Below are 57,671 nucleotides of genomic sequence, written 5' to 3'. Positions count from 1 at the left end.
GAAGACGATGTGTGTAAACCTGAAGTTGCCGGCAATACTGCCACCAAACTGGTATCCGACGGCGCAGATGTTGTCATGGGCCACATTTGCAGTGGTGCCACCAAATCAGCCCTTGGTATTTACAAAGACTCCGGCATTATTGCCATGTCCCCCTCTGCCACAGGCCCTGGACTCACCCTGAGCGGCGAATACCCCAATTTTTTCAGAACCATTGCCCATGATGCGGCCCAGGCCCAGCTTCAGACAAAATATGCCATGAACGTCCTTAAAGTTAAAAAAATTGCCGTACTCCATGACAAAGGCGATTATGGTAAAGGACAGGCAGAGCTGGCCCAGAAATATTTCACAGAAGCCGGTGCAGATGTGGTTTTATTTGAAGGTGTCACCCCCGGCGCCGTGGACTACTCTGCCATCGTTACCAAAGTCAGAAGCAAAAGACCCGACCTGGTGGTCTGGGGCGGTTATCACCCCGAAGCATCCAAGATTGTCACCCTCATGCGCAAAAAAAGGATGAAAACCCTTTTCATGGGCGGCGACGGTGTAAAAGATGACACTTTCATTAAAGTGGCCGGCAAATACTGCGAAGGCGTTTATGCCACAGGCCCCATGGATATCTCCAAAAATCCCCTGGCTGTTGCTGCAAAAAAAGAACATCAGGACACCTATGGCTCTGATCCCGGTGCTTTTTTTGACAATGCCTATGCCGCAACTCTGGCACTTCTCAACGCCATTGAAAAAGCAGGTTCCACAGATTATGATGCCATCGTAAAAGCCCTTCACACAGAGTATGTGGACACCCCACTTGGTAAAATTAAATTTGATGCCAACGGTGATGCCACTGGTATTGGTTTTTCCGTATACCAGGTGAAAGACGGCACATTTGTGGAACAAAAATAAAAAACCCACAGGGGTGTCCCAAAATTTCCCCATCCATACACACCTGGATTTCAACTTTACAGGTGTTTTTATATGAAATACGCCACAAATCAGGGGGGTATTTCAAGCTTTGTTGTGGGCAAAGCCGAATCAGAATACGGTCTGCCCGTGGCAGTTATATGAAATACTCCGCAGGTCTGTGGAGAATCTCTATCGTTGTTGTGGGCCGGCCGAGGTCAGAATGCAGCCCACCCGTGGCGGTTATTTATTGAATCATCCAGGGGGGACGGATTATTTTTTTGTCCGTCCCCTCTTCTCTTGTCCAGAGAGCCCATCTATTCCGGGACAAGTCAGGCAGAAAAGCAGGATTGATATGGACTTTGAATATTTTGCACAACTCTTTTTAGGCGGCCTCACCCGGGGAAGTATCTATGCCCTCATTGCCCTTGGGTATACCATGGTGTACGGCATCATTGAGCTGATTAACTTTGCCCACGGTGAAATTTACATGATCGGGGCCTTCACCGGCCTTATCATCGCAAGTGTTTTCACCATGCTGGGCTTTCCCACCCTGGCCGTGGTGGTCCTGGCCGGCATGGCAGCCATTGTGTACTCCTGTGCCTACGGGTTCACCATGGAAAAAATTGCCTACAAGCCATTGAGAAACGCCCCCCGGCTCTCGGCTCTGATCTCCGCCATTGGCATGTCTCTGTTTTTACAGAACTATGTCCTCCTGGCCCAGACATCGGACTTTCTTCCCTTTCCCAGCCTGATCCCTGATTTTGAATTCTGGGAGCCCTATGCACATATCCTCACCTCCCCGGAACTGGTTATTATCATCACCACAGTGGTTGTGATGATCCTGCTCACCTTTCTGATCAAATTCACCCAGATCGGCAAAGCCATGCGGGCCACCTCCCAGGACAAAATGATGGCGGCGCTCCTTGGCATCAATGTGGACCGGGTTATCTCCGTCACCTTTATCGTGGGCTCAGCCACTGCTGCCATCGGCGGCATTCTCATTGCATCCCACATTGGGCAGATTAACTTTTACATGGGATTCATTGCCGGTATCAAAGCATTTGTTGCCGCCGTACTGGGTGGCATCGGGAGTATTCCGGGTGCCGTGTTGGGCGCTCTGGTGTTAGGGTGGACGGAAAGTTTTTTCACAGGGTATATCTCCAGCGACTATGAAGACGTATTTGCCTTTTTGTTTCTTGTGGTGATTCTGATTTTCAGGCCCTCGGGAATCCTGGGCAGGGCAGAAACCAAGAAGGTATAACAATATACGGATTGTAACTATGACAGCAAAAGATGAAATCAAAAAATCGTTTCTGGCCTCCATATGGTTCATGTTTCTCACCTTTCCCCTCATGGTGATCAAGGTAAATACGGTCACCGACACTGTGGAGTGGCGATGGCATAACATGGTCCTGGTGGGCATTGGGGCATTTTTCCTCTCCATGCTCTGGCGGTACCTTCTAAAACGCCAGGCCGACGGCAGTAAGAAAGAAAAAAAAGAAGGCCCGGGCATCATACAGAGACTGCTGCAGAAAAAAGAACTCACCCTGCCGGGCATCATTATCATTGGATGTTTTACCCTGCTTTTTCCCCATATATTTTCCATGTACCAGACCAATATCATGATATCGGCCCTGATCTATGTCATGCTGGGACTGGGGTTGAACATCGTCATCGGCCTTGCCGGACTTCTGGATCTTGGATATGTGGCATTTTTTGCCGTGGGTGCTTACTCCTATGCCCTTTTGAACCTCCATTACGGTGTGGTGTTCTGGATTGCCCTGCCCCTGGGGGGGCTTCTGGCAGCCCTTTTTGGTATCATTCTGGGCTACCCTGTGCTGCGACTCCGGGGGGATTATCTGGCCATTGTGACATTGGGTTTTGGTGAAATCATCCGCCTGGTACTGGAAAACTGGAACGAATTTTCCTTTGGACCCAGCGGCATTGCCAATATTCCCAAACCGGGACTTCCCGGCACGGATCTTTCCCTGCAAGGCTCCACCATTTTTATTTTTTACATCATCGTGGCTTTGGTTATTTTCACCATTTTTGTCATCAATCGCCTGGAAAACTCCAGAATAGGCAGGGCATGGATCGCCTTGAAAGACGATGAAATTGCCTGCCAGTCCATGGGCATCAACAAGGCAAAAACCAAACTTAGGGCCTTTGCCCTGGGGGCTACATGGGCGGGCATGGGCGGGGTGGTATTTGCCGCCAAGACCACTTTCATCAACCCGGCCAGCTTTACCATCTGGGAATCGGTGATCATCCTTTGCACTGTGGTGCTGGGGGGAATGGGCTCCATTGCCGGTGTTATATCCGGTGCCCTGCTTCTTATTCTTTTGCCCGAGTACCTCAGGGATTTCGGACAATTTCGCATGATAACCTTTGGTGCTGTGCTGGTACTCATGATGGTATTTCGTCCCGGCGGTATGATTGAAAACGTGAGAAAAACCTATAAGTTTGAGAAAAACTAACCTTATCCCCCAACAGACTCTTTATGAAACCAATTCTTGAAGTAAAAAATATGACCATGGATTTTGGCGGGCTTCGGGCCATTGATAGCCTGGATCTTTACATCAATAAAGGGGAAATTGTTGCCCTCATCGGCCCCAACGGTGCCGGAAAGACCACATTTTTCAACTGTATCACCGGCATATACACCCCCACATCCGGAGATGTCCTCATCAATCCCCAGGGAAAACAAGAGCGCATCAACGGACTAAAAACCAATATTGTTACCCGGAAAGGCCTGGCCAGAACCTTTCAGAATATCCGGCTTTTTACCTCCATGACCGTGCTGGAAAATGTCATGGTGGGGTGCCATGCCGTGACCCACACCGGGGTAATGGGAGCCATTTTCCGGGGCAAATCCACCTTGGCTGAAGAGAAATTCATTGTGGAAAAAAGCTATGAAATTCTTAAAAAAATCGGCCTGGAAAAATATGTGGATGAATTGGCCGTCAACCTGCCCTACGGGGCCCAACGCCTGCTTGAAATTGCCCGGGCCATGGCCACAGACCCCTTTCTCCTGTTATTGGATGAACCTGCTGCCGGCATGAATCCCCAGGAAACTGCGGAACTGGATGAGTTAATTCTAAAAATCCGGGATAACGAAGGGATCTCCATCCTGCTCATTGAGCATGACATGAAACTTGTCATGAGTCTGTCCGAGCGTATCTATGTGGTGGATTACGGCAAAAAAATCGGAGAAGGCGTTCCCGAAGAAATCCGGAACAACCCCGTGGTGATCAAAGCTTATCTGGGGGAGGAAATCGATGCTTAAACTGAGAAATATTGAAACCTTTTATGGTAATATCCAGGCCCTTAAAAATATCAATATGGATGTTAAAGAGGGGGAGATCATCACCCTCATCGGAGCCAACGGTGCCGGAAAATCCACCACCCTCATGACCATCTGCGGTGTGACCAAAGCCCGCCGGGGGGAAGTCCACTTCCAGGGACAGCCCATCCATGGAATGACCCCGGATAAAATTGTTGCCCTTGGCATCAACCAGGTACCCGAAGGCCGCCATATTTTCCCATACCTCACGGTGATGGAAAACCTTGACATGGGGACCTTTCTTCGAAAAGACACTGAAAATATCAAAAAAGACCTGGAGTATATCTTTGATCTTTTCCCCCGCCTTGCCGAACGACGGCACCAGGCAGGCGGAACCTTAAGTGGTGGAGAACAACAGATGCTGGCCATATCCCGGGCCATCATGACACGGCCCAAATTACTGCTGTTGGATGAACCCTCCCTGGGACTTGCCCCCATCATAGTGAAGCAGATTTTTGATATTATCAAAAAAATCAACAAAGAAAACAATACCACCATTTTTCTGGTGGAACAAAATGCCAACCTTGCCTTGAAAATTGCCCACCGGGGGTATGTCATGGAAACAGGATCCATCACCATGAGCGACACCGGAGAAAATCTTTTATCCAATGAAGATGTTAAAAAGGCATATCTGGGGATCTGATACATGCGTCAAAAAATAATGGACAGCATAAAAAACGGTCTTAAAAGGGGCATGAGCGGTTATCTGTGGCTGCTGAAAATTTTGGTTCCCATCTCTTTGGGAACGGCCCTGCTGGTGTATTCCGGATGGCTCTACTCCCTGGACTTTCTTATCCAGCCGGCCATGGGGCTGCTCCATTTACCGGCATCGGCGGCCCTGCCCCTTATCATTGGCCTGTTCACCGGTATTTACGGTGCCATCGGTGCCATGGCTGCCCTGCCCCTGACATTGGACCAGATGACCTTGATTGCCATTTTTCTACTCATCTCCCACAACATCATCCAGGAAAGTATTGTCCAGGGACAATCGGGATTTAACCCGGTTGCGGCAGCCTGTTTTAGGCTGATCATGTCCATTTTGGTCACCGTTATTGCCGCCTTTTTCATGGATGTTGCCCCACCCGGAATGCCGGGTGCCACAGCGGCTCAAAACACCGCTGCGGTCTCCCTGGGTAGCATGCTGTCTGGCTGGACATGGGACATGGCAGGCCTTGGCCTTCAAATTTTCTTAATTATCATGCCTTTGATGGTGGTGATGGAACTGATGAAAACCTTTCATCTGATTCAGCACCTTGTCAAGGCCATTTCCCCAATCCTTTCCCTCATGGGCTTGGGTCGATCCACCGGGGTTCTGTGGCTCACCGCAGCCATATTCGGCCTGACCTATGGTGCGGCGGTGATTGTGGAAGAAACCAGGGAAAACACCTTTGACCGGGATGATCTGAACCGACTTCACCTTTCCATCGGCATCAACCATGCCATGATTGAAGATCCGGCTTTGTTTCTTCCATTGGGAATTTTTCCTTTCTGGCTCTGGGTCCCCCGGCTTGTGGCAGCCATCATGGCCATCTATCTGCTTCATATTGTGAACTTTATCAGGAAATTTCATGCTCAGCGAACTGGCCATAAAAAATTTTGCAATCATTGATGACCTGAAAATATCCTTTTCCCGGGGACTTTCAGTGCTCACCGGTGAAACCGGTGCTGGCAAATCCATTATCATTGAAGCGGTGAACCTGCTTCTGGGGGGACGGGCATCGGCAGATCTTGTTCGCACCGGCGAAAAAAGTGCCCATCTGGAAGCTTTTTTTGATATCTCCCTGGACAGTCCCGCCGCCACTGTTTTAAAATCCCAGGGACTGGACCCGTCAGAGGGCCTGATCATCCGCAGAATCATCAATGCCAATGGAAGACACCGAATCTTCATCAACTCCACCCAGAGCACCATACAGCTTTTAAAACAGGTCACTGGCAATCTGGCATCCATCTCCAGCCAGCATGCCCACCAGGGACTTTTAAAAGAAGACAACCACCTGGACATCCTGGATCATTTTGCAGGCATATGGCCCCTGCGAAATAAAGTAAAAGCCACCTGGAACGAGCTTATGCCCCTGATCCGGGAACTTGAACATCTCAAAGCAACCATTACAAAACGCACAGAGGATAATCAACTTCTTAAATTTCAAATTGATGAAATTGATCAAGCCAATATTTCTCCCAAAGAAGATATCCTTTTGGAAACACAAAAAAAACGTCTGAAAAGCGGTTCAGAAATTTTCACCTGCCTTAAAACCGGGATAAATCATATTTACACCGGTGAAGATACCATTCTGGAAAAACTTGATACCATTAAAACCGGCCTTGAAAAATATACCCCCCTGGATACAAATATTGCCCAAGTGGCAGAAAAACTATCCAGAACAATGCTTGAACTGGAAGATATCACCGATGAAATGCGGCACATATCCACCGGTATCGACCTTGATCCCGCCACTTTGGAAGAGACTGAAGCAAGGCTTGATCTCATACAAAAACTAAAGCGAAAATACGGCCAGACCAGCCTGGAAGATCTTTTGACATTTTACGGAGAATTAAAGGAAAAAATTTCCGGATCGGAACATATGGCTGAAAAAATAGAGGCCATGGGAGAACAATGCCGGGCGCTGTCCCAATCGTTGGGTAAAATGGCCCTGGATCTGTCAAAAAAACGAAAAAAAGCGGCAATAAAGCTGGCAAAACTGGCAGAAAATGAACTAAAAACCCTTGAAATGAATCAAATTCGATTCACCATTGTCGTGAATCACTCCCCTTTATCAAGGCCGGAAAAACAGCCCAAAGACCTTTTTTCCATTAACGGCATGAAAATCACGGACACCGGCATGGACAAGGTCTCTTTTCTCATGGCACCCAATCCCGGAGAAAAGCCCCGGCCCCTGGCGCGCATTGCATCCGGCGGAGAGCTTTCCCGGGTGGTTCTGGCCCTTAAGGCCATCCTTTCCCACACCGACGACCTTGGCACCCTGGTATTTGATGAAGTGGATTCCGGAATTGGTGGAAAAACATCGGACAAGGTGGGGATAAAGCTAAAAGCCCTGGCGGAAAAATATCAGGTGATCTGCATCACCCATCTTGCCCAGATTGCAAAATACGGTAAAACCCATTATAAAATTGAAAAACAGGTGATCAATGAACGCACGGCCACCCATATCACTCCCCTGACCCAAAAAAAGGACCGGATCCACGAAATTGCCCGGATGATGGGGGGAAGCACAATATCCCAGGCTACCCTGGATCATGCTGCCGAATTATTAGATTCTAATCTCTGAGTTTTATGTTATTTGTAAGAGAATCAGATTTTTTTGCCTGGATGCTTCACCCTTAGAGACATAGAAACAACGACAGTTCATTCCATGACTTTACAATTGGATTATAAAGAAGCATAGACACACCTAATATTGTTTCGTTTTTTACAATTAACTCAACTTTCGGGCTTCATTTCAAAGCCAGCATTTTTAAATGTACCGATGGGCTCAGTGTGCCGACGGGGTCAGGCTTTTGTTATTGATGTTATCGACCAAGGCCTTTGCCAACGAAAAAAGCCTCGATAATGTCAATAACGAAAGCCTGACCCCACCACGAAATGCGAACACCGAAAGTTGAGTTAATATAGAAAAAATCCAGACAAATATTTGTAGATTATGGTTTCTTTAGTTTGATTTTGCTGACGATGAATGAAGTGCAATTAATTAAATTTGCAAAACAATTAAATTCACGATATGATTAATTTGTAATTCTATTGCATACATTTTGCAATTCAAATTTTTAATGACAAGTAAGGTGTATGGCCATGTACAAAATATTATCAAAGCCTTATATACTTATCACTTTAAGCATCACCACCCTTTTTTTTATTGTGTTTCTACTTTACATGATGGAAACTGGTGAGAGCAAAGAATTATATACCAATGGCCCTGGTTATGTTCTTTATAAAGATGCAGTCAGCTCCACCCAAAACCGAGAAAACCATGCTGCCCGAACCATGCCCATTGGAACCATTACCATGGACAATAAGGTTCAACCAGTGGCCATGCTTTCCCGCACTGATAAAAAAATAAACTTTTCAAAAATAAGATGCCTTAAAGATATCCAAAGAACCTTTGTCCAAATAAACAAATTGGGGACCTACCCATTGGATGCCAACCTGGAAATGTTGAACAAAAATCCAAATCTTCTGGAAGATTTCGGAAAACAATGGGGCCGCCCTGTTCCTGACACAGTATTAAATCTTTTTAGAAAATTCATTCCCGACTTCAAAATATGGGTAGCTGCGTCACCATCGAAGAAAAACCTCCCCCAAAAAACCACCATATCTGGAAAATTCAAAATCTCTTTTGGCACACTCTCCCAGAGCACTTATCTATACTTTCTTCCCTTTAAACATGGTGGATCCCTTGGTCCTATAAAGTATATGGGAAAGAGGGAGCCAGCACTCTTTGTAAACAATGGCCAACACAGCTGGGTACTACCCTATATTTGCGGGAATGGTCCAGCAGAAGTGATTCTGCCCTGCTATTCCACTCCCGAAAACACCAATCCACTTGAAAACAGTGCCATGGTTAATAAAAATAGAGCGCTTGCTGTGCACAACCCCAATCCCACCTACCTAAAGCACCTTCCCAAAACATACCCAGAAAAAAACACTGAATTTGTGGACAAAAATTATTCCACAACCACACAGGAACCGATCACCTGGTCCCTTGATGGCAATGGCGGCGACTCCAGCGGATATTCGTCAAAATTCCCCTCAGCCGATGATGACTATTCAACAAATGTGTTACCGGATTTACCACCTTTTCCAATTGGAATCGACGTTAAGCCAGCAGGTACAGATGACAATATACCTCCCATACCTGAACCTGCTACATGGCTCACAATGCTACTTGGGCTGCTATTTCTTAAATTACGCAAAAAATAATTACAACACAAAGGGTCAAAGGAGATAACAGCCTTACAAAATCGCCTTCATGGCACCCATATGAGAGCGCAATTCTTTTCCGATGATTTCAACACCGGTGGAATCAATGGCCCCATTGACCTTGATCAGCTGTATATTGTCAACGCCATTTTCTCTGAGATCCAACCCCTTCCCAATGACATCCACATCAATACCTTTCATAAAATCCTGAAGCAGGGGCACGGCGGCATGGGCAAAAAGATAACAGCCATACTCTGCGGTATCAGAGATAACCACATTCATCTCATAGAGTTTTCTTCTGGCAATGGTGTTGGCAATCAGGGGGACCTCATGGAGGGATTCATAGTAGGAAGATTCCGCTTTGATTCCTGCTGCCACCATGGTATCAAAGGCCATCTCCACCCCGGCCTTGACCATGGCAACCATGAGAATTCCATTATCAAAAAATTCTTGTTCCGGGATCTCATCCTCGGTACATTGGGATTTTTCAAAGGCGGTTTCTGCGGTTTCTGCCCGCCATTTCAGAAGATTAACGTCATTATTGGCCCAGTCTTCCATCATGGTACTGGAAAAATGGCCGGACATGATATCATCCATGTGCTTATTAAACAGCGGCTGGAGGATGGCTTTAAGTTCTTCTGCCAGTTCAAAGGCTTTGATTTTGGCCGGATTGGACAACCGGTCCATCATATTGGTGATACCGCCATGCTTTAATGCTTCGGTGACGGTTTCCCATCCATATTGAATCAATTTTGATGCATAACCGGCATCCATGCCTTTTTCCATCATTTTGTCATAGCACAGCAAAGATCCCACCTGGAGCATGCCGCAAAGGATGGTCTGCTCTCCCATGAGATCGGATTTCACCTCGGCAATAAAGGAAGACTTTAACACGCCCGCCCGGTGTCCACCGGTGCCGGCCGCATAGGCCTTGGCCATGTCCCAGCCGTATCCGTCGGGATCATTTTCCCGGTGAACCGCAATGAGGGTGGGCACACCAAAACCGCGTTTATACTCTTCCCTGACCTCGGTACCCGGAGATTTCGGGGCCACCATGATCACGGTGAGATCTTCCCGGATCTTCATGCCTTCTTCCACAATATTAAACCCATGGCAATAGGCAAGGCAGGCCCCCTGTTTCATCAACGGCATCACAGCAGACACCACCGGCGTGTGTTGCTTGTCCGGGGTAAGATTAATCACCAGATCTGCAGTGGGGATCATATCTTCATAAATGCCCACGCTAAACCCGTTTTCTGCAGCATTTTTATAAGACTGCCTTTTTTCTTCAATGGCGGCGGACCTCAGGGCATAGGAGACATCCAGACCACTGTCCCTCAAATTCAATCCTTGGTGAAGTCCCTGGGCACCACATCCCACAATGACAATTTTCTTCCCTTTAAGGGCCGCCACTCCATCAAATTCAGAATAATCCATGAATCGGCATTGTCCCAGTTCTTCCAGCTGTAGTCTAAGGGGTAAGGAATTAAAATAATTTTGTCCCATATTGTTTCTCCAGATTAGATTGTTTGTGTTTCTATATGATGGAATCCATCAAACTCCATTTTTATTATTGCGTCAAGTGAATTATTTGATATACTGTATTGCAATTTTCAAAACAATATAACATACATGGCTGTAACCAGCAGCCACAACGAATAGTGAAAATGCTATCCTGCCGCCTCCCCGAGGGGCAATGGGCCGCTCAATTGGCCGCTTCCTATTACCCGTCAGGGGGGGCTCTGCTGGGGTAGACCCGGAGTCTGCATTGTATATAAACTGCCACAGGCAGACCTTATTCTGATCTCGGTCTGCCCACAACAAAGCCTGAAATACGCCCTGATTTGTGGAGTATTTCATATAACCGCCACGGGCGGACCGTATTCTGATTCGGTTCCGCCCACAACGAAGCTTGAAATACGCCTCTGATTGGCGGAGTATTTCATATAAAAAATTCGGAAAATGTATATGGATATTCGAGAACTTCAAACATTCAGGCATCTGGCACATTCCCTTCATTTTGGAAAAACCAGCCGGGCCTGTCATATGACTCCGTCGGCCCTGACCCGGATGATCCAGCGCATGGAAAACAGAGTGGGCCAATCTCTTTTTACCCGGGATAACCGATCTGTAACACTCACCTGTGCCGGAAAAGCACTCCTTGGATATGCTGAAGATGTCTCCCGGCGCTGGGTTGAATTTCAAAATGATTTGTCCGCCATCCAGGGACTGGTGGGAAAACTATCCATCTACGGCTCTGTCACCGCTGTGTACGGCATCTTATCCAGCATTTTATTTGAGTTCAGACGGATGCATCCCGCAGTGCAGATCAACCTGGAAACCGGGGATGCCGCCAAAGCATTGACCAAACTATGGAATGAAGAGGTGGATATCTCCATTGCGGCCCTGCCGGGAAAGATGCCCCAGGATCTTGCATACATGAAAGTCACTGAAACCCCTTTGGTGTTCATTGCCCCTTCAAAATTCCCAAACACCGTTATATACTCCGGAAGTACCGTCAATTGGGAAAAAACCCCCCTGATCATGCCGGATCAGGGACTGAGCAGGCAACAACTGGATCAATGGCTCAACAGAGAAGAAATCCGTGCCAACATCTATGCCCAGGTGGCAGGTAACGAAGCCATCATTGCCATGGTCAGTCTGGGGTGCGGGGTGGCTGTGGTTCCTCAGCTGGTGCTGGAAAAAAGTCCGCTTTATAATGAGGTTAAAATTTTGAAAAACACCCCCGCCTTGACCCCATTTTCCATTGGTATCTGTGCCTTGAAAAAAAACATTTCCAACCCGAAAATCAAGGCACTGTGGGGTATTGCGGCAAACTTAGGTTAAAATTCAGCGATGGCTCATCAGCAAATTACAAGCCACAACAAAAATTAACCCCATTCATCAAAGAGGCCAACAATGCCGGTTCTAAATTTCAAGCTTACAAATAAAGACAAGGTGACCCTGGAAATCAGTGAACCCCAAAAACTTGGCAAGCTGCTGCCCGTTGCCGCCCAAAAAGCCGGAATAAAACTGGGCGGTTTTATTGCCATCAAAAATGGAAAGGTGATTACACGGGAACATTTAGTTGAAAACGGTGATGAAATTAATATCTTCCCTGCCATTTCAGGGGGATAAAAAAACTTCGCAATCATAAACATGAAAAATGCCCCCCAAAAACCATTTTTTTGTATCACATATACTTTTTTCATGTCACAATATCGAAAAAGCAGGCATTGAATCGGTATGGTACATCTTTTTTATTCGTTATGTTCGTCCGGGCATATATTCTTCTATATAACCGCCACGGGCGGACCGTATTCGGATCCGGTTCTGCCCACAACAAAGCTTGAAATACACTCCCGGTTTGCGGAGTATTTCATATAAACCGCCACGGGCAGACCGTATTCTGACCCGATTCTGGCAATTATAAAAATGGATCTTGAAGAGGGAAACAGCACAATGGACAAAAAACCAAGATATATTGCCGTATATATGGGTTTTACAACCGTTCTTCTGGTGTGGGTCCTGAGTCTGGCAGGTTTTTTTAATTTTCCCAACAATATTTTTTATGACGCCTTTGTCAAACTCCAGCCAGCCTCCACGCATAACGCCGAAAAGGTGATGATCATGGAGGTAAGCTATGATCAGCACCACCAGGGAGACAAGGAGTGGCTCACAATCCTTACCCGTCTTAAAAACGCCGGGGTCAGTCAGGTTATCTTTTCTTTCTTTCCTCCCATGGTATCTGAAAATTTTTATGACACAGCCGCTGCCATGGAAAACGTCATTTTTGGCAGACAATTGTTTAAACCCAAAGACCCCACAGAATCAGAACAATTTGCCCCCATCCCTTCCCAGGCCCGGGGCAAACAAATTGTTATGGCACCCTATGAAATACCCCCAGATCATTATGGTGTCCACCGCATGGGGAGAAGCTATTTTAATATCAATCATCAAAAAACCCCCAGTTTTCTCATGGAGGCGGCAACAAAACGGGGTATTCATGGGCTACCCGAAGAAGATATATTTTCAATTAATTTCATGGGAGCCATGACAAAGCTTCCCAATATTGACTTTGAAAAAACCTTATCTGGCAATGTTATTGCAGAATTGGTTAAAAATCGCAGTATCATCATTGGATTGAAAAAAATGCCAAACTCACCAGGTTTCCAAACCCCCATCCATTCGGGGAAAAATAGCATTTCCCTGGTGGAATATCATGGATATATACTGGATACACTCATAGAACAAAAGCCAATCACCTGCTCTCGCCCCTTGACAACTTTATTGTTTATAATCTTGATTACCATTCTTGGACTCACCGCCTATACCCTGCTCAATGGCACCATGGCTTTTATCTTTACAATACTTTTTTTCGTAGCATCCTTTGTTTTAAACTGGTTTATATTATCATACACACTGTTTTGGCCACCTTTATTTGAAATTATTATCACCGAAGCTATTGTAATTAACTTTATCTTTTTGAGGACCTATGTCTCAAAAACTGAATTTTTAAAAAAAATGATTCTCGCCCGATCCAACCAGATGCAAAAACACTTTTTGCCCACTGGCTTTTATGCATCCAAGGATTATTGGACCAGTGTAATAAACATGGTAAACCAAACTCTAAACCTTGAACGGGTCATCTTTTTGGAAAAGGTAAGAAACGACCACCGGGTAAAGGAGATAATTGCACTGAACACCTCCATTAAAGATATTGAAGAAAGACGCAGAGATTATGAAAGAACCCCATATTCCACTGCCATTGAAGAAAATAGTCCCATTCAAATTAAATCATACTTTAAAAAAGTCAAAAAAGAGGATGAACAATATATAGTCCCACTGATTTTTGAAGGACAAATTCAAGGATTTTGGGCCTTTGTCATCTCATCCAGCAACGCCGATGAAATCAACAATCTTCTTCCCGCAATCCAACGTTTTGCGTTGGAAATAGCTGAAATACTTTACAAACGAGCAAAATGGCGTATTGCACAAGCAGGCAAAAAGAAAGTGATAAATAAAATATTACGCCTTGAGGCAAAGGAAAATCTTTACCAGGAAGTCAGCAATACCATCCGCATGCTTGGGCGGCGCCTTTCAGTCTTGGACCTTGTTTTTAATTCACTGGCATCCGCCATTGTTTTATATGATATTTTCGGCCAAGTGACCCATATAAATGAAGGTATGATTCAAACCCTAAAAAAAATAAACATTACAACGCCATTTAAAATGAGTGCCCTGGACCTTGCTGTACAGCTAACAAATCATTCGACAGAAGAAATTAGAAATCTGCTTAATCAAATTATTTTAAATCACGACAATGTCAATCTGCCAGTAAATATAACAAATCATAAAAAAGCTTATATGCTTACCATCCGTCCCTTAATTGATGAAAAAAAGAATTTTCTCAAAGATGAAGCCTACCCATTTGATCTTCATGGTATACTCTTTGAAATGAATGACGTAACTGACATCAAGGATTTTATCAGTCTAAAAGCAGATTTTTTCCAACGCAGCAACGCTCGTCTTAAAGATGGGGTGGAGTCCATCACGAACGCATGCATGATGCTTGAAGAAAATGACATGGTTGCCGATGAAAAAAAGGACCTGGTTAAAAGCCTTAAAGGTAAAAAAGAAGATATGATAGATTTTATGAATGAACTTGACGATTACATGGGAAAAGATATTTTTTCTGAAAATCGCCAGCTATTTCCTATCATTATCATGAAAATTCTCACCGCTGCCATGGGAAGCATGGGGGAAGAGGCGGCCAAAAGACAACTTATCTTTGATGTCAAACCAGATACAATGCCAAATATGACCATAGCCAACCCATTAGATTTAAAAAAAATTTTTACTTCCTTACTTTTTATCCTTCTACAGGATGCCTACGAGGAAACCACAATACACATCAAGGTGGAGTCCCGGAAAAATCATTTATTGTATATACTTTATAACTCAGGGTATGGCATGCCCGATGAAGATTTTCAGCGCTACTTGTCCTCAAAACATTTAACCGATTCCAAGGCATTTAAAACGCTCCATGAAATGCTTCCCACACTGAAAAGATGGAAGGGGGAGCTCACCGGTAAAAGCGGTGTGGGAGATGGCATTGAATTTCATCTCCGGCTCATTGAATTTAAAGAAAGAAGACGGACACCTCGCCATGCTTGAATCTTTTTCACTGACCTTATTTCCACCGGGAAGCCTTGCCAATTCCGTGACAACCACGGTGTGGGTGGGGGTGTGTGTCACCTGTTTTTTCAATCTCAGACTGGGCTGGGTATTGAGTGGTCTGGTTGTCCCCGGGTACCTGATCCCACTTTTCATGATAAAACCGCTCTCTGCCGCTGTTATTATATTTGAAGCCGTGATCACCTATTTTCTGGTGTGGTTTTATTCAGAATACCTCTCCGGCCTGGGGCGGTGGAGCAGCTTTTTTGGAAGGGACCGCTTCTTTGCCCTGCTGTTGATGAGCGTCATTGTGCGATTGATCTTTGATATGATTGTTTTACCCCTGGCAGGAGAGTATGTAACCACACGCCTGGGGATTGTGTTTGATTATCGGAATAATCTCCACAGCTTTGGTTTAATTGTGGTGGCCCTGCTTGCCAATCAATTGTGGAAACCGGGGTTTAAAAAAGGGATATTTCCAGCATTTATAACCCTTGCTGCCACCTATCTCATTGTCAGATATGTTTTAATTGGCTTTACCAATTTTAATATGGGCAACATCGTCTACATGTACGAAGACATGGCAGCCTCCATGCTCTCCAGCCCCAAGGCCTATATTATCCTTTTGACCACCTCGGTTGTGGCCTCCCGGATGAACCTTCGCTATGGATGGGATTACAGTGGTATTTTAATTCCGTCATTGCTGGCCCTGCAATGGTACCAGCCGGAAAAGCTGATATACACGTTTCTTGAAACCTTTGTGATTCTGATCTGTGCCTCCCTGACATTAAAACTTTCTTTTTTCAAGGAAGCCAACATGGAAGGGGCCCGGAAAACCCTTCTTTTTTTTAATATTGGCTTTTTGTATAAACTGCTTGCAGGTTGGGCCATCATCTGGTGGTTTCCCCAATACAAAGTAACTGATTTTTATGGGTTTGGGTACCTTCTCACCACCCTCCTGGCCGTTAAAATGCACGATAAAAATATTGCGTTGCGGGTGACAAGGGCCACCCTTCAAACCTCATTGGCGGCGGTGATTGTGGCCAGCGCCATTGGCTTTGGCATTACCTTTGTTCCCAACATCTTTTCCCTGACCACCCAATTGTTCACCCAAGTGCCCCAACCGCCAAAATCCTTGCAGGACAAACGGCTCATTGATGTGCTGAAAACGGATCGGGTGAAGTTGTTTGCCACCCTGGAAAAAAACGCCTATGCTCCTCCCCTGCCCCGGGATCTGGAAATCTTCTCCGAAGCCATAAAGGCCATTGAACACCATATCCGTACAAAAGACGACAAAAGTCTCCAGGGAGCAAAAAAACTCCTCAGCGCCATCAACTACACCATGACCACCGTGGAAAACAATTATATCTACCTGTATGAACACACACCGCAAAAGGGATGGGGAAGCTATGTATTTAACATGACCCCGGGCAATGCCATGCTCATTGAAGTACCGGCCCCCCTGGACGAATGGGGCACCCTGGAGGCCGGAACCTGGCTGTTTACATCATTTAATGCCCGGGCTCTTGCCCTGGGCGGCTCTGGTCTAAAAACCAATGATGACGGCTCATCAGACATTCTTAAAACCCATTCCAGCCTGTTTTCCATGTTCCAGCGACTTGTTTCCAACACCAATATTCTCCAGATCAGGGGCCACACAGCCAAAACCATCCGGGTATTCACAGGCAAACGCTCCGCCCCCATATTTACCGATCAACCCCTCATTGATTCCATGCTCTGGGTGAAATCATCGCTGCCTTCGGGGCTTAATCTTGTGGCGCTGGAAAAGATCATTGGTGAATTTCGCATCAACTGGGGACGCTCCCCGTTTAAAAACATTCTGGCAGATACGGCCCATTCCGGTTTTGCAGAGTTGATTTTAAACCGAACCCAGGCAAGGGATTTAATGTTTAAACCACCCTTTGCAAGCAAAGACCTTCCCTTTGAAATAAGGGAACAGAGTATTGTGGGGTATCTCCAGGACTGGTTGCTCCGGGGAAAGGAAAACATCGCAAAAAAGGGAACAGATCTATATATTCCCCCGAAATTTGAGGAACTGCTCTTTTTTGACCATGAAATTTTAACTCCCCTTGTGAACATATCCCGGGAAATGTACACGCAAAACAGCTGGTCTCCAGAGGCCTTAAGTGAATTAAATGCCTTAAATACCTCCTGTGCTGTCATGGGTTATGAAATCATTCAATATCATCACAAAACATCGGGGCAGGATTATCTGATTTTATCGGAAAAAGAGGGTATGGGTACAAAACGATTCCGGGGCAGCTATATTTTTCGCCTTGGACCGTCAAATCCTTATATCATTCAGGTCCCCCGGCCGTTGTCGGAAATAAATGTTTTTGAATATTCTGTTGCACTTTTTGAGCGAATCAAGGCAAAATGTCTCATGATCAGTACAGCCCATCCCCTGACCAACCGGGATGGTTCATCAGATATCATACGCATGAAAAACAAGGAGAGCATCTATACACTGGTGAACCAGGTGATTATCAGAGAAAACGGCGATGCCCCGTTGATGGTCGTCCAGTGCAGGGCCATGGGAACCGCCCTGCCCGACACAGATGTTCTGCTGGCCTTAAAATCCGGGGTAAAATTGTTCAGCACCCTCAATGACCTGACCCGTGACTTGATCACCTCCTTAGAGAAAAACGGTCTCAGGGTTAAACTTTTGGACGGCTCTCCGGGCACTGCCGGTTATGAGGTGGGCAAAAGCCCCCAGGCCATGTATCTTGATCATTCCCAAAATAAAGAATTTGGCACCATATGGCTCTCCCCCGAACTCCGGGCCCACTTTCGACAGCAGACAGATAACACCATACATGCCAATCAATTCCTTGCATTGGGCATCGACACCCGGGAAGCCGATCTTTTTACGGTGGTGCATGGCATGAAAAAAATGAGCTTGCCATTGCCCCGGGGGTATAAATCCCTGATGTCGGCCTACATAAAAACCCATGATATCATTGTGCTTGATAATATCATGCATCAATGGCCCCATCTCACATATGAACGGGTCATTGACCTTAATTCAAAACAAAGTTTTTTATTGATATTCCAAAACACGGACCGACTGACTGCGGTGGTCAATCTCTTTCCAAGGGATGAAAACACACAGTTGGTTATCAATCCTGAAAATGTGGACTTGAACACCATATCCCATTATGTTGATGGAAGAATCCCATGGCTGGAATGGAAAAAACAGTGAAAAAATTTTACCTGCTCCCATTTTTTTCAATGGTAATGCTAATGGTCTGTTGCACAGCCGCCATGGCATCACACCCCTTTTATGCAAAATTAAAAGACAAACTGATCACCCACCTTAAACATCCAGAGGCAAAAATAAGCCTGTGCTATACCCTGGCACAAAAACCATGGACACAGTTTGAACTTCCTCCGGGAACCGATGCCATCAAGATCATCACCACGGCCAACATGGCCAAAGACGCTGCATATGATAAAAATACACCCATTCATTATGCCCTGGCATTTGAGATTCTTGACAAAGAAAATAACATCCTTAAATCCGGGGTGTATCACCAGCACACCGCCATTACCCTGTACGGCGATCCTGCCCTGGGCCAGGGAACCACGGCAAGTTATTATTTTGATCATGCCCTGATCCCCGGCGACGGCAGGGTTATTAACCTGGATTTAAAGGGAATACCGCACACACAGAATCTCAAGGCACGCTTTCGCCTTTTTCGGAAAGATGCCATTGTTTCAGATGTGGTCATGCGACTTTATTTTTCTGAAACCGTGGGCAAGGCAAAACTGGAACACCTTTGGAAACGCACAGGAAAAGCAAAAAAAACAAAACTTGCCCGGGGCAATATTTATCCCACTGAATTTTTAACCGAAGCAGAAACAAAAAACCTTGTCCGCAGGGCCTGGCGGCCCCTGGCCCCTGTGGGATCGGAGGGGATTGATTATGTTACCCGCAGACTGTATGTCTTAAAAGAGGTTGAAGATATCCCGGTGTTGCCCGCAGCCCGGACCAGGGGTATTGCCATGGATGAACACCTAAGGGTCACTCTGCCCATCCCGGAACAGGGGCTTGACCTGAAATTATCGTTTTTCCAGGCCCCGGACATGATGACACCCTCCTTCCCTCCTTCCATCACATTAAAATGGTTTGGGAAAAAACAAAAAACCCTGGAATGGAACATCCCATGGAAAGGGGCGGATACCCACTATATTAAACATTTTTCTCCCGGCATCATGGAATTAAGTTGTGATCAAGGGGTCAGTGTATTAATTCATCAAATTGACAAAGACCCGGAAGTGGATATCACCCCGTCCCCCTCTACATTGCGGGTATGGCCCGTGGATGCCGCCACCCCTTTGACCTACCGGATATCCCGTGGCCGGGGAGGGGCGTTTACCCCGTTTCGGGCAAGTGTCAGAACACAGATGACCGTCTTTGAACCTGTGGACACCCGCCTTGATTACACCCTGCTTGACACCACGGGCAATGTGCTGAAAAAGAAGACCGTCCCCCTTGCTTTGACCCCGTCCCTGTATGACCGCCTGGTGGAAAACGGCACCCCGACCATTTTATCAGATCCATTGGTTTTTCATTTTAAACTCCCTCCCGGGGTGGGATACATACAATTTTCCTCACCGGCCCCATTGCTTGTCAATGGCCACAACAGACCTCCGGGCATGGTAAAATTCACCCGGGTACCGGAGGATTATTATCCAGCAGACGATGCACAGGAAAAGCCCCGGGCAACCTGGTTTCCCATACGCCCCCTGGAAAGGGATGCCACTGTCTTTCCCATGGCATCCACTGTGATCCACACCCGGCCCCGGCCCCCCACAATCAACCGGGATATCATTGCCGGTAATTTCAAGTGGGAAACCTTTGAACCGGAAAACAATGCAAAAGGCTATTATTTACTGGTCCCTTCGGAGCAAAAAACATACCGGCGTGACAGCGCCCTTGTATCAAACTTCAAGCCCATTGCCCTTAACCGGCCCGTAACAGTGACGTTTAAAGCCCCGGCAGCCCTCAGAACCATGGGACCCCGGTTGATATTTTATGGCAAAAACAGTTCACACCCCTTTGAGATCAAAGTGATACTGGACGGCAAAACCCACCACCGGGAAGCCCTCATGGGCGCTTCTGGCACCTTGACCCTGCCCCCTGTTTCCCCGGGAAAGCATGTGATGCGCATCCACAGTTCCAAACCTGTTAAAGTCTTTATCAATCTCATCCAGTCCCGGGATGCCGGATATTTTCTCAGATTTGCCCATCCCCTGACCCAGCGGGGAATACATCTGAACTACACCAAGGTTTCCCCCGGGGATGAGACCCTGTCCCTGGCCCTTTTTTTCCCGGGGAACAATTCACAGCGATTACAATTCAAGGTCACCATTCAAGCCCCGGGGGGGGGAACCGAAGGCCCCTATGATAAATTAACTCTGCTTGCAAGACGATACAGTGTCCGTTCTGATAACAATGGCCCGGTCTATGTCCTCAACACCTCTCCCCCCCCGCTGGGATCATGGCAGCACTGCTTTATTCCCCTGGGATCAGACCTCAAACCCGGCAATTACACCATTAAAATGATGCTGGAAAAAGGTTCAAGGGGATATGTGGTGCCCTACAGGGTGACACCGGGTGAGCATCCCATGCGAAAACTTTTCCGGGAGGCAAACCATGACCTTTAAACAATGGATAATCATCATGACCCTTTGTCTGCTCCAGGCACCGTTTTGTTCGGCCAACGACGCATATCATACACTGGAAGCCCATCTAAAGCAGACAAAAGCAGATAATATTTTTATTCCCCCCTCCCCGGAGGAGCTTCAGCAGGTGGAATCATTATTTTACCGACTGTTAAAAGGGGAACGGGGAAAACAGATGGGCCAGGAATGGGAGAAGCTTCACTTTTCCATTTCTGAAACAGCATATGCAGGCAAGATTTTTCTGCTTGTCATGGAGGCCCCGGGCCATGGCAGCGGCAGGGGGGGGTATATTTTTCCCGGGCATACCCGGTCAAACCGGGTGTTGATGATTCCCCACGGGTTTCACGATCACTTCACCGGCCAGATCGGCATCCGCTTATCCTTAGAAGGCAATTTTGCCGCCACCTTGTTTAACTCCGTACACCGGTATGGCAACAGAAAAAAAAATAAAACAGCCGCAAACAAACAAAAAAACAGTGAAAATTCATCCCCTGAAAGGCAAGAAAACTGGGACATGGCTGCACGACCAGACACCTTTTTCACAGCATTTACAAAGGCCTTTATCAGGGCATTTCCCAGGGGAAGCCTGATACAACTCCATGGCTTTGCCGCCAAAAAACGAAAAACCGGGCAAGGCAGGGAGTCGGACATGATCATCAGCGCCGGTACCCGATACACAAGCGCCCGGGCCCAGGCCTGCCGGGAATGCCTGCAGCAGAAACTCTCCGGCAACATCCGCCTGTACCCGGATGATGTACAAGAGCTTGGGGGCACCCGCAACATCATTGGACGTACCCTCAGGGCCGCCGGTCATAAAGGATTTATCCACATTGAAATGAACCATTCCATGAGGGGAAAAATAGCAAATGAGCCACACACAAGAGGCTTATTCTCAACATGTCTCACGAAATTTTAAGGGAACCAAGGTCAAAATGAGCGCTGCCCTTGGCGGTTATTTAAAAAAACAGATAATATACCTTTTGGGGGCCATTGCTGTTTTATGGTCCAGCCCTGTTCATATCCAGGCCCATGTGGATCAAATGCAGCTGGATCTCTTAACCCATTATGAATTACCCCTAAGATGGGACAATATTGAAAACCAAAGCCAATTACTTGCCGGACCCGATCCAGAATACAGCATGGAATACGGTATGCATATCATCCCCCTTGAACCCGGGGAATCGGTTAAGGTAAAAATACCGGAAAACAGCACGCTCCGCATTGTTTCCCCGGATGGCTGCACCCCCCTTGATCCCTTGAAAATCTCCATCTCCAATGGCACCGGTCTCCACGCATTCCAAAAAATTCCCATGACACCGGACAGGCTCGCCGGTCTGGTTGTCCCTCCCACGGATGACCCGGCCATGTGCCGCATATCTCTTCCCCTCCAGGAAAAGACCTGCATAACAATGGCATTGTTCACCCTGAGACAGGAGCCCTTAAGCTCTCTTGCCCCCCATAGAACACGGCTCTGCCTTAACGGAGACCCTGTGACCGTTTCTCAAAATAAGGTACCGGGGACCCAACGATTCTGGCAGGTCGGCACAAACGTCCCCCGGCAATTGACCCTTGAAGGACCGGTCCGTATTGCCATTGAAACCCGGCTGCTCTACCCCGCCCCGGAGCAATCCCGGGGACTGGGGTATTTTGTCAACGTTGCCATGGATGATACCCCCTTTGCCACCCTGAATTTTGAAACCCCGCCGGAAACATCAAAACAAATTTTCATGGATGGCACCCCCCTGGTTTGCGGCAGAATGCAACGGGCTTTTTTAACTGTTCCCCGGGGAAAGCACACCCTTACCCTTCATTCCCGGGCAGGTCTCATTGCCCGGGTTCTTAAACAAGATAATCCTGATTACCTGTTTTCACACCTCAATGCCCCCATCTCCTATGAACAAACAAGGGACAAACTGATTCGTGCAGCGGCATCCATCCCCACAGGAGACAAAGGCGTTACAGATAAGCCAACTTTATCTGAAATTGAAATCACAGCCCAAAAAACAGTGCGGGACAATGCAAGACCCCAGGGGGGATTGTCCGGGGCTTTTTCAATGGATGAGCAGGCAAAAAAACGACCCGATGCCCCGGGAGTCCAAAAAGCGGCAAAAAAGCTTTATGCGGCCCATACTTTTTTCCGTGACCTGTTGCCGTTCAATAAACCGGACAGAGATGACCAGCAATCTTTTCGATTTATACTGCCCCGGCTCAAACGACGTCACGATCACCATATGACCGTGGCACGCCAACATGAAGCCCGACTTCTCAGCCTGATCCAGGAAAGCAGTTTTGTGAAAATCCCCTCAAATGACAAGCACCCCCTGGTGTACCGGTTGCCCACAAGAAACGCGCCATCCACCCTTCGCATCATCATTGCCCCCCGAAATGTGTCCCAGACATTTTTCATTAAATTCAACAACACTCAATCCAGTTCCAAAGACCCGGTTTCTGGAAAAAACCGGGTGAACGATTCCCAGGAAACACCACCCCATATCCAAGGCCAACAGACCATGATCTTCACCGTGGCCCCCTGTTATGAAGCAGCGTCACAGGACTTTCGCATCTCCCCGGCAGAGGCTGGACTTGCCTTGCAACGACTTCGGGAATCCCCCCTAAATCACCTGCAGAACCATGAATTTATCAGACAAAATGTTAAAAACGCAGCTTCAAAAATCAGTACCATTTTTCCATCCTTACTGAGCTCAGAACCGGATCAAAACAATGTGTTCCCATGGCCGTTATACCCGGAGACCCTTATCAAGCCCGCCTTTATTGAACTGCCCCTTCCAGTGAATGTGGACCGCTTTACCCTGTGGGGAGAAAACACCACTGCCATGGCAGCGGTTCAGTATCGGGATTCCCTGCCCCACCGCATGGGAGAATCAGAGTATCTCCAGGCCCTGAAAACCGTGGGATCTTCCCAGGATCTTTTTACCGATTTTGTGGCATTTCTCTCATCCGATCCGGGAAAAAAAGACAAACCCGACCCCTCCATGGAGATGATAAAAACGGATCTGAACCATCACTGGACCCCATTGGTTCGCTTGATACGCGCCAATGATGCCCTTTTCCGTGGGGGACAGGGAGGGCTGTTTCCCGATCCCGGATCCAACCGCATCTCCCGGGCAAGGATCACCGCCATAACAGAAAAAGCCAACGCCCTGGAAGCAGAAGATCAGCCCCTGCAGGCCCTGGAAAAATGGTCGGCACTTTTTGCCAACAGCACAGGAAAAATCAGAGCCCGGGCCGGTTTTAAAATGGTGGACCAGCTGATCCTGCTGGGGGAGAGTTATCTTGCAGAAACCTTTCTCAGACAATTGTTTTTAAAATCACCCCCCAAGGTGTCACATGAGGCCTTTCAACGCCTTGTCACCTTTTACCGCAACGGCAAATCCCCCAAAAAGCATTTGCCCCTGTACGCGGCAAATGCCATGCAATACCCCACTGCTGACAATTTTAAAATCCTGGCCGAACAATTGTTTGAAGATGGTCATTTTTTCCATGCCATGATGCTGGCAACCGTCATTCCCTGTCCGGTTAAACCCACGGACCTTTTGTTAAAAACCGCCGGACGTCTGGGCTGGTTCAAAGTGTATATGGAAACGATGAAAGAGATAAGCCTTCCCCGGAAAATGGCCTGGTGGCAGGCCCAGATGCTTTTGTATCAAGGACAATACCGCAACGCCTGTGAAGCGCTTGAAAATGCCGGGGACAAGGGAAAGGCCGTTAAAAAAGCGGTGATAAAAGGCATGGCCATTAAAGCGAGTCTCTTTTCCAAAGACAAAGAAAAACGAATCCAGGGCATCCTTGATTGGGAATCATGGAGTAACAATCTGCCCGGGGATTACGCCTGGCAAAATGCCGGAGACGGGGTTCTGGATTATGATGGGGCTGTAATGACCCGCAGTAAACCAAGAAATCTTTATGCCAGGGCCTTCCGGGCCACCCCCTCAAAGTCGGTGAAAGCAAGGTTCTATGGCCCGTTCACTTTAAAAGTAACGGCACGGCTCCTGCACGAAAAAGATAACAGCGTACCGGTGAATAACTGGTTCTCCATTACACACAACACCACCTGCCATGATATTCCCATTGTGAATAATCTTCCGGCCCAGGGGCTTTCCCTGGTGGGTGAAAACAGCCTTGTACCGGGGCAAAGTGTCTCCCGGGAAATTAATCTTGGGCCGGGGATAAATGAAGTTGAGATTAACACCCCTGCAATGCCCCTTATTGTCTCCTTTGATCTGCTCAGACCGGTCATGCCCCTGGCCGGTGTGCTCCCCGTGCTGAACATTGACAATGTGGCGGCGGTCATGAAAAATGCCCATGTTGACACCAGCGCATCCATACACCCACGGTTGCATATCTGCATTACCGAACCATGTGATGAGAGGAGGCCCAGCCCCGGCCTTCCAACCAAAAGTTGCACCCCACACATTTCAAATACGGATAAATTTTTGCACAGCCCCCATAAAACTATCCCTTGTCCATCAAACAAATATGCTTCCTTGTTCACCGCCTCAAAAATAAGAAATCTTCTCAAAATAGAAGCGGTGCTATCCATTGACAGGATCTGGTCATCCAGGGAAAAAAACAATCCTGTCCCCAGCAAGGCCCATGGCGCTGCCACCCCAGACACTTTTTTTAAAGATGACCCATGGCTCCTGCCGTACCCGACCTGGGATTCCCCGGAAACGGTCACCATATCTGCTGTTGCCGTTTCTCCTGTGTCCTGGGAAGAGCTCAACCGCAAGCGCCGTGACATCCCCGAGCATGCCAAACTGCCATTACCGGCGCACAAAAAATATCCCGGTGAAAAAGAAAAAATTTTTAATCACATGGCAACCCTGGTAAAGGCGGCCCGGAAAACCCCGGAAAACCTCTTGTCCATTGAGGCGGAGGCCCAGGATCTTTTTTCCCGCCACAGCCACCTGCCGGGTCTTGGGGCCCTTTTAGGACAGATCACCCGGCAAACCGCCTGGAAACCTGTCACCACGGTGCAGGCCGACGCCGGGATCACCCGCATTCCCATGGAAAAATGGCAACCGGAATCCCGGCAACTGCGAGTTAGAAAAGCACTTTTCCCTGAAGTTTTCAAGGGAGAACAGGTGATCACCAGGGAAAATGATCTGGTATTTTTCATGAAAAACACCACACCTGCCATGATTAAAGCAACCGTCTCTGCCATGGATCTGCCCATTTTACAGCCAGCCCCGGTGACCTTGTTCTATCAGATAGATGATCTACCCCCAAAAATTATCACCCTCATGCCCGGTGTGGAGAACCATGAATTTTCAGCCCCTGTTGCCAGGGGAGAACACCGCCTGACCCTTGGCATTGTGGCGGGCTATGCCAATCAGCTGTTGAGGGTTTCATTTTGTGAAACAACCCCAAAAAGTCGCACCTGCGCAGACGTCACCCTGGATACGCCCCCCCGCCGGGCCTTTTATACGGCAACCCATGATGCACCTGTGGTGGTCAATATCCAGGGACCGGCATGGATACGCATTGATCAGCAAAAACAACAGGAAACCCGGACCCGGCACCAATACATTGAAAAGGGATGGCAGCGCCTTGTTCTGACACCGGATAAAGCTGAAAAACAGGCCCTGTACCGGATCCACCGGCGATGGAAAAAATCCACACCGACAGATCCCCCCAACGTACGGCCCGTGAAAATCCAATACGATGCCTTACCCGCCCCGCATAAACATTTTCAATGGAAAAAACCCGTTGAAAACATCTGGTTCCACGATGCCTATCCATTGGGTTCCCAAGAGGACGGCACATGGTCTTTAAGCGCCGGTTATAAAAAACCTTTCAGTCGACAGGAAGACGATGATGTGGCGTCCCAGGACCATCAATATGAAATCTCGGCCACCCATTATTACCATGCTGAGAATCTTCCGGGTTATTTTAAAACATCCTTTTTAAGCCGATTTATAGAACAGGGCGGTGCCACCCTGGGAATAAAGGAAGATTTTTTCCATTATCCGGATCAAAGTTCCCTGGGCTTTAACATAAAATCAAGCCTTTACATGCAAAAACCAGATGCATCCAGATTTGATTTTTTTCAATCCCCCGCCGGAGAATATGCAGGCTTTATCAAGGCAAGGATATTTCAAAAAAGATCCCTGGGACCCAAATCCTATCACATGCCCGCTTTTTCACTCTTTGGAAGGGTGTTGAGTATGGATGATCTGGATAAGTATCCAGATCACCGCACCGATTCCGATGTGTTCAGCAGCTATAAAAAGGATCATAAAACAGGTGTTTCTCTCACAGAATATGCTGCGTTCAAACCCTGGCTGGACACGGTGTGGTTTTTACGGGGTGGGATAAACAGCAATGAAGATTTTAATATTTTCAACCCGGATAATGTGAAAATTCAGGTGGGCTGGAAACAGCTTTTTGGCAATTTAAATGCCCACTTGGCCTATCGAAATGCCTATTATTTTGCAGATAATGACAGGGACAATGATATTAAAAGAAACCACGTGGATCTGGATCTCACATGGCATCAGTGGATGTGTAACCAGCGGCGGTTTACCCTGGGCCTGGAGTTCTCCCAGGATCTGGATAACAATGAGTCTGCCGTGTTGTTTTCATTGTCCTGGTTTTTCAGCCGGGGACGGGGATTGAAAGATATCAGGCCCGGTGACCTGGATTTTTACTCCATCCACAAACGCGACATCCCACAAACAGAGAACAACCGTATATGGCGTGATTAGTGGCTGGAAATAAGGTTTGCCATAACTGCCACGGACAGACCTGATTCTGGACTCGGCCTGACCACAACGAATATTGAAACTGTTAAATGGTATCATACCGCCGCCCCCCCGATGGGCAATGGGCCCGGACCGGAACTGTAGACAGCTCAATTGTCCGGTTCCTATTGCCCATCGGGGGGGGGGGGGCTCTGCCTTAGGTTGCCTTGGAGGCTGCCTTTTCATCTAAACGGGTATGTCCTGACGGACACAACGAATGTTGAAAATGCTATGATGCCGCATCCGACGCCTGCCCTGTCCGAAACGGAAACGTCGAGGGCGCTGCCGGGAAGCGTTGAACATGGCTTTTTATAAAAATTCTGAGACATAACAGGCATATGAAACAACTTAAAAAAGAGATACGTCAGCTTTTTGAAACAGCACTCTCCCCCATGGACAGCAGGCTTTTTAAAGAAAACATCGGTGAACTCACAAAATCCCTGATGAAAAGAGATGGACTTAAGAACCCACCGGAACACACCACCCAAAAGGCCTGGCTCTCTTATCAGATCCTTAATTTTCTGGTGGACACCTTTAAGGGAGAACTGGATACCATAAACGCCCTGCTTTTTATGCAGGCAGACTTTACCCAACGATTTGCATCCGCCACCACAAGTCTTGAAAAAAAAGAGTTAATCCTGCAATTTGCCAGGGATTTAGGGGCATCCCCTGCCGGTATCCGGGGAGATAAAAAGGCCTTTAAACGCTGGTTTGGGTATGATGCCGTGCTGGAACGCTGCCGCACCAGGATCTCCCGTGCCGAGTACCGGCTTGTTTTTCTGCTCAATCGATTCGGGGCAATTGCCTCAATCCTTTTAAAAAATAGCGACCATGAAACAGAACAGACCAGACTGCTCAATCATGTTAACATTGAAAAAACCCTGAAACCCCTGCTGGCTTACAACGGTGATGAACGGGTGAAAATAGAAACCTTTCGCTGCATGAGCCAAATCATCAAGGGTCTTCCCCCCCATATCAAGGCCCGGCACATAGAAGAGGGGATTATTACCTTTATCTACAGGGCATCCCTGGATATTCGTCAGCAGATATGGATTCAGTGTGAAGCCTTTGAGCTTCTTTCGCTGCTGGACCCCACCTCCTTTTTCCAGGCAGCCACCCGGCGGCTTTTCAACCCCACCCATGGGGATGATCTGTTTGTTCGCAGAAAAGCGGTTCAACTTCTGGAAGATCACATTGACAATGAAAAAGAGATTAAAAAATTTCTGCCCACCATCTCCCGGGACATCAGCCCCTTTGTAAGACAAGCGGTACCGGCCATACTCATTGCATTTATCACCACCTATAGAACCGGGAACGAGGACATCACCGCCTGGCTGCGTCATATTATTCTAAAAGACATCTCGCCCCAGGTGCGGGCCGAAGCCCTGCTGGCCCTGGGATCATCACAGGCGTTACTAAAGCAGTTTCCCCACACGGTTTCTGATATGATGTTTGACCATTTTTCCCGGGAAAAGGACGATTTTGTCCTCCGGGTGGGGTTCAAGGTGACAACAAATATCATGGATGGCTTTATCAACTCAGCCCCCCATGATGAAGCAGAGAAATTCCTGGGAAGACAATTACCCATGATCACCCAGCTGCATCAGCATTCCCTTTCCCTTTCCGTTCGACGATGGGCAGCCATGGCCCGGGAGCAGCTCACTGTGCAGGCCGATCCCCGATCCAGGAAGTTAACAGCAAAATTAAAGGGGGTGATACCCCACATCAAACCCGGCAAAAAAAAACGTCTTCCCCGGGCCTGGTTTACAAATATGGACCCGGATCGGACCGGTCGAATACTGTCCGTGCTTGCCCATGACGATTTCAGCCTGGGACTTAAAAAGGGCATCACCGGCATTTGGCTGTTCCGGGGAGATCGCTTTGGATTTCGCATGTGGCGGTTTCTACACGAGTTTTTTTCATCTTCTCCAGATAAAAGGCAAGGGTTCAGCCATGTCACCGGCAGAAAATTCCACTCCCATGTCAGGGCACCTTCGGGCATCGGCAGCGAACTCACCGAAACCAAAGTGCCTGGAGAACCCCTTTATTTTGATACAGAATCAGGATGGCGCCCCTATCTGCCCCTGGTGGATGAAGCCCTGTCCTGTTCCAAACAGCTGTTCTCAAAAAAATCCATTAAAATTTTCACCCCCGAAGGCGTAACCCACATGGCCCGGCCCCGGGGAATTTTCACAAGCATCATGGCTGTTATGCGACTGACACTGGGCTTTGTGAAATACACCAAATTGAGAAATTGGCACGAACAGAGCCAATCCCCGCCCCAGGGGTATATCAATGCCCTGCGGAAACTGGGATTTACCATACAGTTCCATGGGTTCAAAGGTCCGGGCGCAAAACAAAAAGATGAAGATCGTTCCGTACAGCGCTTTTTTGTCTATGCCCTGCCATTGTTCACTCCTGACCTCTGGAACGATTTTAAATATTACTTTTTTTCAGCCTATGAAAACTCATTGTATGAACTGGGGATTTTCACCCTGGTACTTTTTGCCTTTTTTATACTTCGCCACCTCTACTTGAACCATGAGGTGCTCACGGCCAGAAAAAAAATCTCCCTTGTCATCGGGGGCTGGGGCACCCGGGGAAAATCCGGTGTGGAACGATTAAAAGCGGCTGTGATAGAGGCCCTGGGGCATGGATTTGTGAACAAGACCACCGGGTGTGAGGCCATGTTTCTGCATGCGGTGCCCTTTGGAGAAACCCGGGAAATGTTCCTGTTTCGGCCCTATGACAAGGCAACCATCTGGGAGCACCACAATATGATCTGCATGACCCGGAAATTAAGATCAAAGATATTTCTATGGGAGTGCATGGCCCTGACCCCGCCCTTTGTGTCTGTATTGCAGCAGCACTGGACCCGGGACGATTTTTCCACCATCACCAACACCTACCCCGACCACGAAGACATCCAGGGACCGGCAGGCATTGATATTCCCCGGGTGATGACCAATTTTATTCCCCAAAAGGGCACCCTCATTACCTCAGAAGAGGATATGCAACACATCCTCAGGGAATCGGCAAACAAAAAAAAGACACAGATTCAATACACCGGGTGGCTGGAGTCAGGTCTTTTAACCCCCGACGTCCTTGGCAGATTTCCCCATGAGGAACACCCCAGTAATGTGGCCCTAGTCCTCAAGCTCTCCCAGATGCTGGACATTGACCCTGATTTTGCCGTCCGGGAAATGGCTGACCGGGTGGTTCCGGACATAGGGGCCTTGAAAATTTTTCCCATTGCCCCCATCAGAAGAAGGCGGCTGGAATTTATCAACGGCATGTCTGCCAACGAGCGATTTGCCACCATCAGTAACTGGAGGCGCACAGGTTTTGAGTCCCACGATTATGAAAAACAGACAGACACCCTCATCAGCACCCTTGTGAATAACCGGGCCGACAGAATCCCCAGAACCCGCATGTTTGCAACGATTATGGTTGAGGACCTGAGCGTGGACTATCATTTCCTCATCGGTTCCAACCTCACCGGACTCATGGGGTTTATCAACACGGCCTGGGAGGATTATCTGGCAAAAATAAGCCTGTACTCCGGGGAACATCCCTCCGCGGAATCCGCCCTTGATATTTTTCGTTCCATGGTAAAAAGAATGAAAATTCCATTAAATTCCCAAACCATTATCCAACGCCTGGAGGCCATGGCCCAGGGAATCGAAGTGACATTAAGTGAAAAAGAGCTGGAAAATGCCATGGAGGATACCAGGGCAGTAACAGAAAAACTGACCTCGTTTCAGCGGGAAAAAGAGGCCCGGGAAATAGAGACCCTGCTAAAAAAATGGCAGGAACAACTGCAATGTGTCACGCAGTTTGAAGAAAAACTCACCCGGGAAGAAAATGCCAACAACCTGGATACAGAGTTTAAAGCGTTGCTCACCACCTGGTTTAAAGAAAAACTGATCGTCATTGATAACCTTCATGTCACCGGAAATCAGATCATTGACACCATATGCCGCCATACTCCCCCGGGGTTGTTGAACAGAATCATGGGCATGCAAAACATCAAAGGACCGGGCCTTGATTATGTATATCGGTGGCAGGCCTGGGAAAAATGCCATCTCTCCTGCCAAAAACTTTTAAATGAAAGGGAACCGGAACTTTTTGAACAGGGATTTAATGAACTGAGCGCATTCCAGGAATACGGCATTCTATGTGAGGACTGTTTGGAAGAGACGCTGATAAAATCAGAAAGAATGACCATTGCCCAGACAGAACGATACCAGGCAGGATTTTCCCTGATACGCTCCAATCTTCACAACGCCATGACGGAGATCAAAAAAACCCTTAAAAGCGTTGTTCCCAAAAGCAATGTAAAAACAAAAATCAAAGATTTCCTGGAATCCATTCTGGATGCCGGAGATGCGGTTAAACGACGAAAACAGGCCAATTTAATCTATAAAGATCTGATCAATGAACGCATTAGCCATGACAGGGCCGCCATTGAGTTAAAAAAGCTTAACCAGAGACAAAAGGGTGGGTGGTTTTCTGGATAACATATCTGATTTTAAGATAAAAACACCAACGAATTATAACTGAATTTTCTATTCTCCCCAAAAAACTGCCACCCAATAAAGCTCCATGTTGTAACTTTATTTTAATGAGGGAAGTGTTATTTTTTTCCTGCGCCATCCAGATCTCCCATGCAATGGGAAAATTAACAAGGATAAGACAACACCCGGCAAAACATTAACTTTCAAGCCAATTGGCTTTATATGAAATACTCCAAAAATGAGGGGCGTATTTCAAGCTTCGTTGTGGGTGGAACCGGATCAAAATACGGTCCGCCCGTGGCGGTTATATGAATTTCGGGGTTTGATCACACCACCACAAAAGGGTCAACCCAGGGCAAACACCCACTGGCACCCCAGAAAAATCACCATACTCACCACAATGGTCAACAATAAATTTTTAAACAACCCACCAATGACACAGGCGGCAATGGCGCCAATGAGATAGGGATTGGTCAAACTAAGGTCAAGGGTTTCTCCATCGTGCATGAGCACCGACGGCACAATAATGGCTGTGAGAACCACTGGGGGGACATATCGCAATCCCCGTTGAAACAATGCAGGAAATTCAAATCGCCCGGAAATGGGGAACATGACATATCGGATCCCAAAGGTCACCAGGGTCATCCCCACAAGCATATAAATTTCATTGAGTTGAATATTAATACCAGACACGTTTAAATCAGCTCCTTTTTACCGGAAAACATTTTTTCACACACAAGTCCCACAGCAACCCCTGCAACGGCGGCCACCATCAGCCCTAATTTATGGGGCAACCCCCCGGCCACAATGGAGATGATTCCGGCGATGACCACCGATGCCCACATGGGTTTTGACACAAGATAGGGGATAACAATGCCAATGAATGTGGCGGGCATGGCAAAATCAAGTCCCCACTGGGATATCTCCGGAAAGGCTTTACCCGCTGTGAGTCCCACAAAGGTGCAAAAATTCCAATTGGCATACATAAATATCATGGAACCCAGATTATAGTACTCTTTATTGGCAATCCCGTCATCTCGGTTGTAGCGGGTAACCGCCACGGCAAAGGTTTCATCCGTGAGCCCAAAGGCCAGCACCATTTTCCAAAGGGAGTTGAGATCCTTATAAAAAGGTACCATGGTGGCACCATAGAGCATGTGGCGCAGATTCACCACAAATGTGGTTAACACAATCATGGGCCAGGCTGTGCCCGCAAGCACAAGGCTGACGCAGACAAACTGGGAAGATCCGGCAAAAACAAACAGGGACATTCCCATGACCGCTGCAAAGGAAAGCCCGGCCGTGGCACCCAACGTTCCGAAAATGATGCCAAAGGGAACAGCCCCGACAACTAAAGGAAAAGTGTCCTTTGCCCCTTCAAGGCACTGGGACAGGGGCGTATTTTTTATGGAAGAAACGGTATTGTTCATATTACGATCTCGTTTTTTATATGAAACACTCCGCAGATCAGAGGCGTATTTCAAGCTTTGTTGTGGGCGGAACCGGATCAGAATACGGTCCGCCCGTGGCGGTTATAAAAAAATTGGATATCAACTTTCAAAAAGGAAAGGCAACTTTCTAAATATGGCATTTATCACAGTTTTCACAAAATTCAAACCATTGTATCATCATCTTTGATTTCAAATTTTCCATTGTACATGCTTTGACAAATCAAAATCAGAAGCATTGCGAAACCAATGTCACAGTTGTTTTCCCCCATAATATATGTTAACAAATCCATGCAGACCTCATCATTCAATGCCCAATCTTTGGACATATCTGGATATAACTGACATGGACAGGCCTTCTCTTGACATCGGCCTGTACTTTTTTGCAAACACACTGGAAAAAAAGGATCATTGAATAGCACCATATCCAATGCCAGATGCAATGTGTTGATTTACACAGAAGGAACCCATTGGTCATCAATTCTCCAATTTACCGCCATATAATGTGTTTTTTTGAAATGAAACACGTCCCATGGGGTATGAGAAATGAGAATTTCAGACTCATGAATGAAGAACAAAACAACTAAAAACGCTCAAAGAGGTGAATGCCATGGACTATGAAACTATTGTTGTTGAAATCGGTGAAGACTTTGTTGGTCAAATAACCCTGAATCGTCCCGGACAGTTAAATACATTCACAACCTCCCTTGCCACGGAACTGAATCACGCGCTGCTTGATCTTGATGCACAAAAAGCAGTGCGGGTGGTTCTTATCAAAGGTGAAGGAAAGGCATTCTGTGCCGGCATTGATGTGGGGGACTTTTTTGGTAAAACAGCCTCTGAGTATCGAGAATGGATTGAATGCATGGAAACCCCCCTGGTGACAATCAGTAAAATGAAAAAACCTGTCATCGCCCAGGTGCATGGGGTGGCAGCTGCCAATGGTGCAGGTCTTGTGGCAGCAGCAGACCTTGCCATTGCAAGTGATAAGACACGCCTGGGGCTCACCGCCATCAATGTGGGTTTAAACTGCATCGGCCCCATTGTACCTGTGACCCGGTCCATTGGCCGCAAAAAGGCTCTGGAACTATTGTTTTACGGCGACTTGATCACGGCTGACACGGCCCTTGACATGGGATTGATCAACAAAACCGTACCGGCAGAGGATCTGGAAAAAGAGGCACGCAACTGGGCCGCCATCCTGGCCCGGAAAAGCCCGGTGGCCCTGCAGATTGCCAAAAAATCATTTTATGCCGCTGCAGATCTTGAATATCACAAATCCTTTGAATATATGAATGAAGCCTTTGCCCGGTTGTGTACCACAGAAGATGCGGAAGAAGGTATCAGAGCCTTCCTGGAAAAACGAAATCCTGAATGGAAAGAAAAATAGCAACCTTATCCATAAATAAAGGCCACCTTGAAAAATAATAGATCAAGGTGGCCTTTGTGCTTAAAAAGCTGTTTAAAAGGGAGGAGTTAAATCAATTCAAAGCCCCGCTCACCATGAATGGCAGAGTCAAGTCCTTCAATCTCTTCATCCAATTCCACCCGCAGACCGGATGTCAACATCTTTGTAATAAGAACCACAACAAAGGTGGCCACAGCCGAGAAGGCCATGGTGGCGATCACAGACAAAAACTGTGCCCAGAGCTGACCGGGATTACCGTGGAAAAGCCCTGCAATATCACCTGTAATGGCAGGGTCTGCAAAAAGTCCGGTTCCCAAGGCTCCCCAAATACCACACACACCATGAACACCAAAGGCATCCAGGGAATCGTCATACCCCAGTTTCTTTTTCAACACGGCCACACTGAAATACCCAAGTCCCCCGGCAACCCCACCCAGCATAATGGAGGCAAAAAGCCCAACAAACCCTGCTGCCGGTGTAATGGCCACAAGGCCTGCCACAACACCTGATGCAATACCCAGCACCGTTGGTTTTCCGCTGAATTTCCACTCCACAAGCATCCAGGTAACGGCACCGGCGGCAGCAGAGGAGTTGGTCACCAAAAAGGCAGAGGCAGAGAGCCCGTCAGCTGCCAGGGCACTGCCGGCATTAAAGCCAAACCATCCAAACCACAACAATGCCGCGCCAAGGGCCGTGAGAGCGATACTTGAAGGAAACATAACATCTTTACCATATCCCCTTCGTTTACCCAGCATCAAAGAGAGCACAAGCCCTGCCACACCGGCATTGATGTGCACCACATTTCCCCCGGCAAAATCCAGAGCACCCAAAACCTTATCCATCCATCCGCCACCCCACACCCAGTGGGCCACAGGGGTATAAACAAAGGTCAACCAAAGCACAGAAAAAATAAGCCAGGAAGAAAATTTAAGCCTGTCCACCGCAGAACCCAGCACCAGGGCAACGGTGATGCAGGCAAAGGTCATTTGAAATACCACAAAGACATAGCTTGGAATGGTACCACTCAGGGAACTGATATCCATGCCCTTTAAAAAAAGAAAATCAAAATTACCGATAAAAGCCCCTTCACCACTGAAGGTGAGGCTGTATCCCCAGGCCACCCACACCAGACTGCCAATGCAATAGGACACAAAGGTCATGGCATAGGTGTTCAATAAATTTTTATACCGGGACATGCCACCGTAAAAAAGGGCAAGCCCCGCCGGTGTCATCATCATCACCAGGGCCGTGGCCACAAGAATCCATGCCGTGTCCCCCGGACTCAATGCGGAGGCGTCCCCGGCAAAAGCTGTTCCTGATAAAAACGTACCCACCAAGCCTGCTGCGCTTATCACTTTAAACAACATATTTATCTCCCTGTTTTCAAAAGTGCTGTTCATCCGTTTATCGGTATTTAAGTATCATGTTCATTGCTGTCTTTAAGGACAATCAAACTCCATGCCACCGAAAACCACTTTCAAATAACATATTGTTATCAAATGATATTTTTTCAAAAATTCCACACATTTCAAAAACCATCAAAAACGAATAAATACATTTATGTGTTTAGCATCAATCTAATTACATTTTTGTATGCGTATTTTTGAAATTTATCCAATAAATTGAACCGATTCATTCAGCGCCACCCTGTCAGTGCGGGTTCTGTTCACATCTGCATCCAGGTCTTCATATCCAAAGGACATGCCAAAAAGAATTCCCTGGCTCCCGGGAAGATTAAGAAATTTGCGGATGGGCCCGGGAAATTGTCCCAATGCAGCCTGTATGCAGCTTGAAATCCCATTTTCCACCATTAACAGTGCCAACGACTGGGCATAAATCCCCAGATCCACAGCCCCCATGAGCCCCAAATATTTTTCCATCACAAAAAATGCCACATGGGGTGCATCAAAAAAGGACCAGTTCCGCAGCATGGCAACAGCCCTGGCATCTTTGTTTTCCCGCTCAATTCCCATGGAATCATACAAGGCAAAGGCTGATCCGAACTGTCTGCTGCGATGAATGCCTTCATATTTAATTTGCCAGTTAAAATCAGGCTCAGGGCTTACTTTTGTGTTAACTTCCTCCAGCAGCAAGTCCCTTAGTTGATCTCTCTTTTCCCCGGAAACAACATAGGTCTGCCACGGCTGGACATTACAATTTGAAGGGGTTTTCCGGGCCTGCTCAAAAATGTTTCTCAATGTTTCTTCCGGAATCGGCTTATTTAAAAAAGCCCGTACAGAACGTCGTTTCTGCATTGCCTCTGCAACTGTCATTTTCCACCTCCTGATATTAATCAATTTCTATGTTGAAATCAGCTCTATACTGTTCAAGCAAAGCCAACACACACATGGGGGCATCTAAATCCCATTTAAATAGACCACACACAATAAAAACAGCCCCATCCCCGGCAGGCCGTCCCCTTCCCATGTTCTCCTTGACAAAAGGCGGTTTCCTGCCCTATATATACCCGATTTTATGCTCCCCTGTGTTTAAAGGGCCTGCTTAATTTTAAAGTTTTTATATAACCGCCACGGGCGGACCGTATTGTGATCCGGTTCCGCCCACAACAAAGCTTACATACGCCCCTGATTTACGGATTATTTCATACAAAAATGAGGAATACATGTCCAGTCCCACAACCTGTTACCATTTCAATTCAGCAATAGTAAGAAAACCCTCATCTTCGGTGGTCAGCGGCCTGCGGGCCGAAGACCTTGGCGACCCTGATTACCATGGTGTAAAAGCCGAACATGATGCCTATATTAAAACACTTGAATCCGTGGGAATGCGTGTCACGGTACTCCCTGCACTTGAAGCATTTCCAGATTCAATTTTTATGGAAGACCCTGCACTGGTTTTCACCGAGGGTGCAATAATACTCAACCCCGGTGCCCCGTCACGCCAGGGAGAAGCCCGGGAAATCGCACCTGTTTTACATGAACTCTTTGAAAAAGTTCTGGAATTGCCGCAGGGTGGCCATGCAGACGGAGGAGATATACTGGTGACACCAAAATCAGTGATGATCGGTCTGTCTGCCCGCACAGATGAACAAGGAGCCACGGCACTTATCGAATGCCTCAAAACCCTTGGACATCGTGGTGAAATCGTAAACACCCCGGAAGGCGTGCTTCATTTTAAAACCGAATGCTCCCTTTTGGACGAAGAAACAGTTCTGGTTACCCGCCGCATGGCCCAGTCAGGTATTTTCAATGATTTCCGTAAAGTGATATTACCGGACGGAGACGAACCGGCTGCCAACGCAGTGCGAATCAACAAGTCTGTCCTGGTAAGCTCAAATTACCAACGAACAATGGAGCTCCTTGATCAACAAGGGTATTCTGTTGTACCAATGAAAACATCAGAAATCCAGAAAATTGATGCAGGATTGTCCTGCATGTCTTTACGGTGGTTTCGCAGCTAATGACTTTTGATGATCTCGTAAAAAGTCCGACTATTATTTTTTGCCCACAACATACAAAATCAAAACATAAAAGAACAGCAATATGTTGTGGGCAAAGCGTTGCAAACTGATTTTTTACAAGAGCATCACTTTTAATTAAGGAAAAAAGAATATGAACTTTACAAAAAAACTGACAACCACCTTTTTTTTCATGGGTGTTATGCTGATGACCACGGTATCCACCGGCCACACTGAAACGCTTCGCCTGGGAATGACACCGGAACCCTATATGCCTTTTACCCAGATCAACTCAGCAGGCGTGTGGGAAGGCCTGGAAGCTGAATTGACCAATGTACTTTGTGAAAAAATGGGTACACAATGCAAAATCAGCCAAATGGCATGGGAGGGACTGATTCCCTCGCTCACAGAAAATAAAGTTGACTTCATTGTGGGTGCATTCTCAATCACGGACAAACGTCGTGAAATCGTGGACTTCAGTCTACCGTATTACAACGAGACTTCGGTTCTGGTGGGAATGAAAGCGGACAAAGCCACCTTTTCCAACAAAACCGACGCACATGGGGCAGAAGTGGTGGATGCCAAAGGCCTTTCCGGTAAAATCATAGGAGTACAGAACGCCAGTGTTCAAGGGGCCTATGCAAAAACATTTTTAAGCAAGGTTGAAACCAAATCATACCCTGCAGCGGATAATGTGGTTGCAGACCTCACCGCAGGCCGCATTGACTATGCCCTTTTAACGGCAGAATTCATCCAGCCCTTTCTTGAATCAAAAGACGGGGCAGATTATGAGATCAAGCATAAAATACCGGGCAATGTTATTCTGGGTGAAGGAATTGCCTATGCAGTGCGCAAGGGCGACAAAGCAACATTGGAAAAAATCAATGCCGTTTTGACCGAACTGGATCACAACGGCTCTTTGGAAGCCATGGTTCAAAAATGGTTCTTTGGTAAAAAATAGCACCACCGCAAAGCCCCAAACAGATGAAGATGGAGTGCTGACCGAGTCTTGACCGTTAAAACAAAAACAATTCAGGTACAATGGTGATACACACGTATATAGAATATATGGGATGGGGTGCCGGGGGATGGGGGGATGAATTTTTCTTCGGTTTCCTGATGACACTGAAAATCTCACTGTCCGCCTATGCCCTGGCCGTTATATTCGGCTTCTTTGCCACAACGGCAAAATTGTCAAAAAACATTTTTTTACGTTTTATGGCAGTAAGTTATACCACTGTTGTACGCGCCCTTCCTGAAATTTTAATGGTGCTCATTGTTTACTTCACCGTGGCGGGACTGGCAGAAACAGCACTTGTTAAAGCGGGATTTGTGGACAAAGGATTTCAATTCAACCCATTCTGGGCTGCTGTCTTTGCCCTGGCCTTTGTTGCCGGTGCCTTTATGGCCGAAGTTCTCCGCGCTGCCCGCCTGGCCGTGCCGGAAGGTCAAATAGAATCTGCCACCGCCATCGGGATGTCCTCCCTGCAGATCTTCATGCGGGTGATTTTACCCCAGATGATGCGCCATGCCATCCCCGGCATGGGTAATTTATGGCTTTCCATCACCAAAGACAGTGCCATTGTTGCGGTGCTCGGTGCCTTTAGTGAATTACTTTACACCGGCTATCGTGCCGCTGCGGCAACCAAGGAGTATGTCTTTTTTTATGGCGTAACCGCCGTACTTTTTTTGCTGATTACGCTTATTTCCATTGCTGTGATTCAATGGATGGAACGCCATCTGAACAGGGGATATGCATGATGGATTTTTTTAACAATGTGTTTTCCTGGCTCCCCGAACTTCTGGCGGCAACCCCATTGACCCTGATACTGACCCTGGTGGCCGGTATTTTTGGGCTTGTTTTTGGTACACTGCTGGCACTGGCTCGTTTGTCCAATATTCTGATACTGTCGGTACCGGCCAATATGTTCATGTTTGTCATGCGGGGAACCCCGCTTCTTGTACAGCTTTACCTCATTTATTATGGTCTGGGGCAAATTTTACCGGGAACATGGGTGCGTCACAGCGTTCTGTGGCCCTATCTGCGAGACGGATTCACCTATGCCGTCATTGCCCTGAGCATGAACCAGGCCGCATACAATGGAGAAGTTCTGCGCGGTGCACTGCGTTCCATCCCCAAAGGACAAATTGAAGCATCCATGGCCATGGGAATGACAAATCTTCAAATTCTACAACGTGTGCGATTACCCCTTGCCTTTCGCGATTGCCTGCCGGTGCTCACCAGTGACATCATTATTTTATTAAAATCCACAGCCCTGGTATCAACCATAACAGTACTTGAATTAATGGGCACAGCCCGCATGATCCAGCGTGAAAGCCTGCAGATTTACGAACCGCTTATTGCCTGCGGGCTTGTTTATTTTGCCGTTGTCATGGTGCTGACAAATATTATGCGCCCGGTGGAATCCCGTCTGACGCGCTTTCGTAAGGGGAATGCTTGAATATTCAAACAAACAAGGACAATAACATGACAGCAACGGCCCTTTCGGTGCGAAATATTCGTAAAAGCTTTGGTGAAGATGAGGTATTAAAGGGCATCTCCTTTGATGCACACTCTGGAGATGTTATTTCCATCATCGGCAGCAGCGGCTCCGGTAAAAGCACACTTTTAAGGTGTATTAATTTTCTGGAAAGGGCCGATTCAGGAGAGGTGGCGGTTGCAGGGGAAATTATTAAAACCCACAAAGCCAAGGACGGCCAGCTATCCCCCTCAGACAAGCACCAGCTTAAACAGATGCGTGCCCGGCTGGGCATGGTGTTCCAGAACTTTAATCTTTGGGCCCATCGCACGGTTCTGGAAAACATCATTGAAGGCCCGGTACAGGTTTTAAAACACCCAAAAAAAAAGGCCGTAGCTGATGCTGAGATTCTCATGGACAAGGTGGGCATCAGCCAGAAACGCAATCACTATCCGTCACAGCTTTCAGGGGGGCAGCAGCAGCGGGTTGCCATTGCCCGTGCCCTGGCCATGCAACCCACGGTAATGCTCTTTGATGAGCCGACATCGGCCCTTGATCCAGAATTGGTCAATGAAGTTGTTCAGGTCATTCGACAGCTTGCAACGGAAAAACGAACAATGATCATGGTCACCCACGAAATGGCCCTTGCCCGGGAAATTTCCACCCATTTAATCTTTCTTCACAATGGCCGCATTGAAGAGCAAGGCCCACCTCAATTGATCATGGAAAATCCAAAATCAGATCGATTACGTCAATTTATCGGCAAATTTTAGAAATCCTTCATCCCAAGATTTATTAGTAAATGCGGAATATTTCATAGAACCGCCACAGGCGGACCGCATTCTGATCCGGCTCTTCCCACAACAAAGTTTGAAATACGCCCCTGATCTGCGGCGTATTTCATAGAACAGGCATCTCCTGCCGGACACAACAAATATAGGGTCGTAGACGCGGAGCCAAATCGCCCCGACGGTCAATGGGTATCTCTTTATGAAAAGAGCAACTGAAAGATAAAACATACCCAAAATTTCACTTAATAATCTTATCTGGATCAACACCGTCCACATTTTTTTTCTTATCTTTGTCTGCCACCTGGCAGGCATTTCTCATTCATGTGGAAATTCCCATCTTAGGCAAGATATATGCCTGCAACAGCACATAAACGCCAATGAACAACAATACCCAAATCATTTCTTTCATATTTACCTCCATTTTTTTTTATATGAAATACTCCTCAAATCAGGGTTGTATTTCAAGCTTTGTTGTGGGCAGAACCGGGTCGGAATACGGTCTTCATTAAGATCTACATGAAATAATAATTTAATTACGAAATCAGCAAATGCAAATTAAAAACACGCTAATTTATAACTCGTCAGTCATAAGTTCTCCAGTTTGACGCCACACAATGAGTTTCTTTGAAATTGAACATATCCCATGTGGTATGAGAAATGAGAACTTCGGACTCATGAGTTTATAACAAAACCGGTACGACAAACTTTATTGTGCCCCTCCTTTGCCCAGCACAAAACTTGAATTTTTATCCAGTTTACCTGGATTTTCTCATAAAAATTCTTTAAAACAGCCCCATGGTGTAAACTTCTAAAGTTGAGCCAAACCACATTTAAAACCACATGGGGAGAAGAAAATGGGAAAATGCAAGTTTCATCCTGAAAGGGAAACAGCTTATAAATGCATGAAACACGACTATTATCTGTGTAACGAATGCCTTGAGTGCAGGGACCCTGATATATACTGTAAATTCAGATCCTCCTGCCCCATCCATTTTATCTCCAAAAAGGGTTTTAAAAATTCGGAGCCAAAAAAACGTGAAAAAATAAAAGCATAAAAATGCAATAAATCACCTCCGGAATCAATAGCGAAAACGCAACAAATCCGGGCATTCCCTTGTTTTTGATCTGAATCTATGCTAACAGCACCCTTTCATTTGATGACCGATATTTGTTCCATTACCACACTGGATAAACCCAAGGTCTGAACCAGTATTGGCAAAGTCACCAAAGACAGAAGTCCCATCAAATCCCAACAAACAAGTCCCGGGGGCCTGAATATGACAGCCCCCTTTCTTAAAGGAGTTTTTCATGAGTTTATGTCCATGTTGTTCAGAAAAAGAGTTCAGCCGATGCTGTGAACCCATTATCAAGGGTGAAATCCCGGCACAAACCCCGGAAGCCCTTATGAGATCAAGATACAGCGCTTATGTAAAAGGTGATATTGCTTATTTAAAGGAAAGCACCCACCCCGATGACCGGGGGGATTTTGACAGCCAGGCCACCCAGGACTGGTCAGAAAACTCCCAATGGCAAAAACTTGAAATTATCACCACAGATAAAGGTGGCCCCGATGACACCGAAGGGTTTGTGGAGTTCATCGCTTTTTTTGCCCGGGAAGGGATTGACCAGAAGCACCATGAACTGGCATCATTCAAAAAAAGTGACAATCAATGGTATTTCTCCGACGGTAACCCTGTAAAACCTGCCACCGTAAAGAGAACAAGCCCCAAGGTGGGCCGCAATGATCCCTGCCCCTGCGGAAGTGGAAAAAAATATAAAAAATGTTGTGCATAACTGCCACGGCCAAAGCTTATTGTGATACAAGTGTACCCCTCGTATCCGGGATTAAACCGATGTAATGTCTGTTTCCCGGATACTGCCCTCCGGCAGCTGCCCCTCTGAAGCCTTCCAGGCAGCTATTCCTTAAAGATCTGCTCAATTACAAAACAGTGATCGCATTATTGTCACATTTCGTATCTTTTTATAGAGAAACAAGACTTTTTTAAAATTTTCCCACCATAATACAGCACTTCTATTCAGTTTTTCAGTATGATTTGTCTTTTAAAACTTATTATGCTACTTTTCTTCAAAGCAATGTGGCAGGCGGATATCATCATCACAAATCAACACTCCAGTATGGGAGGTGCTAACATCCCAAAGATTTTCTACGCCTGCCACGGGCAGCCCTTATTCTGACCCCACTCTGCCCACAACAAAGATAGAAATTCTTCACAGATTTACGGAGTATTTCATATAAAAATGAAATCAAAAATAAAAAATTCCATGCGACTGCCATGGGACCCTGTTTTCAAACTTCAACTGGCGCTGAGCACCATATTTGTACTTTATTTCTGTGGACAGACAATCATCGAACACGCCTGGGAAAACCGGATTGATTCCCACGATAAAATCGTGACCAATGAAAGGGCCAGAAGGGACATCGGCATGATGATCAACGCGGATCTCTCTCGCATCGAGCTTAATTGTAACCGAATACTTCTGGCCAGAAATATGTATGTACAAAGGGATTTACTCAGGGAAACCATCATCGGTATTGAGTATCTCAACCGGCAGATTCTGCCTGTGCTGCAACATGGCGGTTCCCTGAACAGAACTTTTGATGTCAACCAAGATGGGGTGCCACCCATGAATGAAGAGATTTCATACAATCCGGGGCCGGTGGTGGAAATCGTGGTGGAACTCATTGAACTTCAACCCATACTCCATGAACTAAAAACCATTTTGTCCCATATGTTCACTGTGTTATCCCATGAAAATAAAAACTGGCCGGACCCGGAGCACCTCCACGGGGGGGATGCATGGGTGGATTACCTGAAAATTGAGGGGTTAATAAAGCGATGCCTGGAATACGGCAGCAAAATCATGGTGGATGCCACCCTTCAGTTAAATCAGATTCAAATGAAAAACAAACAATGGCTGGGGCAGCTGACATGGTATAAAAAAAGATTTTATTTTTCCCTGCAATTGATCATTCTCATTATTGTTTCCATTATTTCCATACGAATTTTCCGATTGACCCGAGAACGTGAAACGCTCATAGCCGAAAAAAGAACGGCCCTGGCATCTTCCCGGGAATCCACTGCCGCACTTGAAAAAATTATCTCCCATCTCCCGGTGGGCATCGTCATTGTTGATCAAAACAGGAAAATCATAAAAATCAATGGCGAGTCCGAACGGATTCTGGGATATGACAAGGGAGAGGCAGAACTCTGTCTTAAGGGCTTGGATTGCCATACCCGTTATTGTAACGTACCCTTGGGGCAATGCCCCATCTATGATTTAAAACAAACAAGTGTTCCCCTGGGGGAACACATGGCCTTACAAAAAGATCGAAAACCGATATCTGTTTTAAAAAGCGTGATTCCTGTTTCACTTAATGATCAAGAGGTGCTTCTGGAGGCTTTCATGGACATGACCCCTGTGAAAGAAGCGGAACAGGCCATGTTGCAGGCCAAACAGATGGCAGAATCGGCAAACCAGGCAAAATCGAGATTTCTGGCCAACATGGGCCATGAGATACGAACCCCCCTCAATGCCATTATAGGCTTTTCCGATATTCTTCTGGCAAACACCTCCCATGATGATGTGCGCGCCAATTTAAACATCATTTCCCAATCCGGGCAGCAGTTGCTGGACATGATCAATAATATTCTGGATTACGCCAAACTTGAGGCCGGTGAAATGGATCATGTCAATGACTCCTTTGCCCTTCACACCCTGGTACACCAAATACCGTCTTTTTTTTCTCACCGGCTCCGGGAAAAATCTTTAACCGTGGACATAATAATTGAAGACACAGTGCCCCGGTATGTCATGGGGGATGAAAAAAAAATTCGACAAATTTTCATGAACCTTGTGGATAATGCCGTTAAATTCAGCAACCATGGAAAAATTTCAATCCACGCCACCTGTGGGGATTGTGATATTATTTTTAAAATACAAGATTCCGGCGTGGGCATTGCCCGGGAAAAACTGGAGACGATATTTCATCCCTTTGAACAGGCAGACGGTGCAATTAATCGCAATTATGGCGGGGCAGGTCTTGGGCTTTCCTTATCCTTGGCCCTGGCAGAACTCATGAAAGGGACCCTTTCTGCCAACAGCACCCCGGGCCGAGGATCAGAGTTTATTCTTTCCCTTCCCCTGGCTGCCATCCCGGCCCCAGAGGCAGAGGTAGAAAATGAATCTGTTGCGCCCTGTGACCCCACACCCCGGGACACAAAAGTATCCCCCAAAAAAGAGTTAAAGGGACTGGTGGTGGAGGATCATTCCGCCAATTTAAAACTCATTAAAGCCATGCTCCGTCAAATGGGTATCCAGAGTCATGGCGCCCCCAATGGCCGGATTGCCCTGTCCCTGATAAAAATCTCATCATATGATTTTATTCTCATGGATGTTCACATGCCGGTGATGGACGGACTGGAAACTCTTAAAAAAATCAGACAACAACCGTTATGGAAGGACATTCCCGTCATTGCCGCCACCGGTCACGTCACAGGAAAACTTCGAGAGGAATTCATGGCCGTGGGATTTAACGATTTTATTTCCAAACCCTTTACCAGGGAATTACTTCAACAAAAACTGTCCATGCTTTTCCCGGATTTTAATTACATTGACCCCCAAGTCCAATCCAGCGCCCCCGGGTCTGCCCGGCCCCTTTGTTTAACCAAAGACAAATCCCCCCCGGAAACCGTTGCAGAGGAGGACAATGAGCTGGTGGAAATGGCATTGGAAATGGTTGAAATGAACATAAATATATTTAATCCGGATGAAATAGAAGAAGTGGCCCGCATGCTTCTTAAAAGTGTCCGGCAAACCGCTTTAAAGGATATGGCCCGGGGCCTGATCCATATTGCGCAAAACTTTGATGAAGAGGGACTGGAGGCCATGCTCATGGAACTAAAGCACTTGTCAGGGGCATCCCCGAAAATATAAAAACCCGGCTGATATAACCGCCACAGGCAGATCTCATACGGTACCTTGGTTTGCCTCAAAAAAGCTGGCAAAACCAATGATTCACACAAACTTTTCATTAAATAAGGTGATTATTTGGAAAAACAAACCATATTGATTGTGGATGATGTCACAGAAAACCGCAAACTTCTTGCAATTTTAATTCGCTCAAAACTCAATTGCAACGTAATCCTGGCCAAAGGCGGAAAAGATGCGGTGTCTGTGTTTGAACAGGAAAATGTGGTGCTGCCTTCATTGATTCTGCTGGATATCATGATGCCGGGAATGGATGGGTATGAAACGGCCCGGCAGATAAAGCATCATCCCCTGGGTAAGGATATTCCTATTATTTTTATCACCGGCATGGGTTCCGAGGAGGATAAGGCCAGATCATTCAAGTCAGGGGGGGTGGATTTTATTACCAAACCCTTTCATCAGCCCGAACTCCTTGCACGCATTCGGGTCCATCTTGAAATAAATGATCTCACCCGGAAATTAAAGGCCCAGAATATCCTTTTGGAAAACCGGAAGGCCCACCTCCAGGTGCTGGTGGATGAACAGACTGAAAAGATAAAACAGATGACCGTCAGCATGGTCAGTGCCCTGGAGAGTGCCAATTTTTATAATGACACTGACACCGGGCTTCACATTAAACGGGTGGGGGAATATTCACAATTTCTGGCCCGGGAGCTGGGGCTCTCACCCGGAATGGTTGACAAAATTCACATCTACGCCCCCCTGCACGATGTGGGAAAGGTGGGTATTTCCGATCATATTCTTAAAAAACCGGGACAATACACCGTGGATGAATTTGAAGAGATGAAACAGCATGTGGTCATTGGGGGCAAAATACTTCAAAACGAGGGATTTGATGTGGTGGCCCGTAACATTGCCCTGTATCACCATGAAAAATGGGACGGTAACGGGTATATCCATGGACTCAAGGGAGAACAGATCCCCATTGAGGCAAGAATCGTGGCTGTGGCAGACGTGTATGATGCCTTGACCAGTCAAAGAAGTTATAAAAAATGTTTTTCCAATGATAAAAGCGACGGAATTCTCAAAGCCGAAGCAGGTCACCATTTTGACCCTGAAATCATAGCACTGTTTTTTAAACATAAAGAAAAAATTCTGGACATTCAAAAAAAAATTCAGTGATCCACTGTCATAAAACAAGGCTGAGGTGCAATCTTCCAGGAGAAAGAAACAAAAAAAAACAGCTATAATCCTGCGCGGCTTCATCAATGCTCCCTGTCCCCATGATCAGAGTCTGCCATGACACCTCCTGACAATTAAAAGGTGCATCCATGGTTTCAAATGACGATGCAACGTCCCCAGACAATGAAATCTTCCAGCCGACGCTTGACAGGGCCGTCAAAGTTATATACATAAACCCATAACTAATTTCTGCCTGAAGGCAGACACAAAAAAAATTAATGCCCTGCACATGATCCACATGGGCTGCGCTGCCCGGTATCAAGTCGTAAGGTTTCCGTTTCAAAAATATTAAAAATGATGGCCACGAAGGCTGCAACATCCCCCAGGGGTGCGCCATGCTTTTGTGATTTTTTTATTTTTAACATATTTTCCATGAAATCGGAGATTTTTATGCATCTTATACACCGTGGCTCCTTCATGAAACCAATCGCTCTATGCTTCCTTTTATCCTGGACATTTTTTACCCTCTGCCTTCCCGGGGATGCCCGGGGGGCAACCGTGAGAAATATCACCGATGCCTTTGCAAGGCAGATACAAGTCCCCGAAAATGTAAGCCGTATTATCTGCTCAGGTGCCGGATGTCTGCGCCTGATCACCTATCTCCGGTGTCAGGATAAAATCGTGGCAGTGGACGATATGGAAAAAAGACGACGTAAGTTTGATGCACGCCCCTATGCCCTTGCCAACCCGCAATTCAAGCAATATCCGGTATTTGGAGAATTCCGGGGCCATGACAATCCAGAGATTATCATGGGGCTTTCTCCCCGGCCCCAGGTGATTTTCAAAACCTTTGGAGCCACGGGATACGACCCTGTGGAACTCCAGCAGAAAACCGGCATACCCGTGGTGGTACTGGAATACGGAGATCTGGCTTCGGGCAGAAAAGCTTTTTTTAAATCCCTTGAAATTGCAGGAGAAGTAATGGGAAAACAGAAAAGAGCCAAGGCCGTCATTGAGTATTTCAACACCCATATCTCCCAACTTAACCGACGCACCTGTGATATTCCTGATGCCGGCAAAAAAACCTGCTATGTGGGGGGCATTGCCTTTAAGGGTCCCCATGGCTTCCAATCAACGGAACCGACCTATCCCCCCCTTCAATTCATCAATAGCCACAATGTGGCTGCCGTCAATACCCATGGAAAAATCCCCCGTCAAAGTAATATATCCAAGGAAAAACTGCTCCAATGGGACCCGGAAGTGCTGTTGCTGGATCTTTCCACCCTTCAACTGGGCAAGGGAGCGGGCGGGTTGCATGAACTGAAGACAGACCCTGTTTACAGAGCCCTTTCCGGGGTTGCCAAGGGATCCGTTTTTGGGGTGTTGCCCTACAACTGGTACTCCATGAACCAGGGTTCCATTCTTGCCAATGCCTGGTTCATCGGTAAAATACTTTACCCATCACAATTCAAGGACATTGATCCCATTGCAAAGGCTGATGAAATTTACACCTTTCTGGTGGGAAAACCCGTTTTCCGGGAAATGAACCAACGGTTCCAGAACATGGCGTTTATAAGGATTTCCCATGCATTTTGATCAAGGCGTCATCCCCAGGGCTTACACTGCCTATATTTCCAAAAAAAACCGACTCATCCTCATGGCCGGGCTGCTGCTCTGCGGTGCACTGGCCGGGGGGCTCTGCCTTGGATCTGTGAATCTTCCCTTTATGGACGTGGTTAAAAGCCTTGCCTGCATGGAGGTCACTCGCCAGGTGGATATCATTGTGTGGAATATTCGCCTCCCCCAGGCTTTGACCGCCATCATGGCAGGCGCAGGCCTTGCCGCCAGCGGCACTGTGATGCAGGCAGTGTTGAGAAATCCCCTGGGCTCACCTTTTACCCTGGGTATTTCCCATGCCGCCGCCTTTGGAGCGGCCCTGGCAGTGATGATACTGGGAAGCGGTGCCATGGGAAGCTCTTTAAATGATGCTGTGCGTATCTCCAGTCCATGGCTCACCACCTTTTCCGCTTTTTTCTTTTCCATGGCCGCAGCCATGGGTATCACAGCGGTGTCACGCATCAAAGCAGCGTCTCCAGAGGTCATGGTACTCACCGGTGTGGCGCTTGGCTCTCTTTTTACTGCAGCCACCATGCTGCTCCAGTTTTTTGCCGATGATGTCCAGCTGGCTGCCATGGTATTTTGGACCTTTGGTGATGTGGCCCGTACCAGCTGGAGTGAACTGGGATTTTTATCTTTCTTCACCCTTTGCGCCTTGATTTTTTTCATGGCCAATGCCTGGAACTACAATGCCATGGACACCGGTGATGAGACAGCCAGGGGCGTTGGGGTCCCGGTGGAACGGGTGCGCCTTGGGGGGATGATGATTGCATCCCTTGTGACATCGGTGATCATTGCCTTTGTGGGTATCATCGGGTTTGTGGGGCTGGTGGCCCCCCACATGGTGCGCCGTATCATCGGGGATGACCATAGATTTCTGCTGCCTGCGGCCACTGTCACCGGGGGATTGCTGCTGCTCCTTTCAGACACAACAGCAAGACTGATACTCTCCCCCCATCTGTTGCCGGTATCGGTGCTCACGGCTTTTCTCGGGGCTCCAGTGTTTATCTTTCTCATCATCAAAGGCTATCAAAAATAACGGGCATCTCCTGCTGGACACAACAAATAATGAAAAAGGAGCTAAAAGTATGATACTCACCGTCAACGACATCAGCTTTAAATATAACCGTCACACAACCTTGAAAGATATCTCCTTTACCATCAAAAAAGGAGAGATCACCGTTGTTCTCGGTCCCAACGGGGTGGGAAAAACCACCCTGTTAAAATGCATGAACGGCATTTTAAAACCCACATGCGGTGATATCCTTGTGGCGGGCAAAAACATTAAAAAAATGGGCCTTCGGGAAATTTCCGGCAATATGAGTTATGTGGCACAAAAATGTGAGTCTGCAAGGATGACCGCCTTTGATGCCATTCTCATGGGCAGAAGGCCCCACATGGGCTGGAAGGTGGGAAAAAACGATCTTAAAAAAGTGGACGGTGTGATCAAGCATCTGGGGCTGGAACACCTGGCATTGAACCATGTGGATGAAATGAGCGGTGGAGAACTTCAAAAAGTGGCCATTGCCAGGGCCCTGGTCCAGGAAACGGACATCATTCTTCTGGATGAACCCACCAGCAGCCTTGACATGAAAAACCAGGAGGAAATCCTGGAACTCATCGAACGGGTGGTGAAAGAGCACCGGGTGGCAGCGGTGATGACCATGCATGACCTTAACACCGCACTACGATATGCTGACAATTATATTTTTCTTAAAGAAGGGTCAATTTTTGATACCGGTCCCATTGAAAAGGTATCTCCTGTCATGGTGTCAGAGGTATATGGAATTTCCGTTGAAATTATCCGTCACAAAGGGTATTCTGTCATAATTCCGGCAACAGAAAGCCGGAGAAAAACCACAAAAAAGGCGGCATGATCCCTCCCAGAACCCTGGGCATGATTTCACTGGATGGCACGTTTCGCAGATCACACTTGCAAAAACGGGATCAAACTTACGTTACCGGTATTATATACCGGGTGCCTTGGAAGCAAAACGCCCCGACAGTTTAGTGGAGGATTCATCATGGGACGCACCAGAGTACTGTATAGAACAGTTATTGTTTTTTTACTGTTAACCTTTATCCAAACCCCACACAGTATGGCATGGTCCTGGCTGAATAACAAAAAGAAAACCCCGCCCAGTGTCCTTCGCTTTGCCCTCCATGTCAGCAAAATGGGTAAAATGGACCCCCACTTTGCCGCAGCCTCACAGGATCGTTCCGTTGCCGACATGGTGTTCAACGGCCTATTGAGATACCAGCCCGGCAATGCCCCCCACATTGAACCGGATCTGGCAACAGAGATGCCGCAACTGGTAATGGAAAACGGACACCAGGTGTGGTACGTCACCCTGCGCAAAGGCATCATGTTTCATCCGGGGCCCATGACACCCGCCTATGAACTCACCGCCGATGATGTGGTCTATTCCTTTACCAAAGCCGCAGATAAAAAAAGATCTGCCTATGCCGGGGATTATGAAGGTATCACCATAAACAAGGTGGATGATTACATCGTGAAATTCACCCTGTTAAAACCCCTTTCTTCCATCCTTTTTTTTCCCAAAATCACCAATTACAACGGGGGATTCATTGTGAGTAAAAAAGCCATGGAAACCATGGGGGATGAGGCATACGGAAAACATCCGGTGGGAACAGGCCCTTTCATGTTCCGGCAATACATTACCGGAGAAAAATTGATCCTGGGGGCCAATCATGATTTTTTCAGGGGAAAGCCGGCCCTGGACGGTGTGGAACTGTTTTTCATGCCTGACACCCAAAAACGAAAATCCGGACTGCTCAACGGCACGCTGGATGTAATCATCGGTTCAGGAAATAAAGGCTTTGCCAGTGAACTGATGCTCCACAACGGCATTGAAATTGATACCCATGGTGTGGGAGAGGTCACCACCATCTATTTTAATACTGCTATTCCCCCCATGGACGATATCAAAGTGCGAAAGGCCATTGCCTATGCCTTGAACAGAAAATCCTATCTGAACATTTATAACAAAGATTTTGCAGGTTATGTTTACTCTCCGGTGCCTTCGCACTTTCTTCCCGGAGGGTTGACGCACCAAGATGTGAAAACATTGGGACTTGACTATGCAGAAGATGTCCAAAAGGCAAAGGATCTGCTTTGCCGGGCAGGCTATCCCAATGGATTTACTTTGGAACTGGTGGGATCTGAAAAACGGACCTATAGCAATTTTTATCGAATTCTCCATGAACAACTGGCCCGCATCGGCATTTTAACCAAGACAAAAATTCTTTCCCATGCTGACATGCACCGGGAAATCCGAAAAAACCCCAAACCCATTGTTATCTACACCGCATGGAGACCCAATGCAGATGTGTTTTTATCCCGTTTTTTTCATTCCGATGCCATTTTGATCTCCGGCATAAAACCGGACACCAATTTCTCCCACTACACAAAAATTGATAAACTCATTGAAGCTGCCCGGCACGAAGCCAATCCGGAGGAACAGATTCAACTGTGGCACCAGGCCCAGATCAGGATTTTAAATGACATGGTGGCCTACCCGCTGATTTATGCCAACATGCGCACCCCCCGCAGGGACTATGTGGATTATGGACACCGGCTGAAATCTTCCATGGCACTTTATCCGCAGTTCACGGAAAAAACAAAATTGACTTCCCACACCATTACCAGAAGAAACAACTTCACCCAAATAGCAATGCACTAACCCCACAGGGCGAAAAAAATCAAAATACGGAATCAATAATAAGGGTCTATCTGAACTGCAAATTTTGAAATACCTTCTATTTCAGATAATTGCTCCTCAACCCGTTTTTTAATGGTATCACACTGGGACTCTGGAACCTTTAAGATCACATTGACATTCCCATCACTGACAGAAACCACAGCACTGGGAAAATCAAACAGGGCATAACTCACCGCAGCAGACAAAGCCTCGTCCGCAAGGATTTTTTCAGACCGGGGTGTTTCCTGGAACAATGGCAGAGTGGCCGCATTGGCAATAATGTCCACAGCATCATCTTCAGAAAGATGTCCGATGCGAATCACCAAATTGTAATTGGCCGGATCAAAGATATCAATACCATAGAGAAACATGCACCATCGCCGGCGCTCTTCATCGTCCTTTTTCAATACATATTGTGCCTTTTCCATGGAAATACCCTCCCGGGCCATCTCCCCTTCCACCCGCCCCTGGGTGTCAGCAATAATGCGCACCTTTAGCACATGGGAAATATCCCTTAACAGATGATGTCCTGCCAGACCGTGGTACACCGTATTTCCTTTCATGAACCGCTGGAGTAATGCCCAGCGCACAGCGGTGAGATACCTTTTTTTCCCATTGGGGAATCGGTCAAGGATGGAAAAAGCATCGTTCAAACCCCGTTTTAACTTTATTTCCGGCAAATGAAATTCCTCAAGATTGTCAAGGACCTGATCCCGGGAGATACAAATGAAACCAAGTTTTGAGGCCAATTTTTCAGCCACAGATTTGCCGTGATAATAACTACCCCTGGAAATTGTGATGATAGGCATAAGAGAACTCCTTTAAATTTCAGGTGAATGTACTTTCCCGGTTGGAAATGACGATGAATTTCATCATAACATGAATTGGAATCAACCCCAAATCCAAGATAAAAAAATGTGATCATCGCGTTTTAAAACAAGCAACGTTATGCTATGAATCATAGTGTTAAACCCAAAACGAAAAGGAGAACGACGTTGACATCTGAAAACTTTTATCTTGTAGAAAAAAAACCTCCCATTGCCTGGGTCTACCTAAACAGGCCCCATAAAAAAAATGCCATGAACCCCTCGGCATGGCATGATTCCCCCGGCATATTTGAAGATCTTGACAAGGACCCTGATATCCGTGCCGTGATTGTGGCGGGAAAAGGGCCCTGTTTTTCTGCAGGCATTGATCTCATGGGGATGATTCCGGAACTGCCGGAACTCATGGACAATGAGCAAAAAGGGGGGATCAAGTGGAAGTTGATCCCCAGAATAAAAAAACTCCAGGACGCCATCTCCTGCATTGAATGGTGCAGAAAACCGGTCATTGCCGCCATCCACGGCCATTGCATCGGTGCCGGTCTTGATATGGCAACGGCCTGTGACATCCGCATCTGCTCTGAAGATGCCCTCTTTTCCCTGCGGGAGGCGGCTGTGGGCTTTGTTGCCGATGTGGGTGTTCTCCAACGCATTCCGTCCATTGTGGGCCAGGGCCATGCCCGGGAACTTGCCTACACGGCCAGGGACATCTCCGCCCGGCGGGCAAAGGAAATTCTTCTGGTCAACGATGTCCACGAAAATCAAAAAATCCTCATGGAAAAAGCCGGGGAACTTGCTTTGGAAATCAGTAACAACTCACCCCTGGCAGTGCAGGCATCCAAGGATGTACTGAATTATGGCGTGGGAAAATCCGTGGAAGACGGGCTTAACTATGTGGCCTCCATGAGCGCCAACATCATTCCATCCAACGACCTCATGGAGGCTGTCACCGCCTTTGCCGAAAAACGCAAACCCAAATTCACCGGGAATTAATCGGTAAAGGGATAAATCTGCCATCTTTTTTTTTATATGAAATACTCAGTAAATCAGGGGTGTATTTCAAGTTTTTGTTGTGGGCGGAGCGAGGTCAGAATGCGGTCCGCCCGTGGCGGTTATAAGAAAGGGCAGCCTCCAAGCCAACCTCAGCAGAGCCGCCCCCCGATGGGTAATAGGAACCGGACAATTGAGCTGTCTACAGTTCCGGTCCGGGCCCATTGCCCATCGGGGGGCGGCGGTATAATACCATTTTCGTTGTATCTGCCATGGGGCCACCCCGCCACAAAGTCAGTGCCGAAAAAATACTCCTTGATTATTCAAGATCTTTGTGGGAAAGCAAGAAACGTTATTGTCAATTTTACTCACAGGCGCTGTGCCATCCCGGGAACATGCCGGCCATGACGTCTGTAAACCACCCCACACTGAATCATCCGCCGTGCACACCGGCGACAAGGAGCCAATATTATGGTGTTAAACAACCTTTTTCCCGTTTTTGCCATTATTCTGCTGGGCAGGATTTTACACACCACAGGTTTTATCAAACAAGCATTTCTAACAACGGCAGACCGACTGGTCTATTATATCTTTTTCCCCTGTATGCTTTTTTATAAAATAGGGGGCAATCAAGGGGCCCAATCCCTTGACTTGGCCCTGCCCCTTGCCGGATTGTGCGCCCTTTTTCTGGTTTTCATTCTCAGTACCCTTTACATCATTTATGGGGGTACAACAGATTTTGAGGCAGGTACATTTTCCCAGAGCTGCTATCGATTCAACACCTACATCGGTATGGCCATCGTGATGACGGCATTGGGTGAAGAGGGAATTATCCGCTTTGGACTTCTCATCGGGGTGATCATCCCCATTATTAATATTTTATCGGTTTCCATTCTTATCTGGTTCTCAGGCAAAGAATATACCGTTATCCAGCGGGTGGGAAAACTGTTGAAAGAAGCCGTATCCAACCCATTGATTCTTGCATGCTTTGCCGGATTTCTTTTTTCACGCCTGGACAGTGGATTTCCGGTTTTCATTGACAACACCCTGAAACTTATTTCCACAGTCACCCTTCCCCTGGCCCTTATCTCCATTGGCAGTGCCTTTACCCTGAAAAAGCTGAAAGGTTACCTGAAACTTTCCATGATTTCTGCAGCATTTAAACTAATATTATTTCCCCTTTCAGGGGTGCTGTTCATGACCTTGTTCGGAGTCACCGGCATGGAGTTCAAGGCGGGACTTATCTTTTTTTGTCTGCCCACGGCCACGTCCATCTATATTCTCTCCTCCCAGATGAACAGCGACACCGATCTTGCTGCGGCATCCATTGTTTTTTCCACCATGGCCTCTTTTATTTCATTATCCGTGGCACTATCACTGATATAACCGCCACAGGCGGACCGTATTTTGATCCGGCTCTGCCCACAACAAAGGTAGCAATACTCCACAAAAAACACCCCTCATAAAAAGCGGGTTGAGGGCTTGGTCATAACGTCGGCCATTTTGTGATAAAATTTTGACGGTAAAAAATTAATACTTGTAATTACAACTCCTTATAGCTAATAAAATATTATCTCATGTAGAGTGGCCCAGCTTATAATCAAACCCCGGGTTGAAAAATGGAATTAAAATGATTAGGATCAATAAAAGCACCTGAAACATCCCAACTAAAAATTAATTTTCATGGAGGCGTTTACTTGTTCACAGAAACAGTATCCTATCAGGCGGCACTCATGGCCGGGTTGCTCTCTTTTTTTTCCCCGTGCATCCTGCCGTTGATTCCTGCTTATTTCACCTTTATCACGGGATTGTCCCTTGATGAACTCACACAAGACACCGGAAAAACCAGACAAAAGGTTATTCTGGCAACCCTTGCCTATGTGTGTGGATTTTCCACGGTATTCATTCTACTGGGGGCATCGGCATCCTTCATGGGCGGCATCATTGCCCGATACTCCTGGGTTGTGAGGTATCTGGGCGGAGGGATTATACTGATTTTTGGATGTCATTTATTAGGATGGATCAATATCACAGGATTAAATTTTGAAAAACGAATTCACCTGGACAAAAAACCCATGCATGTCATGGGTACCTTTGTCATCGGCATGGCCTTTGGGGCCGGATGGAGCCCCTGCATCGGTCCCATGTTAGGTTCCATCCTCATTGTTGCCGGAAGCCAGGAAACCGTAATGCAGGGCATTGTCCTTTTAAGCATCTATTCTGCAGGCCTGGCCCTGCCCTTTCTCTTGATTTCATTTTTCATCAATCGAATTATTGACATCATGGGACGTGCCACCAAGGTACTTGGATATGTAAATAAAGTGGCCGGAATCCTGCTCATTATCATGGGAATTCTTTTAATCACCGACAAATTCAGGCTCCTGGCCACACTGTAGTCAGTACCCAGTACCCAGTACCCAGTACCCAGTACCCAGTACCCAGTACCCAGTACCCAGTACCCAGTACCCAGTACCCAGTACCCAGTACCCAGTACCCAG

General features: G+C 47.0%; 40 protein-coding genes (1 of these 40 running past the window's edge). 33 read left to right on the top strand and 7 right to left on the bottom strand.

Annotated elements, in window-relative coordinates:
• The 8 genes from B9A32_RS04905 to B9A32_RS04870 form a co-directional block, all read left to right on the top strand.
• A protein-coding gene (locus B9A32_RS04905) for a branched-chain amino acid ABC transporter substrate-binding protein (RefSeq protein WP_084067274.1) crosses the window boundary here: on the top strand, positions 1 to 897 show its 3' portion. 219 nt of this gene lie to the left of the window's left edge; 897 of the gene's 1,116 nt are visible here — the last part of the coding sequence; its start codon lies off the left edge, out of view; its stop codon occupies positions 895 to 897.
• Between the two features lie 352 nt (positions 898 to 1,249).
• A complete protein-coding gene (locus B9A32_RS04900) occupies positions 1,250 to 2,158 on the top strand; it encodes a branched-chain amino acid ABC transporter permease (RefSeq protein WP_084067273.1) in 909 nt (302 codons plus the stop codon).
• Positions 2,159 to 2,177: 19 nt separating this feature from the next.
• Positions 2,178 to 3,374, top strand: a complete 1,197-nt coding sequence (locus B9A32_RS04895) for an ABC transporter permease subunit (RefSeq protein WP_084067272.1) — start codon at positions 2,178 to 2,180, stop codon at positions 3,372 to 3,374.
• 23 nt (positions 3,375 to 3,397) lie between these two features.
• Entirely contained in the window at positions 3,398 to 4,183 is a 786-nt protein-coding gene (locus B9A32_RS04890) for an ABC transporter ATP-binding protein (RefSeq protein WP_084067271.1), read from the top strand.
• Positions 4,176 to 4,883 (top strand): ABC transporter ATP-binding protein, encoded by a 708-nt coding sequence (locus B9A32_RS04885; RefSeq protein WP_084067270.1) that lies wholly within the window; start codon positions 4,176 to 4,178, stop codon positions 4,881 to 4,883. Before B9A32_RS04890 ends, B9A32_RS04885 begins: the two co-directional genes overlap by 8 nt.
• 3 nt (positions 4,884 to 4,886) lie before the next feature.
• Entirely contained in the window at positions 4,887 to 5,849 is a 963-nt protein-coding gene (locus B9A32_RS04880) for an iron transporter (RefSeq protein ID WP_084067269.1), read from the top strand.
• A complete protein-coding gene (recN, locus tag B9A32_RS04875) occupies positions 5,809 to 7,527 on the top strand; it encodes a DNA repair protein RecN (RefSeq protein ID WP_084067268.1) in 1,719 nt (572 codons plus the stop codon). The genes B9A32_RS04880 and recN overlap by 41 nt, the downstream gene beginning before the upstream one ends.
• A gap of 521 nt (positions 7,528 to 8,048) precedes the next feature.
• Positions 8,049 to 9,176 carry a PEP-CTERM sorting domain-containing protein gene (locus B9A32_RS04870; protein ID WP_084067267.1) on the top strand — a complete coding sequence of 376 codons (1,128 nt, stop codon included), beginning with the start codon at positions 8,049 to 8,051 and terminating at the stop codon, positions 9,174 to 9,176.
• Between the two features lie 33 nt (positions 9,177 to 9,209).
• Here the strand turns inward: B9A32_RS04870 and ilvC are convergent, their stop codons facing one another.
• On the bottom strand, positions 9,210 to 10,682 hold the full coding sequence (gene ilvC / locus B9A32_RS04865) for a ketol-acid reductoisomerase (RefSeq protein ID WP_084067266.1): 1,473 nt from the start codon (positions 10,680 to 10,682) through the stop codon (positions 9,210 to 9,212).
• 81 nt (positions 10,683 to 10,763) lie between these two features.
• Positions 10,764 to 11,036, bottom strand: a complete 273-nt coding sequence (locus B9A32_RS21545; protein WP_212637750.1) for a hypothetical protein — start codon at positions 11,034 to 11,036, stop codon at positions 10,764 to 10,766.
• Between the two features lie 108 nt (positions 11,037 to 11,144).
• Here B9A32_RS21545 and ilvY point away from each other — a divergent pair, with 108 nt between their 5' ends.
• The 8 genes from ilvY (at position 11,145) to B9A32_RS04820 (ending at position 32,346) form a co-directional block, all read left to right on the top strand.
• Positions 11,145 to 12,023: an HTH-type transcriptional activator IlvY gene (gene ilvY / locus B9A32_RS04855; RefSeq protein ID WP_084067264.1), complete on the top strand. Its 879-nt coding sequence runs from the start codon at positions 11,145 to 11,147 to the stop codon at positions 12,021 to 12,023.
• A 72-nt stretch (positions 12,024 to 12,095) separates the two neighbouring features.
• On the top strand, positions 12,096 to 12,314 hold the full coding sequence (locus B9A32_RS04850; RefSeq protein WP_084067263.1) for a MoaD/ThiS family protein: 219 nt from the start codon (positions 12,096 to 12,098) through the stop codon (positions 12,312 to 12,314).
• Positions 12,315 to 12,611: 297 nt separating this feature from the next.
• Complete coding sequence (locus B9A32_RS04845; protein WP_084067262.1) at positions 12,612 to 15,353, top strand: CHASE2 domain-containing protein; 2,742 nt, start codon at positions 12,612 to 12,614, stop codon at positions 15,351 to 15,353.
• The gene (locus tag B9A32_RS04840) at positions 15,292 to 18,576 is read left to right on the top strand and encodes a poly-gamma-glutamate biosynthesis protein PgsC/CapC (RefSeq protein ID WP_170923707.1); all 3,285 of its coding nucleotides are present in this window, start codon (positions 15,292 to 15,294) and stop codon (positions 18,574 to 18,576) included. The genes B9A32_RS04845 and B9A32_RS04840 overlap by 62 nt, the downstream gene beginning before the upstream one ends.
• Complete coding sequence (locus B9A32_RS04835; RefSeq protein ID WP_212637747.1) at positions 18,573 to 21,044, top strand: hypothetical protein; 2,472 nt, start codon at positions 18,573 to 18,575, stop codon at positions 21,042 to 21,044. The genes B9A32_RS04840 and B9A32_RS04835 overlap by 4 nt, the downstream gene beginning before the upstream one ends.
• Entirely contained in the window at positions 21,034 to 21,978 is a 945-nt protein-coding gene (locus tag B9A32_RS04830; protein WP_084067259.1) for a hypothetical protein, read from the top strand. The genes B9A32_RS04835 and B9A32_RS04830 overlap by 11 nt, the downstream gene beginning before the upstream one ends.
• A complete protein-coding gene (locus B9A32_RS04825; protein WP_139795710.1) occupies positions 21,929 to 27,790 on the top strand; it encodes a ferritin family protein in 5,862 nt (1,953 codons plus the stop codon). The genes B9A32_RS04830 and B9A32_RS04825 overlap by 50 nt, the downstream gene beginning before the upstream one ends.
• A 374-nt stretch (positions 27,791 to 28,164) precedes the next feature.
• On the top strand, positions 28,165 to 32,346 hold the full coding sequence (locus tag B9A32_RS04820) for a hypothetical protein (RefSeq protein WP_084067257.1): 4,182 nt from the start codon (positions 28,165 to 28,167) through the stop codon (positions 32,344 to 32,346).
• 342 nt (positions 32,347 to 32,688) lie between these two features.
• Here the strand turns inward: B9A32_RS04820 and B9A32_RS04815 are convergent, their stop codons facing one another.
• Positions 32,689 to 33,036 carry an AzlD domain-containing protein gene (locus tag B9A32_RS04815; protein ID WP_232367045.1) on the bottom strand — a complete coding sequence of 116 codons (348 nt, stop codon included), beginning with the start codon at positions 33,034 to 33,036 and terminating at the stop codon, positions 32,689 to 32,691.
• 2 nt (positions 33,037 to 33,038) lie between these two features.
• The gene (locus tag B9A32_RS04810; protein WP_084067256.1) at positions 33,039 to 33,773 is read right to left on the bottom strand and encodes an AzlC family ABC transporter permease; all 735 of its coding nucleotides are present in this window, start codon (positions 33,771 to 33,773) and stop codon (positions 33,039 to 33,041) included.
• 20 nt (positions 33,774 to 33,793) lie between these two features.
• Between B9A32_RS04810 and B9A32_RS22290 the strand changes: the two genes are divergently transcribed.
• Both B9A32_RS22290 and B9A32_RS04800 read left to right on the top strand, forming a co-directional pair.
• Positions 33,794 to 33,925, top strand: coding sequence for a hypothetical protein (locus B9A32_RS22290; RefSeq protein WP_269748999.1), 132 nt, complete (start codon positions 33,794 to 33,796; stop codon positions 33,923 to 33,925).
• Positions 33,926 to 34,401: 476 nt separating this feature from the next.
• A complete protein-coding gene (locus tag B9A32_RS04800; protein WP_084067254.1) occupies positions 34,402 to 35,181 on the top strand; it encodes an enoyl-CoA hydratase/isomerase family protein in 780 nt (259 codons plus the stop codon).
• Positions 35,182 to 35,267: 86 nt separating this feature from the next.
• Here the strand turns inward: B9A32_RS04800 and B9A32_RS04795 are convergent, their stop codons facing one another.
• Together B9A32_RS04795 and B9A32_RS04790 are read right to left on the bottom strand one after the other, a co-directional pair.
• A complete protein-coding gene (locus tag B9A32_RS04795; RefSeq protein WP_084067253.1) occupies positions 35,268 to 36,566 on the bottom strand; it encodes an ammonium transporter in 1,299 nt (432 codons plus the stop codon).
• A gap of 243 nt (positions 36,567 to 36,809) precedes the next feature.
• On the bottom strand, positions 36,810 to 37,472 hold the full coding sequence (locus tag B9A32_RS04790; protein WP_084067252.1) for a nitroreductase family protein: 663 nt from the start codon (positions 37,470 to 37,472) through the stop codon (positions 36,810 to 36,812).
• Positions 37,473 to 37,822: 350 nt separating this feature from the next.
• Between B9A32_RS04790 and B9A32_RS04785 the strand changes: the two genes are divergently transcribed.
• The 12 genes from B9A32_RS04785 (at position 37,823) to B9A32_RS04720 (ending at position 53,341) form a co-directional block, all read left to right on the top strand.
• Positions 37,823 to 38,620 carry a dimethylarginine dimethylaminohydrolase family protein gene (locus B9A32_RS04785; protein WP_084067251.1) on the top strand — a complete coding sequence of 266 codons (798 nt, stop codon included), beginning with the start codon at positions 37,823 to 37,825 and terminating at the stop codon, positions 38,618 to 38,620.
• A 151-nt stretch (positions 38,621 to 38,771) separates the two neighbouring features.
• The gene (locus B9A32_RS04780) at positions 38,772 to 39,578 is read left to right on the top strand and encodes a transporter substrate-binding domain-containing protein (RefSeq protein WP_212637745.1); all 807 of its coding nucleotides are present in this window, start codon (positions 38,772 to 38,774) and stop codon (positions 39,576 to 39,578) included.
• An 80-nt stretch (positions 39,579 to 39,658) separates the two neighbouring features.
• Positions 39,659 to 40,378: an ABC transporter permease gene (locus tag B9A32_RS04775; RefSeq protein WP_139795709.1), complete on the top strand. Its 720-nt coding sequence runs from the start codon at positions 39,659 to 39,661 to the stop codon at positions 40,376 to 40,378.
• Complete coding sequence (locus B9A32_RS04770) at positions 40,375 to 41,079, top strand: ABC transporter permease (protein WP_212637743.1); 705 nt, start codon at positions 40,375 to 40,377, stop codon at positions 41,077 to 41,079. Before B9A32_RS04775 ends, B9A32_RS04770 begins: the two co-directional genes overlap by 4 nt.
• Positions 41,076 to 41,870, top strand: coding sequence for an ABC transporter ATP-binding protein (locus B9A32_RS04765; protein WP_269748998.1), 795 nt, complete (start codon positions 41,076 to 41,078; stop codon positions 41,868 to 41,870). Before B9A32_RS04770 ends, B9A32_RS04765 begins: the two co-directional genes overlap by 4 nt.
• Positions 41,871 to 43,196: 1,326 nt before the next feature.
• Entirely contained in the window at positions 43,197 to 43,682 is a 486-nt protein-coding gene (locus tag B9A32_RS04755) for a YchJ family protein (RefSeq protein ID WP_084067249.1), read from the top strand.
• Between the two features lie 465 nt (positions 43,683 to 44,147).
• The gene (locus B9A32_RS04750) at positions 44,148 to 46,844 is read left to right on the top strand and encodes a PAS domain-containing hybrid sensor histidine kinase/response regulator (protein WP_084067248.1); all 2,697 of its coding nucleotides are present in this window, start codon (positions 44,148 to 44,150) and stop codon (positions 46,842 to 46,844) included.
• A 114-nt stretch (positions 46,845 to 46,958) separates the two neighbouring features.
• Entirely contained in the window at positions 46,959 to 48,020 is a 1,062-nt protein-coding gene (locus B9A32_RS04745; RefSeq protein ID WP_084067247.1) for an HD domain-containing phosphohydrolase, read from the top strand.
• A gap of 477 nt (positions 48,021 to 48,497) precedes the next feature.
• Entirely contained in the window at positions 48,498 to 49,616 is a 1,119-nt protein-coding gene (locus B9A32_RS04735) for an iron ABC transporter substrate-binding protein (RefSeq protein WP_084067429.1), read from the top strand.
• Positions 49,606 to 50,676, top strand: a complete 1,071-nt coding sequence (locus B9A32_RS04730) for a FecCD family ABC transporter permease (protein ID WP_084067245.1) — start codon at positions 49,606 to 49,608, stop codon at positions 50,674 to 50,676. Before B9A32_RS04735 ends, B9A32_RS04730 begins: the two co-directional genes overlap by 11 nt.
• Before the next feature lie 49 nt (positions 50,677 to 50,725).
• Positions 50,726 to 51,514, top strand: a complete 789-nt coding sequence (locus B9A32_RS04725) for an ABC transporter ATP-binding protein (protein WP_084067244.1) — start codon at positions 50,726 to 50,728, stop codon at positions 51,512 to 51,514.
• 147 nt (positions 51,515 to 51,661) lie between these two features.
• The gene (locus B9A32_RS04720) at positions 51,662 to 53,341 is read left to right on the top strand and encodes an ABC transporter substrate-binding protein (RefSeq protein WP_170923706.1); all 1,680 of its coding nucleotides are present in this window, start codon (positions 51,662 to 51,664) and stop codon (positions 53,339 to 53,341) included.
• Positions 53,342 to 53,373: 32 nt separating this feature from the next.
• Here B9A32_RS04720 and B9A32_RS04715 read toward each other — a convergent pair whose 3' ends face one another.
• Entirely contained in the window at positions 53,374 to 54,168 is a 795-nt protein-coding gene (locus tag B9A32_RS04715) for a cytidylate kinase-like family protein (protein ID WP_084067242.1), read from the bottom strand.
• Positions 54,169 to 54,354: 186 nt separating this feature from the next.
• On the opposite strand from B9A32_RS04715, the gene B9A32_RS04710 reads away from it, so the two are divergent.
• From B9A32_RS04710 to B9A32_RS04700, 3 genes are all read left to right on the top strand, one after another.
• A complete protein-coding gene (locus B9A32_RS04710; RefSeq protein WP_232367044.1) occupies positions 54,355 to 55,176 on the top strand; it encodes a crotonase/enoyl-CoA hydratase family protein in 822 nt (273 codons plus the stop codon).
• A gap of 468 nt (positions 55,177 to 55,644) precedes the next feature.
• Positions 55,645 to 56,559 (top strand): AEC family transporter, encoded by a 915-nt coding sequence (locus B9A32_RS04705; protein WP_084067240.1) that lies wholly within the window; start codon positions 55,645 to 55,647, stop codon positions 56,557 to 56,559.
• 311 nt (positions 56,560 to 56,870) lie between these two features.
• Complete coding sequence (locus B9A32_RS04700; protein ID WP_084067239.1) at positions 56,871 to 57,569, top strand: cytochrome c biogenesis CcdA family protein; 699 nt, start codon at positions 56,871 to 56,873, stop codon at positions 57,567 to 57,569.
• The last annotated feature ends 102 nt before the right edge of the window (positions 57,570 to 57,671 follow it).

It is taken from the genome of Desulfocicer vacuolatum DSM 3385 (genome assembly GCF_900176365.1).
GTDB classification, from domain to species: domain Bacteria; phylum Desulfobacterota; class Desulfobacteria; order Desulfobacterales; family Desulfobacteraceae; genus Desulfocicer; species Desulfocicer vacuolatum.
The sequence above is the reverse complement of the archived record's forward strand: the minus strand, read 5'-3'. Positions and strand labels throughout refer to the sequence as shown.

Bases quoted from the DNA above. Each gene is read 5' to 3' on its own strand.
- B9A32_RS04755 (WP_084067249.1), top strand. From the start codon at position 43,197: ATGAGTTTATGTCCATGTTGTTCAGAAAAAGAGTTCAGCCGATGCTGT.
- B9A32_RS04750 (WP_084067248.1), top strand. From the start codon at position 44,148: ATGAAATCAAAAATAAAAAATTCCATGCGACTGCCATGGGACCCTGTT.
- B9A32_RS04900 (WP_084067273.1), top strand. From the start codon at position 1,250: ATGGACTTTGAATATTTTGCACAACTCTTTTTAGGCGGCCTCACCCGG.
- B9A32_RS04800 (WP_084067254.1), top strand. From the start codon at position 34,402: ATGGACTATGAAACTATTGTTGTTGAAATCGGTGAAGACTTTGTTGGT.
- B9A32_RS04715 (WP_084067242.1), bottom strand. From the start codon at position 54,168: ATGCCTATCATCACAATTTCCAGGGGTAGTTATTATCACGGCAAATCT.
- B9A32_RS04890 (WP_084067271.1), top strand. From the start codon at position 3,398: ATGAAACCAATTCTTGAAGTAAAAAATATGACCATGGATTTTGGCGGG.
- B9A32_RS04770 (WP_212637743.1), top strand. From the start codon at position 40,375: ATGATGGATTTTTTTAACAATGTGTTTTCCTGGCTCCCCGAACTTCTG.
- B9A32_RS04735 (WP_084067429.1), top strand. From the start codon at position 48,498: ATGAAACCAATCGCTCTATGCTTCCTTTTATCCTGGACATTTTTTACC.
- B9A32_RS22290 (WP_269748999.1), top strand. From the start codon at position 33,794: ATGAAACACTCCGCAGATCAGAGGCGTATTTCAAGCTTTGTTGTGGGC.
- B9A32_RS04725 (WP_084067244.1), top strand. From the start codon at position 50,726: ATGATACTCACCGTCAACGACATCAGCTTTAAATATAACCGTCACACA.
- B9A32_RS04825 (WP_139795710.1), top strand. From the start codon at position 21,929: ATGAGCCACACACAAGAGGCTTATTCTCAACATGTCTCACGAAATTTT.
- B9A32_RS04830 (WP_084067259.1), top strand. From the start codon at position 21,034: ATGACCTTTAAACAATGGATAATCATCATGACCCTTTGTCTGCTCCAG.
- B9A32_RS04705 (WP_084067240.1), top strand. From the start codon at position 55,645: ATGGTGTTAAACAACCTTTTTCCCGTTTTTGCCATTATTCTGCTGGGC.
- B9A32_RS04885 (WP_084067270.1), top strand. From the start codon at position 4,176: ATGCTTAAACTGAGAAATATTGAAACCTTTTATGGTAATATCCAGGCC.
- B9A32_RS04775 (WP_139795709.1), top strand. From the start codon at position 39,659: ATGGTGATACACACGTATATAGAATATATGGGATGGGGTGCCGGGGGA.
- B9A32_RS21545 (WP_212637750.1), bottom strand. From the start codon at position 11,036: ATGAAATACTCCACAAATCAGGGCGTATTTCAGGCTTTGTTGTGGGCA.
- B9A32_RS04895 (WP_084067272.1), top strand. From the start codon at position 2,178: ATGACAGCAAAAGATGAAATCAAAAAATCGTTTCTGGCCTCCATATGG.
- B9A32_RS04790 (WP_084067252.1), bottom strand. From the start codon at position 37,472: ATGACAGTTGCAGAGGCAATGCAGAAACGACGTTCTGTACGGGCTTTT.
- B9A32_RS04870 (WP_084067267.1), top strand. From the start codon at position 8,049: ATGTACAAAATATTATCAAAGCCTTATATACTTATCACTTTAAGCATC.
- B9A32_RS04730 (WP_084067245.1), top strand. From the start codon at position 49,606: ATGCATTTTGATCAAGGCGTCATCCCCAGGGCTTACACTGCCTATATT.
- recN (WP_084067268.1), top strand. From the start codon at position 5,809: ATGCTCAGCGAACTGGCCATAAAAAATTTTGCAATCATTGATGACCTG.
- B9A32_RS04850 (WP_084067263.1), top strand. From the start codon at position 12,096: ATGCCGGTTCTAAATTTCAAGCTTACAAATAAAGACAAGGTGACCCTG.
- B9A32_RS04880 (WP_084067269.1), top strand. From the start codon at position 4,887: ATGCGTCAAAAAATAATGGACAGCATAAAAAACGGTCTTAAAAGGGGC.
- B9A32_RS04845 (WP_084067262.1), top strand. From the start codon at position 12,612: ATGGATCTTGAAGAGGGAAACAGCACAATGGACAAAAAACCAAGATAT.
- ilvY (WP_084067264.1), top strand. From the start codon at position 11,145: ATGGATATTCGAGAACTTCAAACATTCAGGCATCTGGCACATTCCCTT.
- B9A32_RS04780 (WP_212637745.1), top strand. From the start codon at position 38,772: ATGAACTTTACAAAAAAACTGACAACCACCTTTTTTTTCATGGGTGTT.
- B9A32_RS04820 (WP_084067257.1), top strand. From the start codon at position 28,165: ATGAAACAACTTAAAAAAGAGATACGTCAGCTTTTTGAAACAGCACTC.
- B9A32_RS04720 (WP_170923706.1), top strand. From the start codon at position 51,662: ATGGGACGCACCAGAGTACTGTATAGAACAGTTATTGTTTTTTTACTG.
- B9A32_RS04795 (WP_084067253.1), bottom strand. From the start codon at position 36,566: ATGTTGTTTAAAGTGATAAGCGCAGCAGGCTTGGTGGGTACGTTTTTA.
- B9A32_RS04810 (WP_084067256.1), bottom strand. From the start codon at position 33,773: ATGAACAATACCGTTTCTTCCATAAAAAATACGCCCCTGTCCCAGTGC.
- ilvC (WP_084067266.1), bottom strand. From the start codon at position 10,682: ATGGGACAAAATTATTTTAATTCCTTACCCCTTAGACTACAGCTGGAA.
- B9A32_RS04785 (WP_084067251.1), top strand. From the start codon at position 37,823: ATGTCCAGTCCCACAACCTGTTACCATTTCAATTCAGCAATAGTAAGA.